Annotated in this window: 53 protein-coding genes; 32 read left to right on the plus strand and 21 right to left on the minus strand. The window is 72.1% G+C overall.

Features of this window, described 5'->3' with window-relative positions; genetic code table 11:
• Nucleotides 1-207: 207 nt before the first annotated feature.
• The 3 genes from PYR91_RS16410 to PYR91_RS16420 all read left to right on the plus strand — a co-directional run bounded on the left by PYR91_RS16410 (nucleotide 208) and on the right by PYR91_RS16420 (nucleotide 2,853).
• Nucleotides 208-1,380 (plus strand): sensor histidine kinase, encoded by a 1,173-nt coding sequence (locus PYR91_RS16410; RefSeq protein ID WP_279780678.1) that lies wholly within the window; start codon nucleotides 208-210, stop codon nucleotides 1,378-1,380.
• Between the two features lie 76 nt (nucleotides 1,381-1,456).
• Nucleotides 1,457-2,116 (plus strand): response regulator transcription factor, encoded by a 660-nt coding sequence (locus tag PYR91_RS16415; RefSeq protein WP_279780679.1) that lies wholly within the window; start codon nucleotides 1,457-1,459, stop codon nucleotides 2,114-2,116.
• A 311-nt stretch (nucleotides 2,117-2,427) separates the two neighbouring features.
• The gene (locus PYR91_RS16420; protein WP_279780680.1) at nucleotides 2,428-2,853 is read left to right on the plus strand and encodes a nuclear transport factor 2 family protein; all 426 of its coding nucleotides are present in this window, start codon (nucleotides 2,428-2,430) and stop codon (nucleotides 2,851-2,853) included.
• Between the two features lie 45 nt (nucleotides 2,854-2,898).
• Here PYR91_RS16420 and PYR91_RS16425 read toward each other — a convergent pair whose 3' ends face one another.
• The 5 genes from PYR91_RS16425 to PYR91_RS16445 all read right to left on the minus strand — a co-directional run bounded on the left by PYR91_RS16425 (nucleotide 2,899) and on the right by PYR91_RS16445 (nucleotide 7,329).
• Nucleotides 2,899-3,492, minus strand: a complete 594-nt coding sequence (locus PYR91_RS16425) for a hypothetical protein (RefSeq protein WP_279780681.1) — start codon at nucleotides 3,490-3,492, stop codon at nucleotides 2,899-2,901.
• A gap of 227 nt (nucleotides 3,493-3,719) precedes the next feature.
• Nucleotides 3,720-4,658: an asparaginase gene (locus PYR91_RS16430; RefSeq protein ID WP_279780683.1), complete on the minus strand. Its 939-nt coding sequence runs from the start codon at nucleotides 4,656-4,658 to the stop codon at nucleotides 3,720-3,722.
• Between the two features lie 208 nt (nucleotides 4,659-4,866).
• Entirely contained in the window at nucleotides 4,867-5,721 is an 855-nt protein-coding gene (locus tag PYR91_RS16435; protein WP_279780684.1) for an amino acid ABC transporter permease, read from the minus strand.
• Complete coding sequence (locus tag PYR91_RS16440; RefSeq protein ID WP_279780685.1) at nucleotides 5,718-6,362, minus strand: amino acid ABC transporter permease; 645 nt, start codon at nucleotides 6,360-6,362, stop codon at nucleotides 5,718-5,720. Before PYR91_RS16440 ends, PYR91_RS16435 begins: the two co-directional genes overlap by 4 nt.
• Before the next feature lie 13 nt (nucleotides 6,363-6,375).
• The gene (locus PYR91_RS16445; RefSeq protein ID WP_279780686.1) at nucleotides 6,376-7,329 is read right to left on the minus strand and encodes a glutamate ABC transporter substrate-binding protein; all 954 of its coding nucleotides are present in this window, start codon (nucleotides 7,327-7,329) and stop codon (nucleotides 6,376-6,378) included.
• A gap of 149 nt (nucleotides 7,330-7,478) precedes the next feature.
• Between PYR91_RS16445 and PYR91_RS16450 the strand changes: the two genes are divergently transcribed.
• On the plus strand, nucleotides 7,479-8,624 hold the full coding sequence (locus tag PYR91_RS16450; protein WP_279780688.1) for an ROK family transcriptional regulator: 1,146 nt from the start codon (nucleotides 7,479-7,481) through the stop codon (nucleotides 8,622-8,624).
• Between the two features lie 97 nt (nucleotides 8,625-8,721).
• Here PYR91_RS16450 and PYR91_RS16455 read toward each other — a convergent pair whose 3' ends face one another.
• The gene (locus PYR91_RS16455) at nucleotides 8,722-9,372 is read right to left on the minus strand and encodes a DsbA family oxidoreductase (RefSeq protein ID WP_279780780.1); all 651 of its coding nucleotides are present in this window, start codon (nucleotides 9,370-9,372) and stop codon (nucleotides 8,722-8,724) included.
• Nucleotides 9,373-9,386: 14 nt separating this feature from the next.
• Entirely contained in the window at nucleotides 9,387-9,518 is a 132-nt protein-coding gene (locus tag PYR91_RS16460) for a hypothetical protein (protein ID WP_279780689.1), read from the minus strand.
• A gap of 77 nt (nucleotides 9,519-9,595) precedes the next feature.
• On the opposite strand from PYR91_RS16460, the gene PYR91_RS16465 reads away from it, so the two are divergent.
• The gene (locus tag PYR91_RS16465; RefSeq protein ID WP_279780690.1) at nucleotides 9,596-10,048 is read left to right on the plus strand and encodes a helix-turn-helix domain-containing protein; all 453 of its coding nucleotides are present in this window, start codon (nucleotides 9,596-9,598) and stop codon (nucleotides 10,046-10,048) included.
• Between the two features lie 60 nt (nucleotides 10,049-10,108).
• On the opposite strand, the gene PYR91_RS16470 is transcribed toward PYR91_RS16465, so the two are convergent.
• Nucleotides 10,109-11,026 carry a TIGR03619 family F420-dependent LLM class oxidoreductase gene (locus PYR91_RS16470; RefSeq protein ID WP_279780692.1) on the minus strand — a complete coding sequence of 306 codons (918 nt, stop codon included), beginning with the start codon at nucleotides 11,024-11,026 and terminating at the stop codon, nucleotides 10,109-10,111.
• Between the two features lie 219 nt (nucleotides 11,027-11,245).
• Between PYR91_RS16470 and PYR91_RS16475 the strand changes: the two genes are divergently transcribed.
• The 3 genes from PYR91_RS16475 to PYR91_RS16485 all read left to right on the plus strand — a co-directional run bounded on the left by PYR91_RS16475 (nucleotide 11,246) and on the right by PYR91_RS16485 (nucleotide 15,214).
• Complete coding sequence (locus tag PYR91_RS16475) at nucleotides 11,246-12,634, plus strand: DNRLRE domain-containing protein (protein ID WP_279780693.1); 1,389 nt, start codon at nucleotides 11,246-11,248, stop codon at nucleotides 12,632-12,634.
• 82 nt (nucleotides 12,635-12,716) lie between these two features.
• Nucleotides 12,717-14,003, plus strand: a complete 1,287-nt coding sequence (locus PYR91_RS16480) for an MFS transporter (protein ID WP_279780694.1) — start codon at nucleotides 12,717-12,719, stop codon at nucleotides 14,001-14,003.
• Nucleotides 14,000-15,214, plus strand: a complete 1,215-nt coding sequence (locus PYR91_RS16485; protein ID WP_279780695.1) for a hypothetical protein — start codon at nucleotides 14,000-14,002, stop codon at nucleotides 15,212-15,214. The genes PYR91_RS16480 and PYR91_RS16485 overlap by 4 nt, the downstream gene beginning before the upstream one ends.
• 163 nt (nucleotides 15,215-15,377) lie before the next feature.
• Here PYR91_RS16485 and PYR91_RS16490 read toward each other — a convergent pair whose 3' ends face one another.
• Nucleotides 15,378-16,499: an arabinogalactan endo-1,4-beta-galactosidase gene (locus PYR91_RS16490; RefSeq protein ID WP_279780696.1), complete on the minus strand. Its 1,122-nt coding sequence runs from the start codon at nucleotides 16,497-16,499 to the stop codon at nucleotides 15,378-15,380.
• A 28-nt stretch (nucleotides 16,500-16,527) separates the two neighbouring features.
• Complete coding sequence (locus tag PYR91_RS16495) at nucleotides 16,528-18,519, minus strand: beta-galactosidase (protein WP_279780697.1); 1,992 nt, start codon at nucleotides 18,517-18,519, stop codon at nucleotides 16,528-16,530.
• 195 nt (nucleotides 18,520-18,714) lie between these two features.
• Between PYR91_RS16495 and PYR91_RS16500 the strand changes: the two genes are divergently transcribed.
• From PYR91_RS16500 to PYR91_RS16515, 4 genes are read left to right on the plus strand one after another with little or no spacing between them, the layout of a single operon-like run.
• The gene (locus PYR91_RS16500; RefSeq protein ID WP_279780698.1) at nucleotides 18,715-20,022 is read left to right on the plus strand and encodes an extracellular solute-binding protein; all 1,308 of its coding nucleotides are present in this window, start codon (nucleotides 18,715-18,717) and stop codon (nucleotides 20,020-20,022) included.
• The gene (locus PYR91_RS16505) at nucleotides 20,019-20,978 is read left to right on the plus strand and encodes a sugar ABC transporter permease (RefSeq protein WP_279780699.1); all 960 of its coding nucleotides are present in this window, start codon (nucleotides 20,019-20,021) and stop codon (nucleotides 20,976-20,978) included. Before PYR91_RS16500 ends, PYR91_RS16505 begins: the two co-directional genes overlap by 4 nt.
• Entirely contained in the window at nucleotides 20,978-21,853 is an 876-nt protein-coding gene (locus tag PYR91_RS16510; protein WP_279780700.1) for a carbohydrate ABC transporter permease, read from the plus strand. Before PYR91_RS16505 ends, PYR91_RS16510 begins: the two co-directional genes overlap by 1 nt.
• Before the next feature lie 20 nt (nucleotides 21,854-21,873).
• On the plus strand, nucleotides 21,874-22,872 hold the full coding sequence (locus tag PYR91_RS16515; RefSeq protein ID WP_279780701.1) for a LacI family DNA-binding transcriptional regulator: 999 nt from the start codon (nucleotides 21,874-21,876) through the stop codon (nucleotides 22,870-22,872).
• Nucleotides 22,873-22,945: 73 nt separating this feature from the next.
• Here the strand turns inward: PYR91_RS16515 and PYR91_RS16520 are convergent, their stop codons facing one another.
• Nucleotides 22,946-25,294, minus strand: coding sequence for an ATP-binding domain-containing protein (locus PYR91_RS16520; RefSeq protein WP_279780702.1), 2,349 nt, complete (start codon nucleotides 25,292-25,294; stop codon nucleotides 22,946-22,948).
• 243 nt (nucleotides 25,295-25,537) lie between these two features.
• Entirely contained in the window at nucleotides 25,538-25,915 is a 378-nt protein-coding gene (locus tag PYR91_RS16525) for an STAS domain-containing protein (protein WP_279780703.1), read from the minus strand.
• Nucleotides 25,916-26,049: 134 nt separating this feature from the next.
• Here PYR91_RS16525 and PYR91_RS16530 point away from each other — a divergent pair, with 134 nt between their 5' ends.
• The 9 genes from PYR91_RS16530 (at nucleotide 26,050) to PYR91_RS16570 (ending at nucleotide 34,043) form a co-directional block, all read left to right on the plus strand.
• Entirely contained in the window at nucleotides 26,050-27,852 is a 1,803-nt protein-coding gene (locus tag PYR91_RS16530) for a glycosyltransferase family 2 protein (protein ID WP_279780704.1), read from the plus strand.
• Between the two features lie 267 nt (nucleotides 27,853-28,119).
• Complete coding sequence (locus tag PYR91_RS16535; RefSeq protein WP_279780705.1) at nucleotides 28,120-29,157, plus strand: energy-coupling factor ABC transporter permease; 1,038 nt, start codon at nucleotides 28,120-28,122, stop codon at nucleotides 29,155-29,157.
• On the plus strand, nucleotides 29,157-29,921 hold the full coding sequence (cbiQ, locus tag PYR91_RS16540) for a cobalt ECF transporter T component CbiQ (RefSeq protein WP_279780706.1): 765 nt from the start codon (nucleotides 29,157-29,159) through the stop codon (nucleotides 29,919-29,921). Before PYR91_RS16535 ends, cbiQ begins: the two co-directional genes overlap by 1 nt.
• Nucleotides 29,918-30,664, plus strand: coding sequence for an ABC transporter ATP-binding protein (locus PYR91_RS16545; RefSeq protein ID WP_279780707.1), 747 nt, complete (start codon nucleotides 29,918-29,920; stop codon nucleotides 30,662-30,664). Before cbiQ ends, PYR91_RS16545 begins: the two co-directional genes overlap by 4 nt.
• Before the next feature lie 65 nt (nucleotides 30,665-30,729).
• Nucleotides 30,730-31,071, plus strand: coding sequence for an STAS domain-containing protein (locus tag PYR91_RS16550; RefSeq protein WP_279780708.1), 342 nt, complete (start codon nucleotides 30,730-30,732; stop codon nucleotides 31,069-31,071).
• A 47-nt stretch (nucleotides 31,072-31,118) separates the two neighbouring features.
• Nucleotides 31,119-31,892 carry an SDR family NAD(P)-dependent oxidoreductase gene (locus tag PYR91_RS16555; RefSeq protein ID WP_279780709.1) on the plus strand — a complete coding sequence of 258 codons (774 nt, stop codon included), beginning with the start codon at nucleotides 31,119-31,121 and terminating at the stop codon, nucleotides 31,890-31,892.
• A gap of 21 nt (nucleotides 31,893-31,913) precedes the next feature.
• Complete coding sequence (locus PYR91_RS16560; protein WP_279780710.1) at nucleotides 31,914-32,678, plus strand: crotonase/enoyl-CoA hydratase family protein; 765 nt, start codon at nucleotides 31,914-31,916, stop codon at nucleotides 32,676-32,678.
• 195 nt (nucleotides 32,679-32,873) lie between these two features.
• Entirely contained in the window at nucleotides 32,874-33,515 is a 642-nt protein-coding gene (locus tag PYR91_RS16565; RefSeq protein WP_279780711.1) for a rhomboid family intramembrane serine protease, read from the plus strand.
• A 117-nt stretch (nucleotides 33,516-33,632) separates the two neighbouring features.
• The gene (locus tag PYR91_RS16570) at nucleotides 33,633-34,043 is read left to right on the plus strand and encodes a BlaI/MecI/CopY family transcriptional regulator (protein ID WP_279780712.1); all 411 of its coding nucleotides are present in this window, start codon (nucleotides 33,633-33,635) and stop codon (nucleotides 34,041-34,043) included.
• Between the two features lie 66 nt (nucleotides 34,044-34,109).
• Here PYR91_RS16570 and serC read toward each other — a convergent pair whose 3' ends face one another.
• Complete coding sequence (gene serC / locus PYR91_RS16575; RefSeq protein ID WP_279780713.1) at nucleotides 34,110-35,222, minus strand: phosphoserine transaminase; 1,113 nt, start codon at nucleotides 35,220-35,222, stop codon at nucleotides 34,110-34,112.
• A gap of 185 nt (nucleotides 35,223-35,407) precedes the next feature.
• Nucleotides 35,408-36,514 (minus strand): citrate synthase 2, encoded by a 1,107-nt coding sequence (locus tag PYR91_RS16580; RefSeq protein ID WP_279780714.1) that lies wholly within the window; start codon nucleotides 36,512-36,514, stop codon nucleotides 35,408-35,410.
• Nucleotides 36,515-36,684: 170 nt separating this feature from the next.
• Here PYR91_RS16580 and pdxH point away from each other — a divergent pair, with 170 nt between their 5' ends.
• From pdxH to PYR91_RS16600, 4 genes are all read left to right on the plus strand, one after another.
• Nucleotides 36,685-37,338: a pyridoxamine 5'-phosphate oxidase gene (gene pdxH, locus PYR91_RS16585; protein WP_279780715.1), complete on the plus strand. Its 654-nt coding sequence runs from the start codon at nucleotides 36,685-36,687 to the stop codon at nucleotides 37,336-37,338.
• A gap of 95 nt (nucleotides 37,339-37,433) precedes the next feature.
• Complete coding sequence (locus PYR91_RS16590) at nucleotides 37,434-38,750, plus strand: MFS transporter (protein WP_279780716.1); 1,317 nt, start codon at nucleotides 37,434-37,436, stop codon at nucleotides 38,748-38,750.
• 190 nt (nucleotides 38,751-38,940) lie between these two features.
• Complete coding sequence (locus PYR91_RS16595; RefSeq protein WP_279780717.1) at nucleotides 38,941-39,645, plus strand: metal-dependent transcriptional regulator; 705 nt, start codon at nucleotides 38,941-38,943, stop codon at nucleotides 39,643-39,645.
• 162 nt (nucleotides 39,646-39,807) lie between these two features.
• Nucleotides 39,808-42,036 (plus strand): SpoIIE family protein phosphatase, encoded by a 2,229-nt coding sequence (locus PYR91_RS16600; RefSeq protein ID WP_279780718.1) that lies wholly within the window; start codon nucleotides 39,808-39,810, stop codon nucleotides 42,034-42,036.
• Nucleotides 42,037-43,184: 1,148 nt separating this feature from the next.
• On the opposite strand, the gene PYR91_RS16605 is transcribed toward PYR91_RS16600, so the two are convergent.
• Together PYR91_RS16605 and PYR91_RS16610 are read right to left on the minus strand one after the other, a co-directional pair.
• Nucleotides 43,185-43,760 carry an RICIN domain-containing protein gene (locus PYR91_RS16605; protein WP_279780719.1) on the minus strand — a complete coding sequence of 192 codons (576 nt, stop codon included), beginning with the start codon at nucleotides 43,758-43,760 and terminating at the stop codon, nucleotides 43,185-43,187.
• A gap of 415 nt (nucleotides 43,761-44,175) precedes the next feature.
• A complete protein-coding gene (locus tag PYR91_RS16610) occupies nucleotides 44,176-45,072 on the minus strand; it encodes a diacylglycerol kinase family protein (protein ID WP_279780720.1) in 897 nt (298 codons plus the stop codon).
• Nucleotides 45,073-45,215: 143 nt separating this feature from the next.
• Here PYR91_RS16610 and PYR91_RS16615 point away from each other — a divergent pair, with 143 nt between their 5' ends.
• Nucleotides 45,216-45,992 carry an alpha/beta fold hydrolase gene (locus tag PYR91_RS16615; protein WP_279780721.1) on the plus strand — a complete coding sequence of 259 codons (777 nt, stop codon included), beginning with the start codon at nucleotides 45,216-45,218 and terminating at the stop codon, nucleotides 45,990-45,992.
• Nucleotides 45,993-45,999: 7 nt separating this feature from the next.
• On the opposite strand, the gene PYR91_RS16620 is transcribed toward PYR91_RS16615, so the two are convergent.
• A complete protein-coding gene (locus tag PYR91_RS16620) occupies nucleotides 46,000-46,227 on the minus strand; it encodes a hypothetical protein (protein ID WP_279780722.1) in 228 nt (75 codons plus the stop codon).
• A gap of 395 nt (nucleotides 46,228-46,622) precedes the next feature.
• Here PYR91_RS16620 and PYR91_RS16625 point away from each other — a divergent pair, with 395 nt between their 5' ends.
• Nucleotides 46,623-47,798: a hypothetical protein gene (locus PYR91_RS16625; RefSeq protein WP_279780723.1), complete on the plus strand. Its 1,176-nt coding sequence runs from the start codon at nucleotides 46,623-46,625 to the stop codon at nucleotides 47,796-47,798.
• 25 nt (nucleotides 47,799-47,823) lie between these two features.
• Here the strand turns inward: PYR91_RS16625 and PYR91_RS16630 are convergent, their stop codons facing one another.
• Both PYR91_RS16630 and PYR91_RS16635 read right to left on the minus strand, forming a co-directional pair.
• Nucleotides 47,824-48,969 carry an acyl-CoA dehydrogenase family protein gene (locus tag PYR91_RS16630; protein WP_279780724.1) on the minus strand — a complete coding sequence of 382 codons (1,146 nt, stop codon included), beginning with the start codon at nucleotides 48,967-48,969 and terminating at the stop codon, nucleotides 47,824-47,826.
• A gap of 77 nt (nucleotides 48,970-49,046) precedes the next feature.
• Nucleotides 49,047-49,514 carry an ATP-binding protein gene (locus PYR91_RS16635; RefSeq protein ID WP_279780725.1) on the minus strand — a complete coding sequence of 156 codons (468 nt, stop codon included), beginning with the start codon at nucleotides 49,512-49,514 and terminating at the stop codon, nucleotides 49,047-49,049.
• Nucleotides 49,515-49,648: 134 nt separating this feature from the next.
• Here PYR91_RS16635 and PYR91_RS16640 point away from each other — a divergent pair, with 134 nt between their 5' ends.
• Both PYR91_RS16640 and PYR91_RS16645 read left to right on the plus strand, forming a co-directional pair.
• Nucleotides 49,649-50,431: a helix-turn-helix transcriptional regulator gene (locus PYR91_RS16640; RefSeq protein ID WP_279780726.1), complete on the plus strand. Its 783-nt coding sequence runs from the start codon at nucleotides 49,649-49,651 to the stop codon at nucleotides 50,429-50,431.
• Nucleotides 50,422-50,658 (plus strand): DUF397 domain-containing protein, encoded by a 237-nt coding sequence (locus PYR91_RS16645; protein WP_279780727.1) that lies wholly within the window; start codon nucleotides 50,422-50,424, stop codon nucleotides 50,656-50,658. The genes PYR91_RS16640 and PYR91_RS16645 overlap by 10 nt, the downstream gene beginning before the upstream one ends.
• Before the next feature lie 42 nt (nucleotides 50,659-50,700).
• Here the strand turns inward: PYR91_RS16645 and PYR91_RS16650 are convergent, their stop codons facing one another.
• Complete coding sequence (locus PYR91_RS16650) at nucleotides 50,701-51,831, minus strand: hypothetical protein (protein WP_279780728.1); 1,131 nt, start codon at nucleotides 51,829-51,831, stop codon at nucleotides 50,701-50,703.
• A gap of 812 nt (nucleotides 51,832-52,643) precedes the next feature.
• Here PYR91_RS16650 and PYR91_RS16655 point away from each other — a divergent pair.
• From PYR91_RS16655 to PYR91_RS16665, 3 genes are all read left to right on the plus strand, one after another.
• Nucleotides 52,644-53,087 carry a hypothetical protein gene (locus PYR91_RS16655; protein WP_279780729.1) on the plus strand — a complete coding sequence of 148 codons (444 nt, stop codon included), beginning with the start codon at nucleotides 52,644-52,646 and terminating at the stop codon, nucleotides 53,085-53,087.
• A gap of 19 nt (nucleotides 53,088-53,106) precedes the next feature.
• The gene (locus tag PYR91_RS16660) at nucleotides 53,107-54,027 is read left to right on the plus strand and encodes a class F sortase (protein ID WP_279780782.1); all 921 of its coding nucleotides are present in this window, start codon (nucleotides 53,107-53,109) and stop codon (nucleotides 54,025-54,027) included.
• Between the two features lie 100 nt (nucleotides 54,028-54,127).
• A complete protein-coding gene (locus PYR91_RS16665; RefSeq protein WP_279780730.1) occupies nucleotides 54,128-55,273 on the plus strand; it encodes an acetyl-CoA C-acetyltransferase in 1,146 nt (381 codons plus the stop codon).
• Nucleotides 55,274-55,391: 118 nt separating this feature from the next.
• Here PYR91_RS16665 and PYR91_RS16670 read toward each other — a convergent pair whose 3' ends face one another.
• Nucleotides 55,392-55,568: a hypothetical protein gene (locus PYR91_RS16670; protein ID WP_279780731.1), complete on the minus strand. Its 177-nt coding sequence runs from the start codon at nucleotides 55,566-55,568 to the stop codon at nucleotides 55,392-55,394.
• Nucleotides 55,569-55,642: the final 74 nt, after the last annotated feature.

A 55,642-nucleotide genomic window follows, 5' to 3' on the forward strand; every position in this document is an offset into this window, starting at 1 on the left:
GCAGGGCGGTTCACCGAGGGCCGTCGTGGGTCCCTGGCGCTTGGGCGGCTGGTGGGCTTCGATCACGCGCTTCACGGTTTCGCACGCCGGTGCCCCGGCGCGTCGGACCGAGGGCTGGACGCCGGGTCCGTGCGGGGGCTGACGTGGGCGGCGGCATCAGACCACGGGATGACGTCGCCGCCCCCGGCCCGTGGATATCGTCATGACGTGGACCATCCGCCCCTCGGCCGCCGGTCGCTGATCGGGCTCGACTGCCTGGCGGCCGCCCTCTACACGGCCGTCACGCTGCCGGCCGATCTGGGGCTGGTTCCCTGCCTGGTCGTGGCGGGCGTCGGGCTCCCCGTCGCGGTGCGGCGGCTGTGGCCGCTTCCGGTCTTCTGCGTCGTCCTGGCCATGTCGGCGGTGGCGATGTCCCTCGGTGTGCTGCGCGACCCGTTCGTCGCGGCGGCCTTCGCGCTCTACACGGTCGCGGTCGGCCGGCCGTCCCGCCGGCAGGTGTCCACCTCCGCGATGGGCACGCTCAGCGCCGCCGGCCTGCTGGCCGTGGCGACGATCGGCCTGTCCGTGCCCGAGACGCCGTCCTGGTGGATGAACCGTCTCGGGCTGCTCCCCGGCGGCCTGGTGGCCCTGGGCGGGGCCCTGACCGTGGGCCGTGCCGTGCGGGACAGGCGGGCTTTCATGGCCCGCTCCGCCGAGCAGCTCGCCCAGCGGGCGGTGGCCCGGGAGCAGCTGCGCATCGCGCGTGAGCTGCACGACATCGTCGCGCACAGCATGAGCGTGATCGCGGTCAAGGCGGGCATCGCCAACCACGTCGCCGAGGCCAGGCCGCAGGAGGCGCGCGACGCCCTGGCCGTCATCGAGACCACCAGCCGCGGCGCGCTGGTCGAGCTCCGCCACATGCTCGACGTCCTGCGCACCGCCGCCGGCCCGGCCCACGCGGACCCCGCCAAGCCGTCCGGCCCGGGGACGCCCGCCCAGGCGGGCCTCGCTCCCGCGCCGGGGCTCGCCGGGCTGCCCGGCCTGGTCGAACGCGCGGGAATGGCGGGGGTGCGGGTCGACCTGAAGGTGGACGCGGACGAACTGCCCGAGGGGGTGGAGCTGTCGGTCTACCGGATCGTCCAGGAGGCCCTCACCAACGTCGTCAAGCACGCCGCCCCGGCCCGCTGCGCGGTGACCGTCACCTCCGACGGCCGCGAGGTGGGCGTCGAGGTCACCGACGACGGGCCCGGCACGCGCACCCTGCCCGCGTCCCCGGACGGTCACGGCCTGATCGGGATGCGCGAGCGTGTCACCCTTTACGGCGGAACCTTCACCGCCGGGCCACGCCCCCAGGGCGGGTTCCGGGTATCCGTCCGGCTTCCGTATGGGGAGGTTTCGTGATCCGTACCTCCGGCACCGGGCCGCGTTCTCGGGGCGGTTCGCGGGTGTCCGTCCGGCTTCTGTACGGGGAGGCCTCGTGATCCGCGTGCTCGTCGCCGACGACCAGGCGTTGCTCCGGGGGAGTTTCAAGGTGCTGGTCGAGACCGCCCCGGGGCTCGTCGTGGTCGGGGAGGCGAGTACCGGGGCCGAGGCCGTACAGCTGGCCCGGCGCGAGCGGCCCGACGTCGTGCTGATGGACGTCCGGATGCCCGAGATGGACGGCATCGAGGCGACCCGCCGCATCTGCGGCGAGCCGGAGACGTCCGGAGTGCGGGTGCTCATGCTCACCACGTTCGACCTCGACGTCTACGTCTACGGGGCGCTCCGCGCGGGCGCCAGCGGCTTCCTGCTCAAGGACACCCCGCCCGCCGGCCTGTTGTCGGCCATCGAGGTCGTCGCCTCCGGCGAGGCGCTTCTCGCCCCGACCGTGACCCGCCGCCTGATCGCCGAGTTCGCCCGCCGTGCCGACCCGCCCCGCCGCGTCGCGCTGGACGGCGTCACCGAGCGCGAGCGGGAGGTCCTGGGCCTGATCGCCCGCGGCCTGTCCAACACCGAGCTCGCCGCCCATCTGCAGCTCAGCCTCGCCACCGTGAAGACCCACATCGGCCGCCTGCTCACCAAGCTCGACGCCCGCGACCGCGCCCAACTGGTCATCGCCGCCTACGAGTCCGGCACGGTCAGCGTCTCCCGCGACTGAGCCCCTTCGGGCGGACCGCTCCGGACGCCCTTGCGGCGGGCCCGTCGGCGTGAGAAAGCGGTGGCCCGCCCGAACGCGCGATGATCTTCATGGCGGCGTCGCGCTCTACGCGAGGGGCGGCTCGGCGGCCGAAGGCGCCGTGGTGCGCCCTCGCTGACCAGCGGCTTCTCGGTCTGACCGACCGGTGTCCTGCTCGCAGTCCGTCATGGGGCATCACGGTAGCGAGGGAGCCGGTCGCCGTCCGCGCGACATCACTCCGTACGCTGTATAATATACATTGTACGGAGTTTGGGACGACAGGAAGGACGCGGGTGTACGAGCCGAGCGACGAGGAACTGAAGAGCATCGAGGCGTGGTTCGCGGAGTACGACTCGCTGGCCGACCGCGGCGCCATCGAGCGGCTCGCCGATCTGGCGGTCTTCCCGATGAACCTGGTCACCGACGTGCCCGGCGCCTACGCGGCCGTGCGCCAGTGGTCGCGGGAGGAGTACGTCGAGGCGATGCGGGAGACCATGGGCGAGGGTACGGCCGGGCTCGGCCTCCGGTCGAAGCGCACGCCGCGCTTCATCAGCCAGAACCTGGTGCTGGTGGAGACCACGGCGACGATGACCATCGAGAACGAGCCCCAGACCATGCACTACGCCGACCTCCTGGTGCGCACCGAGGGCGGATGGGCGTTCCAGACGATGGTCCAGGGAGGCTGGGGCACGGGCTGGCCCCCCGCGAAACGCGGCTGACCTCGCACGCCGCAGACGGCGCGCCGTGCGGCCGGTGCGGCCGTGTCAGGTCGCCGGGATGGGGGCGGCGTTGAGGCAGGGGCGGCACATGGGGACGTTCACCAGGCCGGCGGTGGGGGTCTCGCAGGGGAGTACGCCGACGGCCGTGCCCTCGCAGATGCCCGCGCGGTCGCCGTGCCGGTGCCGGCACAGGCAGTTGCACGCCTGGTGGACTTCTCCGTGCTCGCTCGCCCCGATGACGGCGTGTCCCTCGGCGGTGTTGGCGAACTCCACCATTCGCAGTACGGCCGGTGACCGCGCCCACTGGGCGACCCCGTGCAACAACGCCGCGGCGACGGGGCGGGCCTGCCGCGGCGCGGCCTGCCCCGCCACGGCACGCTCCGCCGGCCTCCGCGCGGCCCCGGGGTTCGCGTGGCCTTCCGCCGGCCTTCGCGTGGCCCCCGGCTCCTCGGGGGTTTCGATCGTGCTCCGCGCGGCCCCGCGTTCCACGAAGCCTTCGGCTGGTCTGCGCGCGGGCCCGGGGGTGGCGGGGTCGGGGCGCTTGGGGGGTGTGGCGGTCCACACCATGGCGTCTTCGCTGCCGTGCCAGTCGGCGATGACGTCGTCTATCGCCGCCAAGGTGTCCTCGGGGTCCCGCATGGCTTGATTCTCGCGCACGAGCAAGATCCAGTGGAGGTGTCAGCGGTCACGTTCCACGGCCGGTTCCGCACGCGTTGAGCCCGGCGCCGGCGCGGTCACAGCCCGGGCGTCGTACGGTTACAGCGGGGCGCCGGAGGGCCCCGGGGCAAGGCGCACGCTCGGTGTGGTTCCCGGTGTCGCGGGAGGCTGCTCAGAGAGTGAGTGCGTCTCGCCGACGGGGAGGCGGTTCAGAGGGTGGGGTGGATCTCGCCGACGGGAAGGCCGCCGCCCAGCACCGGGACGGTCGTGTACGCCTCGGCTCCGGTGACGTCCGCGCCCAGGGCGGACAGGGCGGCGAGGGCGATGGCGGACGTGGCGCGCGGGCCGCCGTCGATGACCTTCACGGCGACGGCGTGCCCGTGCGGCGTGGCCGCGACCAGGACGCCTTCGGCGCCGCCCTTCACGATCGAGCCCGGGAGCGCGCGCATCAGCTCGGTGTTGAGGTGGCCGGTGCCGCCGACGTACTCGGGGTGGCGGTGCATCGCGTCGGCGACCGCGCGCTCGGGGCTGCCCGGCGCGGCGGTCGCGAGGGAGCGGACGGCTCGGGCCAGGCCGGTGAGGGTCATCGCGAACAGGGGCGCGCCGCAGCCGTCGACCGCCGTGTGCGGGGTCTTCTCGCCCGACAGGTCCTGGACGGCCGTGCGGACCCGCTGCTGCAGCGGGTGGCCGGGGTCGAGGTAGGACGCGGTGTCCCAGCCCGACGCGGCGCAGGCCGCCAGCATCGCGGCGTGCTTGCCCGAGCAGTTCATGCGCACCCGGGAGGCGCTCTCACCCGAGCGGATCAGGGCGGCCCGGGTCGCCCCGTCCTCCGGCCAGTCGGCCGGGCAGCGCAGGGCGGAGAGGTCCAGCCCCGCCTCGTGGAGCATCCCGGTGACCAGCGTGACGTGGAGGTCCTCGCCGGTGTGGCTGCCCGCCGCGATCGCCAGGCTCGGGCCCGCCAGCGGTGCGCCGGAGGTGAGGCAGGCCAGGGCCTGGAAGGGCTTGGCCGACGAGCGCGGGAGCATGGGGGCGTCGGGCGCGCCCAGGGCGAGCGCGAGGCGGCCGTCCGGAGCCAGGCCGGCGACGCTGCCGAAGTGGACGCTCTCGGTGAAACCCGACCGGACGACCTCCGCCAGGGGCGCGTACATACTGGGGCCTTTCTGGTTCACTGCGCGTTACTCACGTCACATACGGCACTTACGGCGACGAGGGCCGGGGCCGCGTCCATGCCGGGGTCCTTCGGGGCGCGCGGCGGTCCTGCGGACGGCCTCGGCCGGGGGAGCGTACCCGTCGCGGCAGGGGAGGTTCGCGGGACGGCCTCGGCCGGCGGCTCGTGCGTCTCGGGGCGAACGAGCCTCATGCCCGCGCCTGCCGGGACTCCAGCGTGCGGGCCAGTTTGGACAGCGACGCGTTGACCACGAGGTAGACGAGCGCGACGACGATGTACGTCTGGATGAGCAGGTGGTTGTAGTTGGCCAGCACCTTGCCGCTGTACAGCAGCTCGGCGTAGCTGACCACGAAGCCGAGGGAGGTGTCCTTGAGCAGGCCGACCGACTGGCTGACGATCGACGGGAGCACCCGTCGGGCGGCCTGCGGCAGCACGATCATGCGCATCGTCCGGCCGCGGGTCAGGCCGATCGCCAGCCCGGCCTCGGTCTGGCCGCGGTCGACCGACAGGACGCCGGCGCGGAAGATGCCGGCGAACGCCGCCGCGTTGGAGACCGCGAGCGGCACGACCAGCTTCCAGAACAGCGGCAGGTCCAGGCCGTACCTGGGCAGGGCGAACAGCACCACGTACACCAGCAGCAGCGCGGGGACCGTCCGCACGACCTCGATGTACGCCGCCGACGCCCAGCGCACGGGCCGCCGCGACGACAGCCGGCCGAGCGCGAGCACCAGCCCGCCGGCCATGGCCAGCGCGGCCGACACCACGGCCGCCAGCAGGGTGGACCACAGCCCGTTCAGCAGGTAGCGCCACATGGGCCAGGTCGCGTACGGCTGCCAGCGGGCCGCGTCGAGCTGGCCGGCGGCGGCGAACTGGCGCACGGCGAGCAGCAGCAGCGCGAGCACGGCGAGCGAGGCGACGACGGTGGCGACGCGGATGCGGCGCCGCGCGCGCGGCCCCGGCTCGTCGAACAGCAGGCGGGCGGGCGCGCCCCCCTTCGCCGCGGCGAGCCCCTTCCCCCGGGCGAAGGCCATGAGGTTCGTCATCGGACGATCGCCAGCCTGCGCTCCAGCACGCCGGTGACGTAGCCGGCGACCGACGCCAGGAGCATGTACGCCACGCCCGCCCCCACGAAGATCGGGATCGGCTGCGCCTCGATGAGGTTGACCCGGTTGGCGGCGGCGGTCAGCTCCACGACGCCGACGGCGGCGGCCAGCGAGGTGTTCATCGTGAGCATGATGACGATGTTCCCGAGGGGCTGGACGACGGTGGCGAGCGCCTGGGGCAGCACCACGTGCCGCAGGGACGCGGTGAAGGTCAGCCCGAGGGCGCGCGCCGCCTCACCCTGCCCGGCGGCGACCGAGTTGATCCCCGACCGCAGCGCCTCGGCGACGTAGGCCGCCTGGTAGAGCGCGATCACCACCACGGCGGTGGTGAACAGCCCCGCCTGGACGCCGATCTCCGGCAGTCCGAAGACGGCCAGGATCAGCAGGACCAGGAGGGGGATGTTCTGCAGCGTCTCGACGTAGACCGTCCCGGCGGCGCGCAGCACGGGAACCGGGCTGACACGCGCCGTGGCCACGACGGCGCCGATCGCGAACGCCCCCGCGAGCGCGAGCAGCGTGAGCCGCAGTGTGACGACCAGGCCGTCCCACAGTGCCGGGAGGTTGCCGGACAGGGCGTCCATCGGGGACGGCCGCCTACGATCCGGGGACCGAGCCGATGGCGGGCGGCGCCGGGGCCTCGCCCTGCACGACCGTGCCGATCGAGTTCTTCCACGCCTGCTGCCACAGGCCGGCGTCCTGGATCTTCTTCAGCCAGCCGTTGACGAACGTCTTCATCTGGTCGTCGGCGTGCTTGAGGCCGATGCCGTACGGGTCGGTCGTGAACGGCTCGCCGACCACCTGCAGGTCGGGGTCGCTCTTGCCGTTGGCGACCAGGAGCGACTGGTCCTGCACGTAGGCGACGCCCCGGCCCTGCTTGAGCGCCTGCACGCACTCGGGGTCGCTGCCGAAGGTGACGATCTCGGCGTTGGGCGCGACCTTCTTGATGGCGGGGATGGCCGGGGTGTTGGCGCCGGCGATGACGGTCTTGCCGTCCAGGTCCTCGGGCTTGGTGATGCCCGTGATGCCCTTCTTGACCGCCACGGCGAGGCCGGAGGTGTAGTACGGGCCGGCGAAGGCGACCTGCTCCGCCCGCTCCGGGGTGATCGTGTAGGTCTGGAAGACCACGTCGACGGTGCCGTTGGAGAGCAGCGCCTCGCGCGTCTCCGACGCCGAGTTGACGATCTTCACCTTGGGCCGGCCGATGATGTACTTGGCCAGCATCTTGCCGAGGTCGGCGTCGAAGCCCTCGACCTGCCCGGTCACGGGGTTCTGCTGCGAGAGCAGGGGCGCGTCGAGCGAGCCGCCGACGATCAGCTCGCCGCGCTGCTTGATCTTCTCCATCGTCGAGCCGGGAAGGATCTCCGAGGCCGCGGCGACCGGGGCGTTCGCGAAGGCGTCGGCGGCGGCCGTCTCGGGGGCGCCCGCGCCGGGGGGTACGGCGGGGGAGCCGCCCTCGGCCGAGCACGCGGCCATTGCACTCATCGACACGACGGCAGCCACGGTCAGCGCCGCGCGGCGCATGCGTGACAGTGCGGGAGCGTGCACCATCACCAACTCCATTCCTCGCAGAGCCGCCCTTGGGGACGGCCTTACCATTCGACTTCATTCGGAATCGAATGTTTACGGACTTTAGGGGCCGATATCGACGTAAGTCAACACATTGCCGGATTAAGTCACGCCGTGGTATGCATCTCCCTGTGCCAGGCAAAGGTGAGCTCCTCCGACTCGTCGCCCTCGGCCACGCGGAGTCACGCGCCGATCTCGCCAGGCATTCCGGCCTCGCCCCGTCGAGCGTCTCGCTGCGGGTCGAGGAGCTGATCGAGGCCGGGCTGCTCCAGGAGGAGGGCGCGGGAGCCTCCAGGGGAGGCCGGCGTCCCCGGCGACTGCGGCTGGCGCCCCAGGCCGGGCTCCTGGCGATCGCCGACCTCGGCAGCCACCACGTCCGCCTCGGTCTCGCCGACCTCAGCGGCACGCCGCTCGCCGTCGTCGAGCACCCCTGCGACATAGCGGCCGGCGCCGAGCCCACGCTCGACTGGATCTGCGACCGGCTGGAGGAGCTGGTCGCGGCGCGGGGCGACGGGCTGCCCGTGCGCGGCGTGGGCATCGGCGTCCCCGGCCCCGTCGACCCGGCCGAGGGCACGGTCATCTCGCCTTCGCGCATGCCGGGCTGGAGCGAGTACCCGGTCCGCGCGCACCTGTCGGCCCGTTTCGGCGTCCCGATCCTCGTCGAGAACGACGCCAACCTGATGGCCGCGGGGGAGTACCTGGCCTGGCCCGGCTGCGAGAACCTCATGGTCCTCAAGGTCGGCACCGGCATAGGGTGCGGGATCATCGCCGGCGGCCGGCTGCACCGGGGCCGCGGGGCGGCCGGCGACATCAGCCACGTCCGCGTACGCGCGGACGCCTCGGTGATGTGCTCGTGCGGCCACTCCGACTGCCTGGAGGCGTACGCCAGCGGCGCCGCGCTGATGGCCGCGCTGGCCGCCCAGGGCGTCGAGGTCGCCCACCCCTCGCGCATCGCCGACCTGGCCGCCGACGGCGTGCCGCAGGCCACCAACCTCGTGCGCGGCGCGGGCCGCCTCATCGGCGACGTGCTCACCGCGCTGGTCAACTTCTTCAACCCCGACGCCGTGGTCATCGGGGGCAGCCTGTCGGCCGCCGAACAGCTCATCGCCGCCGTCCGCGGCGCGGTCTACGAACGCTGCCTGCCCCTGGCGACCCGGGACCTGAAGATCGACGTCACCCGCGCCGGCCCCGACGCCGCCATCCTCGGCGCCGGCTCCCTCCTGCTGGACGCCGTCCTCGCCGACGCCTGGGTGGAGCAGACCGCCCCCCGCCCCTGAGGCCGGGGGGCGAGGGCCCGGCCGTCAGTAGGCGACGGTGAAGCGGCGGCGGTGGTGCTTGGGGGTTTCGATCTCGTCCAGGAGGGCCGGGAGACGGTCAGCCGGCCCTCGTGGCCGCGTGCTCCCGGGCGGTGCGCAGGGCGCCGAGGAACGCCTCGACGGGCTGCGCGCCGGAGATGCCGTAGGTGCGGTCGAGCACGAAGAAGGGCACGCCGGTCGCGCCGAGCGCCCGCGCCTGGTTGACGTCCTCCATGACCTCGCGGCTGTACGCGTCGCCGGCCAGCACGCGGCGGGCCTCCCCGGCCGGGACGCCGACCTCCGCGCCGAGCCGGACGAGCGTCTCGGCGTCGTCGACGACCTCGCCCTCGACCAGGTTGGCGCGCATGAGCCGCTCGTGCATCTCGGCGCCGATGCCGTGCGTCTTGGCGAGGTGGGTCAGCCGGTGGGCGTCGAAGGTGTTGGCCATGACCGACCGGTCGAAGTCGTACGCCAGGCCCTCCTCGGCCGCCAGCGCCTTGACGTGCTCGGTCATCCCGCGGACCTGCGCGGCGGTGGCCCCGGTCTTCCTGGCGAGCGCCTCGTAGACGGGCTGTCCGAGCCCCTTCGGAAACGAGGGGTCGAGCTGGAAGCTGCGCCACTCCACCTCGACGTCGCCGGCGTGCTCGAACCCGGCCAGCGCCTTCTCCAGCCGCCGCTTGCCGAGGTAACACCAGGGGCACACGATGTCGGACCACACCTCGACCCGCATCGGCCCGCCCCCGCTCACAGCGGGCAGCCTTCGCCCGAGCACGCCGGGGCGTCCTCGGATCCCAGCGTCACCAGCCCCGGCGCCGCGGCGACCGGCTCCTCGGCCACGGCGTACGGCCATGCCGCCGCCGGTGTGGACTCGCGCATCAAGACCTCCTTGGTTACTTCTTGTGCGTAACCCCATGATGCGTGAGTATTGAGGTCAGGCGGAAGGAGGCACTTTCATGTCAGTCACGCACCCCCATGTGCCCAAGGCCCTCGCGGACGACTCCGAGCCCGGCGCCTCCCCGTCGTCGTCAGCCGTGGCCGCCGGCTTCGAGCTCACCGACGACTGCCCCGTGCGCGACGTCCTCGACCGGGTCGGCGACAAGTGGAGCGTGCTGATCATCGTCCACCTCGGCCGCCAGCCCTACCGCTTCGGCGAGCTCCACCGCGCCGTCGAGGGCATCAGCCAGCGCATGCTCACGCTCACCCTGCGCGCCCTGGTACGCGACGGCCTGGTGTCCCGCACCCCGTACGCGACCGTCCCGCCCCGCGTCGACTACGAGCTCACCGAACTGGGCCGAACCCTCCTGATCCCGCTCTCGGCCCTCAACACCTGGGCCACCACCCACCGAGACGCCATCCGCACCGCCCGCGAACGCCACGACCGGGAGGCCGGCGCCGCCGACTCCTGAGGCCGGCGTCCGGCCCGCCGGCGACCGCATGGGGCCGGCGGGGCCCGGCCGGCCGTCGCGTCAGGGGGTGCGCAGTTCGGTGATGAAGGCCTCGGCGGTGTCGAGGAGTTCGGCGCGGGAGGACGTGGTGGTCTGGGGGTCGATGAAGACCTCGTCGGCGCCTGCATCGGCCGTGGTCCTGAGGTACTCGCAGATCTGCGGGACGGTGCCGGTGGCGGGGGCGCGGTCGGCGCCGGCGGGGCGGTCGGTGACCTCGGTGTTGGCCCGCAGGACCAGGCGCAGGCTCGACGGGTCGCGGCCGGCCTTCTCGGCGGCGGCCTGGGCCATGCCCCACAGGGCCGTGAGGTAGGGGAGCGGCATGGCGGCGCCGAGCCAGCCGTCGGCGCGGCGCCCCACCCGTTCGAGGGCGCCGGGGGAGAATCCGCCGAGCAGGATCGGCGGGCGCGGCTTCTGACGGGGTTTGAGGCCGACATGGGACGGCGGCACCGTCCACCTGGGCCCGTCGTGCTCGACCACCTCGGACGTCCAGAGCTTCTCCATCAGGTCGAGCGTCTCCTCCAGCCGCGCGCCCCGGTGCTCCCACGGCACGCCGACGGCGGTGTACTCGTCGCGCAGCCAGCCGAGGCCGATGCCCACGTCGAGCCGCCCGTCGCTGAGCAGGTCGAGCGAGGTCAGGCTGCGGGCGAGCATGATCGGCGGCTGCCACAGCGCGTTGAGCGTGCTCGTGCCGAGCCGCACCCGGCGGGTGGCGAGGGCGGCGAGGGTCAGCGCCGACAGCGGGTCGAAACACGTGGCGTACTGCGGCGGCATGACGCCGTCCACGCTGGGATACGGGTCGCTCGGCGACAGCGGGCCGATGACGCGGTCGCCGGCCCACAGGCTGTCGTAGCCCATGTCCTCCAGGTCGCGACTGACCTCGGTGATGAGGCCGGGATCGGCGAAGACGCCGTACTGGGGTACGGCGAACCCGATGCGCATGCGGTGGCTCCCTCGACTCGGTGACGCTGCCGGGACGCCGCGGCCCTGTGCCGGCGGCCGTGCGCGGCGTCCCGGACGACACTAGATCAACGCCGGGGCCGGTCGTCCGTATTCACCTGGCGGTCACCCCGGAACCGTCGGCGCGTCAGCCCGAAGTACGTGGAGCTGCCTAACGTCCGAGGGGCCCCCAGAACACAACCGAATAGGGGAAGGCCCCGAATGTTCAGACGCACCACCGGGATCACCGCGGTTCTCGCGGCCGCGGGTCTGGTCGCCGGCACCGTCGTCGCGGTCGTGGGTGACGCCACGGTCGCGTCGGCGGCGACCACCGTCGCCGCGACGGCGGACACCTACGTCGACGACTCCGCGACCGGCACCAACCACGGCACGTCCGGGCAGCTCGGCGTGGACGGCTCGCCCGTCAAGCGGATGTTCCTGAGGTTCGACGTCTCGGGGGTGTCCGGGACGGTCACCGCCGCGAAGCTGCGAGTCCACACCGACGACGTCTCGGGCGCCGAGAGCGGCAGCGGCGGGACGTTCAGGGCCATGAGCACCACCACGTGGTCGGAGACCGGCGTCACCTGGAACAACCAGCCCGCCATCGACGGCGCCACCCTCGGCTCGATCGGCTCGGTGACGCGCAACGCCTGGTACGAGGTCGACGTGACCGCCCACGTCAAGGGCAACGGCGCCTACAGCTTCGGCGTCACCTCCTCCAGCACCGACGGCGCCGACTTCGACGCGCGGGAGACCGGCTCCACCGCGCCGCAGCTCGTGATCACCACGGGCTCCACGACGCCGCCGCCCTCGGGAGACCCGGTGCTGGTCGGCGCGGGCGACATCGCCAACTCCGGCTCGGGTGACACCGCGACCGCCAACCTGCTGGACGGCATCCCCGGCACGGTGTTCACCACCGGCGACGACGCCTACAACAACGGCTCGGCGTCGGACTTCGCCAACTACTACGCGCCCACCTGGGGCCGGCACAGGTCGCGCACGCGCCCGGTGCCGGGCAACCACGAGTACAACACCTCCGGCGCCTCGGGCTACTACGGCTACTTCGGCGCGGCGGCCGGCGACCCGAGCAAGGGGTACTACTCCTACGACCTGGGCAACTGGCACGTCGTGGCGCTGAACTCCAACTGCTCGGCGATCGGCGGCTGCGGCGCCGGCTCGGCGCAGGAACGCTGGCTGCGCTCCGACCTCGCCGCCGCCGGCAAGCCATGCACGATCGCCTACTGGCACCACCCGCGCTTCACCTCCGGCGCCAACCACGCGCCCTACACGGCGGTGGGGCCGCTGGTGCAGGCGCTGTACGACTACAACGCCGAGGTCATCGTCACCGGCCACAACCACCACTACGAGCGGTTCGCGCCGATCAACCCCGCCGGGCAGCTCGACAACGCGCGCGGCATCCGGCACTTCGTCGTCGGGACGGGCGGCGCCGGTTTCTACGGGTTCGGCACGATCCTGGCCAACAGCCAGGTGCGCAACAACAACACCTTCGGCGTGATCAAGTTCACCCTGCATTCGAGCGGCTACACCTGGCAGTTCGTGCCCCAGGCCGGCAAGTCCTTCACCGACGGCGGCACCACCGCCTGCCACTGACGGCAGACGTCGGCCCGCTCCGCGTCCGGCGTGCCCGCGCACGCCGGGCGCGGCACCCCCACCTCGGGAAGGTGTGCGCCCTGTGTACCTGTCCACGATCGGCCGCCCCGGGGGCGGCGCCGCCCCCGTCGCCGCCGGCCCGGCCGCGCGGCGCCGGTGGACGGTGGTCGGCGGCAACGTGTTCGCGCTCGGCACCGTCAGCCTCGTCACCGACGTCTCCTCGGAGATGGTCACCGCGATCCTGCCCCTCTACCTCGTCGTCGGGCTGCAGCTCAGCCCGGCCGCGTACGGCGTCATCGACGGCGCCTACACCGGCGCCACGGCGCTGCTCCGGCTGGCGGGCGGTTACCTCGCCGACCGCGTGCGGCGGCGCAAGGCCGTGGCCGGCGTCGGTTACGGCCTGTCGGCGGTCGCCAAGCTGGGGCTGCTCGCCGCCGGCGGCTCCATCGCCGGGATCGGGCTGGCGATCACCGCGGACCGCGCGGGCAAGGGGCTGCGCACCGCGCCCCGGGACGCCCTGATCACGCTCTCGACCCCGCCCGCGCACCTCGGCCGGGCCTTCGGGGTGCACCGAATGATGGACGGCGTCGGCGCCTTCGCCGGGCCGCTGGTCGCGCTCGCCGTGCTGGCGGTGGCCGGACAGCGCTACGACGCGGTCTTCGTCACGAGCTTCTGCGTCGCGGCGTTCGGCGTCGTGATCCTCGTGCTGTTCGTCCGCGACCACCGGGGGCCGGCCGCGCCGCCGTCCGCCGCCGTGGTGTCGCCGCGACGGGCGGCCGGGCTGCTGCGCGTCCCCGGCCTGCGGCGGCTGCTGGTGGCGGCGTGCGCGCTCGGCCTGGCGACCATCGGGGACGGCTTCGTGTACCTGCTGCTCCAGCGCCGCGAGGAGCTGTCCCTCGGGTGGTTCCCGGTGCTGGCCGTCGGGACCAGCCTGGCGTACCTGCTGCTCGCCGCGCCGCTGGGGGCGCTGGCCGACCGGGTCGGGCGGCTGTGGGTGACGCTGGGCGGCTACGGCGCGCTCATCCTGGTGTACCTCGCGCTGCTCGGGCCGGTGGGCGGGTGGCCGCTCGTCGTCGCCGTGCTCGCCCTGTACGGCGTGTTCTACGCGGCCACCGACGGCGTGCTCATGGCGCTGGCCGGGCCGCTCATCCCCGAGGGGCTGCGGACGACCGGCCTCGCGCTGGTGCAGACCGGGCAGGCCCTGGCCTACCTCGGCTCCTCGGTGCTGTTCGGCCTCGCCTGGCAGTTCTGGGGGCCCGCCGTCGCGGTCGGGCTGGCCGTGGCCCTCGCGCTCGTCGCGGTGGCGGCGACGTTCGCGCTGCTCTTCGGGACGACCGGCGGGCGCGGCCCTCTGGAGGCCGCCGCATGAGCGCCCCGGAACCCACGCCCCCGCCGGACGGGCCCGCTCAGCAGGCCACGCCCGTGGAGGCGGTCACGCCGGTCGAACCGGTCACGCGGGAGAATCCGAGCCCTACGACCGGCTCGGCCGAACCCGGCGCCCCGGCGCAATCCGGTGGCCCGGCCGGAGGCGGTGGCCCGGCCGAACCCGGCGTCCCCGCCGAAGGCGGTGGCCCGGGTGGGCTGGGTGGGCTGGGGCGGCTGGTGCTCGCCGCGGGGGCGGCCGTCGTGCTGGCCGGAGCCGTGGTCGTGTACCTCCTCATCACCCGGGCCGGCGGTCCCCCGCCCCCACCCGGGCCGGGCCCGGACGGGGGCGCCCGGCCCGGCGCCGGCGGGGCGAGCCTGCGCGTCCTGAGCAACGGCGTGCTGTCGGCCGTCCCGCTCCAGAGGCCGGACGGCCCGAGGACCCTCACCGCGCAGCGGTGCGACCGCGCCTACGCCGCCGCGGGCACCATCGGCTGCCTGCGCCCGGTCGACCCGCTCGGCGGCACGCGGCTCGCCGTGCTCGACCGCGACCTGCGCGAGCGCCGGTCGATCCCGCTGACCGGTTTCCCCAACCGGCTGCGCGTGTCGGCGAGCGGCCGGATGGTCGCCTGGACGCTGTTCGTCGACGGGCACTCCTACGCCGCCAGCGGGTACTCCACCCGCGCCGGCATCCTGGACACCCGCACCGGCGCGCTGGCCGGCTCCCTGGAGGAGTTCGCCCTCACCGTCGACGGCCGGCCGTACCGGGCCGCCGACGTCAACGTGTGGGGGGTGACCTTCGCGGGCGACGACAACCGCTTCTACGCGACCATGTCGACCGGCGGCCACCGCTACCTGGTCGAGGGCGACTTCACGGCCAGGACGCTGCGCACCGTGGCCGATCGGGTGGAGTGTCCCTCGCTCTCCCCGGACGGCACCCGCATCGCGTTCAAGGCCGCCGTCGGCGGAGACCCCGCCCGAGGCTGGCGCCTCTCGGTGATGGACGTGGCGACCGGCGAGGTGCTCGCGCTGGCCGAGACACGCAGCGTCGACGACCAGGCCGCCTGGCTCGACGACCGGACCCTCGCCTACGGGCTGCAGCGCAGCGACGGCGTCAACGACGTGTGGGCCGTCCCGGCCGACGGCACCGGCCGGCCGCGGCTGCTGGTGCCCGGGGCCAACTCCCCCTCGGTGGAGGCGCCGCCCGGCGGGCCGTGACGCCGCCGGCCGGGGCGGTGCGCCGAAGGCGGGGGCCGGTGCCCCGGGTTCAGGCCGGGAGGTATGGCGCCCGCCACCGCCTGGGACGGTGCGGTGCCCGGCACCACATGCGGCGGTGCGGCGCCCGCCACCGCGTGGGGGCGGTGGCGGGCGGTGGGGCGGGTCAGCCGGTGCCGAGGGTGCGCAGGGCCGGCAGGGCGCGGTCGTCGTAGCCGAACAGGGCCTGGTTCTCCCAGCCGTTGCCGGAGGAGGGGTCGGCGGGGTCCCAGCCGTTGCCGCGGACGCCGGTCCAGGTGGACTCCCAGTAGAAGACGCCCAGGCCGCGGCCGTTGGGGACGGCGCGCACGATGTCCAGGATGCGGCGGGTCATCGCGGCCTGGCCGCTGGTGGTGGCGGGGTAGCCCGGGTAGGGCTCCGCCGAGCCGATGATGTTGGCCCAGCCGTCGTCGTCGGCGGTGGTGAACGGGTACGCGGTCTCGGCCACGATCACCGGCTTGCCGTACCTGTTGGCCACGTCGTTCAGGTTGTACTGGAACGCCTCCAGCGTGCCGTGCCAGAACGGGTAGTACGACAGCGCGATGACGTCGTAGCGCACGCCGTGGGTGGCGGCGGTGTCGAACCACCAGCGGTACAGGCCGTTGTCGGCGCCGTCGGCCAGGTGCAGCACGACCTTGGTCGAGCTCGACACCGCCTTGACCGCGTCGTAGCCGGCGTTGAGCAGCCCGGCCATGCCCGGCCAGTTGTCGTAGCGGCCGTCCGGCCACAGCAGCCCGCCGTTGAGCTCGTTGCCGACCTGCACCATGTCGGCCGTGGTGCCCTGCGCCTTCAGCGCGCCCAGCACGTCGGCAGTGTGGTTGTAGACGGCCTGCTTGAGCTGGTTGAACGACAGGGACGCCCAGGCGGCCGGCTTGTTCTGCTTGGAGGGGTCGGCCCAGGAGTCGGAGTAGTGGAAGTCGACGAGCAGGCCCATGCCGAGCGCCTTGGCCCGCCGGGCGACGCTCAGCACCTGCGTCTTGGTGTTGTAGCCGTCGGCCGGGTTCACCCAGACCTTGAGCCGGATGTGGTTGACGCCGCCGTCGCGCAGGATCGTCAGGGCGTCGCCGCGCCGGCCGTCGGCGTACCGGTAGACGCCGCCGAGCGCCTCCGACTTGGCCAGGCTGGACACGTCGGTGCCGCGGACGACCGGCGCGCGGGGCGCCGAGCTCCCGTGCGCCGTGCCACCGGGGGCGGTCAGCGCGACGGCGGCGAGTAACGCCGCCAGCAGCGCAGGCAGGGGCCTTCGCATGGTCTGTGCCTCCAATCGGGTGTAACCGTCAGTGCCGTACGACCGTGACGCCGCCCGCGGGGACGGTGACGGTGCCGCCGTGCCCGGTGCCGCCGAGCACGGCGGTGCCGGTGACGCCGGGGACCGTGACGGGGGAGTCGCCGTGATTGATCACGAACGTGTGGGCTCCCCGGCGCACGAGCTCCACCGTCTCGGGCAGGTCGCGCCGCCTGGCCACGCCCGCGCCGTCGAGCACGGCGCCGAGCAGCTCGCGCAGCCCGCTCGCGGGGGCGGTGCCGTCCAGGGCGGTGGCCACGTACCAGGCGCTGCCCGCGCCGAGCGGGTGCCGGGTCACCGCGGGGTGGCCGGCGTCGGGGCCGGTCGCGAACGCGCGCACCGCTTCGGCGCCCGCCGGGCGCACCCGCTCGGACCAGACGCGTCCCTGCTCGCCGCCGTCGAGCCGCACGGTGCCGTGCTCGGGCAGGGGGTGGAACTCCTCGACCCGCACGCCGAGCACGTCGCGCAGCACGCCGGGGTACGGCCCGGGGTGGGTGACGTCGTGCTCGTCGACGATGCCGGAGAAGTAGGAGACGACCAGGTGGCCGCCGGCCTCGACGTACCGGTGGAGGTTCTTGGCGGCGGCCTCGGTCAGCAGGTAGGAGCTGGGGGCCACCACCAGCCGGTATCCGGAGACGTCGCCCGCGGGGTGGGCGAAGTCGACCGTGACGTGCTCGCGCCACAGCGCCTCGTAGTACGCCTCCATCCGCTCCCGGTACGACAGGTCGACGGACGGGCGCCATTCGAGTTCGAGCGCCCAGTACGACTCCCAGTCCCACAGCAGCGCGACCTCGGCGCTCACCGCCGACCCGCGCACCCCGGCGAGCCGGCGCAGGTCGTCGCCGAGCCCGACGACGTCGCGCCACAGGTCGGAGTCGGTGCCCGCGTGCGGCACCATCGCGGAGTGGAACTTCTCCGCGCCCTGGCGTGAGGCGCGCCACTGGAAGAACATCACCGAGTCCGAGCCCCTGGCCACGTGCGTGAGGCTGTTGCGGCGCATCTCGCCGGGGCGTTTGGCCAGGTTGCGGGGCTGCCAGTTGACCGCGCCCGTCGAGTGCTCCATCAGCATCCACGGCCGCCCGCCCGCGACCGAGCGGGTGAGGTCGGCGGCCATGGCCAGCTCGATGTGCCCGTCGGGGCGCGCGGCGGTCAGGTAGTGGTCGTTGGCGACGACGTCGACCTCGCCGGCCCACCGCCAGTAGTCCATGGGCTTGCAGGCGGGGATCATGAAGTTGGTGGTGATCGGGCGGTCGCTGTGCGGGCGGATGGCCTCGCGCTCGCGCCGGAAGTTCGCCAGGTGCGCGTCCACGCTGAAGCGCGCGTAGTCGAGCTGGAGCCCGGTGAGCTGGCCGACGGCGCCGGCGCGCGGCGGCTCGACCTCCTCGAACGAGCCGTAGGTCAGCCCCCAGAACGTGGTGCCCCAGGCGGCGTTCAGCCGCTGGACCTCGCCGTCGTAGCGCGCGCGCAGCCAGCCGCGGAACGCGGCGGCGGAGGTCTCGCAGTAGCACTGGGCGTTCGTCCAGCCGTACTCGTTGTGCACGTGCCACATGGCCACGGCCGGGTGGTCGCCGTAACGCTCGGCCAGTCTGCGGGCGATGCGCTCGGAGGCGGCGGCGTAGTCGGGCGAGCTGGGGCAGAAGCCGTGCCGCGACGCGCCGCCGGTGACGTGCCCCTCACGGTCGACCAGCCGGGAGCCGGGATGGTTCCTCCTGAACCAGGCGGGCGGAGAGCTGGTCGGGGTGGCGAGGTCGATCCGGACGCCGCCGGCGTGCAGCAGGTCGATGACGCGGTCGAGCGCCGAGAAGTCGTAGGTGCCTTCGGCGGGTTCGAGCAGGCTCCAGTTGAAGATGCCGAGGCTGACCAGCGTGACGCCGGCCTCCCGCATCAGGCGCACATCCTCGTGCCAGATCTCTTCCGGCCACTGCTCGGGGTTGTAGTCGCCCCCGTAGGCGAGGCCTTCAGGCAGCTCGGGATAGCCGGGCACCGCGTTCCCCCTCGGTGGATCTGCTCTGTGAACGTGCACAGTAGAACACGAAGCGGCGATTCGGGACAGACCTCATGAAAGGTTCAGTTAACAAGGCCGTAACGGGTCATTGACAGGCCAGAGCATGGGCTCCCACTCTGTGAACGTTCACAGAAAGCCGCACCGGCGAACCCCGCCTCGGAGGAACGTATGCGCATGAACCGTCTCGCGGCCACGATGGCCGCGGTTCTCGCCACGGCCTTGGCCGCCGGCTGCTCCGGCGGCGGTTCCTCCGCGGAGCCCGCCCCGCAGACGACCACGGCCGCCGCGGGCCCGGTGAAGCTGGTCTACTGGACCTGGGCCCCCAACATGGACAAGATCGCGGCCGCGTGGAACGCGAAGAACCCCGACATCCAGGTGACGGTCAGCAAGCAGGCCGGCGGGGACGACGCCGCCGCGAAGTTCCTCACCGCCGCCAAGGCGGGCAATCCGCCCGACCTGGTGCAGGCGGAGTACCAGATGCTGCCGTCCTTCGTCGCGGCCGACGCGGTCGCCGACCTCAGCGCCGAGATCGCGTCGGCCAAGGCTGAGTTCTCCGAGGGCATCTGGCGCATGGTCACCCTCGGCACCGAGGGCGTCTACGCCCTGCCGCAGGACAGCGGCCCGATGATGCTCTACTACCGCCAGGACCTGCTGAAGAAGTACGGCGTCGAGGTGCCGAAGACGTGGGAGCAGTACGCGCAGGCCGCCCGCACCGTGCGCGAGAAGGACCCGAAGGTGTTCCTCGGCACCTTCTCCAGCAAGGACCCCGGCGCGTTCGCCGGCCTGGCCCAGCAGGCCGGCGCCCAGTGGTGGTCGATCGCGGGCGAGTCGTGGAAGGTCGCCGTCGACGACCCCGCGACCAGGAAGGTGGCCGACTACTGGGGCGGGCTCGTGAAGGAGGGCGTGATCGACGACCAGCCCTACTTCACGCCCGAGTGGAACAAGGCGCTCAACGACGGCACCCTGCTGAGCTGGCCGTCGGCCGTGTGGGGGCCGGGCGTGCTGTCGACCAACGCCCCCAAGGGCAAGGGGAAGTGGGCGATCGCCCCGCTGCCGCAGTGGAGCGAGGGCGAGAACTTCAGCGGCTTCTGGGGAGGCTCCTCGACCGCCGTCGCGGAGAAGTCCCCCAACCGCGCGGCCGCCGTCAAGTTCGCCACCTGGCTCAACACCGACCCCGAGGCGGTCGGCATGCTGGTGAGCGAGGCCGCCATCTATCCGGCGGTGAGCGACGCGGGCAGCCGGCTCGGCAGCGCGCCCGAGTACTTCTCCAACCAGGAGGACTTCTGGCAGCAGGCCACCACGATCGCGGCGACCGCGCGCGGGTTCACCTTCGGCCCCAACGTGAACGTCGCCTACAGCGCGTGGAAGGACGCCTTCGACAAGGCCGTCCGCGACAAGTCGTCCTTCTCCTCGGCCCTCGCCACCGTGCAGGAGTCGACCGTCGCCGACATGCGCAAGTCCGGCTTCCAGCTCGCCCGATGAGCGCTCGGCCCGCCGCGCTCAGCGCTCCGGAACGGCTACCGGAACCCGCGCCCCGGCGGCGCCGCGCCCCGGCGCGCGAGCGGCGCGCCACCGCCGCGCCGTACCTGTTCCTGGCCCCGGCGATGCTGCTGTTCACGCTGTTCCTGGCGGTGCCGATCGGCTACACCGTCTACCTGAGCGTGCGCGGCACCAAGGTGTCCGGCCTCGGCCTCGGCAAGGGCGCGCGCCGGGAGATCTTCACCGGCCTGGACAACTACACGGCGGCGATCGGCGACGGCGAGCTGTGGGCGGGGTGGCTGCGGGTGCTCGGCTACGGCCTGCTCGTGCTCGCCGTGATGCTCACGCTGGCCCTGCTGTTCGCGCTGCTGCTCGACTCGGCGCGCGTACGGCTCGCCCGGTTCTCGCGCGTCGCGATCTTCCTGCCGTACGCGGTGCCGGGGGTGGCGGCCACGCTGCTGTGGGGGTTCCTCTACCTGCCCAGCCTGAGCCCGATCCGCCAGGTGCTCGACGTCGACCTGCTGGGCACCGGCACGGTGATGGTGTCGATGGCCAACATCGCGGTGTGGGGAGGCGTGGGCTTCAACATGCTCGTGCTCTACACGGCGCTGCGCGCGGTGCCGTCGAGCTACTACGAGGCCGCGCGCATCGACGGCGCCTCGGAGGTCCAGATCGCGCTGCGAATCAAGGTGCCGATCCTGCTGCCCGCGATCATCCTGACCACCGTGTTCTCGATCATCGCGACCGTGCAGGTGTTCACCGAGCCCACCGCGCTGCGCCCGCTGACCAACACGATCAGCTCGACCTGGAGCCCGCTGATGAAGGTGTACCGGGACGCGTTCGTGACCGGCGACCTGTACTCGGCCGCCGCCACGTCGATCGTGATCGCCGTGATCTCGCTGGTGCTGTCGTTCGGATTCCTACGCGTCGTCCGCGACCGCGCCTATGGGGAGGGCTGATGGCCGCCACCACCGTGCCGGGGCGGACGGCGGCGCCGCGCGCCTCCCGGGCCGGCGCCGTCGTGCCCACCGCGATCCTGCTGCTCGGCGCGCTGTACTGCCTGCTGCCGGTGAGCTGGGTGGTCGTGGCCGCGACCAAGTCGAAGGCCGAGCTGTTCTCCACCTCGACCTTCGTGCCCGGCACGGGGCTGCTGTCCAACATCGCCGACCTGGCCGCCTACCGCGACGGGGTCTTCTGGCTGTGGCTGGCCAACACCGTCCTGTACGCCGGAGGCGGCGCGCTGCTGTCGACGGCGGTCTCCACCGTGTCGGGGTACGCGCTGGCGAAGTACGCCTTCCCGGGCCGCAACCTGATCTTCACCGTGCTGATCGGGGGCGTCCTGGTGCCCGCCGTCGTGCTCGCGATCCCGCAGTACCTGCTGTTCTCGTCCTTCGGCCTCGCCGACACCTACTGGTCGGTGCTGTTGCCGCAGATCCTCAGCCCGTACGGCGTCTACCTGGCCAGGATCTACGCGGCGGCGGCCGTGCCGGACGCGCTGCTGGAGGCCGCGCGCATCGACGGCGCCGGGCACTGGCTGCTGATGCGCAAGGTGGCGCTGCCGCTCATGCTGCCCGGCATGGTGACGATCTTCCTGTTCCAGTTCACGGCCATCTGGAACAACTTCCTGCTGCCGTTCATCATGCTGGGCGACGACGCGAAGTTCCCGCTGACGGTCGGCCTCTACACTCTGCTCGCGGCGGGCGCCAACCAGCCGGCCCTGTACAACCTGATCATCACCGGGACGCTCATCTCGCTCGTCCCGCTCGTCGCGCTCTTCCTCACCATGCAGCGCCACTGGCGCACCGACCTGGCCGGAGGGGCGCTGAAGTCGTAACCTCGGGGAGAATCCACGGTATGAAACGGCCGACGATCCACGACGTCGCGGCGGCCGCGGGGGTCTCGCGGGGCACCGTCTCCCGCGTGCTCAACGGCGATCGATACGTCAGCACCGCCTCGCGCATGGCCATCGAGCGCGCCATCGCCGAGACCGGCTACATCCTCAACCGCACCGCGCGCAGCCTGGTCACCCAGCGCACCGGCTCGGTGGTCATGGTGCTGTCAGAACCGCACGAGAAGCTCTTCGAGGACCCCAACTACAGCACGACGATCCGCACCGCGATCCGAGGGCTGGCCACGCGCGACGTCTCGCTCGTGCTGATGATGGCCGGCGACGACGGCGACCGCGAGCGCGTGATCCGCTACGTGCGCGGCGGCCACGCCGACGGCGTGTTCCTGCTGTCCACGCACGCGGGCGACCGCATGGTCGACGTGCTGGTGGAGCTCGGCGTGCCCGCGGTGGCGCAGGGCGCGGTGATCGGGCGCGAGAGCCAGATCCCCTACGCGGCGGCCGACGACCGCGAGGGCGCGCGCCAGATGACCCGCTACCTGGTCGAGCAGGGCCGCCGCAGGATCGCGACGATCACCGGGCCGATGGACACGCCCGGCGGCATCCAGCGGCTTGAGGGCTTCACCGACGTGCTCGGCCGCAAGGCGTCCAAGAAGCTGATCACGCACGGCGACTGGACGCAGCTCAGCGGCGAGAGCGGCATGGCGCGCCTCCTCCAGGACACCCCCGACCTCGACGCGGTGTTCGTGGCCTCCGACCTGATGGCCGCCGGCGCGCTGTCCACGCTGCGCATGGCGGGCCGCCGGGTGCCCGAGGACGTCGCGGTGGGCGGCTTCGACGACTCCTCGGTGGCCGTCTCCACGCATCCGCCGCTGACCACGATCCGCCAGCCGGTGGCCCGCGCCGCCGAGGAGGCCGTGCGCCTGCTGCTCGCCCAGATCGACGGGCAGCGTCCGGACGGGCCGGTGATACTGCCCACCACGCTGGTCGTCCGGGAGTCGGCCTGACCACACGGTGATCGGCGGGGTCGCCGTCACGCCCCGGATGTTCGGCCGTTCGAGGCGCGCCGCATCAGGGACGTCAGCCGGACGAGGCCGGTCCGGCCGGTTTCGCCAGCTTCGCCAGCATGGGCGGCAGGGCCTCGTGGTGGACGACCGTCAGGCGCCGGGTGGCCCGGGTGACGGCGACGTACAGGTCCTGCCCACCCTTGGGCGACTGGGCGAGGATCTCGTCGGGCGCGACGACGACCACCGAGTCGAACTCCAGCCCCTTCGACCTGGCCACGGTCAGCACCACCGACGGGCGGTCCAGCGCGTCGGGGGTCAGCACGGACGCCGCGTCCGGCAGCAGGGCCGCGATCTCGTCGTGCCGGGCGTCGGGGGCCAGGACGGCCAGCCGGCCGTCGCCGATCTCGGCCAGCTCCGACCGCACCAGGGCCGGAAGCACCCGGGGGAGGTCGGCGCGGCCGACCGGCACGGCGCGCGGCGGGTCGCCGTCGTCGCGCACCGACAGCGGGGGCGCCTGGCCGGGCGCCACCGCCGCCAGCACGTCGGCGGCCACCTCCATGATCTCGGCGGGCGTCCGGTAGTTGACGAGCAGCCGGGCCTCGCGCCAGCGGCCCTTCAGGTAGGGGTCGAGCATCTCGGCCCACGACCCCGCGCCGGCCGCCGAGCCGGTCTGGGCGACGTCGCCGACCACGGTCAGCGACCGCGTCGGGATGCGCCGCATGATCGTGCGCCAGGCCATCGCGGACAGCTCCTGCGCCTCGTCCACGATGACGTGCCCGTACGCCCATTCGCGGTCGCGTGCCGCCCTCTCGGCCGTGGTCGGGACGGGGCCGTCCGACTCGTGCCGGTCGGCGAGCCGGGCCGCGTCCGTCATGTCCAGCTCGGCGACGCCGGTGATCTCCAGCACGCCGCGCGCGTACCGCTCCTCGGCGCGGCGACGGCGCTCGGCCCGCCGCCGCGCCTCCTTGGCCGCCGTGTCGTCCTCGCCGAGGATCTCGGCCGCCTCGTCCAGCAGCGGGACGTCGCCGGTGGTCCACGGCGCGTCGAGCGGCCGCAGCAGGGCTTTCCACTCCTCGTCGCCCAGCAGCGGGCGCCCCGGGTCGTCCGGGTGCGGGACGGAGGCCGCCGAGCGCAGGGCGCCGGGGTCGGCGAGCAGTTCGGAGATCAGCCGCTCGGGCGTCAGCGCCGGCCACAGGCCGTCCAGGGCCCGGCGCACCGGCGGCTGGCTCCACAGCGCGGCCCGCGCGTGGCGCAGCTCCTCCGCGTCCAGCTCGTGGTCGAGCCGCCGGGCCTCGTCGTGGGCGAGGGCGGTGAGCGCCTCGTCGACGAAGAGCTTGCGCGCGATGTTGTGCGGGTTGCGCACGGCGCGGGCCCGGTCGCGGGCGCGGACGGCGGTGGCGTGGTCCAGCGTCAGCGCCATCCGTTCCACCACGACCTCGACGCCGCCCCTGATCGACGTCTTGACGTCGATCAGGATCTCCAGGTCGCCGTCCGGCAGGCGCTGGCGGTCGCGCACGGCCGCCTTGACGAGCGCGACCATGCGCGGGTCGCCCTTGACGGCCGCCGCGGCCCGATCGTCGTCGGCGGTGGCGCGCACGCCCGGGTGCAGCTCGCCCACCGTGGTCAGCACCACGTCGGTCTCGCCGAGCGAGGGCAGCACCTGGCCGATGTAGCGCAGGAAGACGGCGTTGGGGCCGACGACGAGCACGCCACGCTTCGCCAGCGTGTCGCGGTGCGCGTAGAGCAGGTAGGCGGCGCGGTGCAGGGCGGCCACGGTCTTGCCCGTGCCGGGCCCGCCCTGGACGACCAGGGCGCCGGCCAGGCCGGAGCGGATCACCTGGTCCTGCTCGGCCTGGATGGTGGCGACCACGTCGCCCATGCGCCCGGTGCGGCCGCGACGGAGCGCGGCCATGAGCGCGGCCTCGCCGACCAGCGCGCGCCGGTCGGGCTCGCTCATGCGCGCGAGGTCGAACACCTCGTCGTCGAGGCCGACGACGGTGCGGCCCCGGGTGTGCACATGCCTGCGGCGCACCAGGGGGCCGGGGTCGCTCGGCGTCGCGGTGTAGAACGGGCGGGCGGCGGGGGCGCGCCAGTCGATGAGGACCAGCTCGTTGCCGGCGTCGCGCAGGCCGACGCGGCCGATGTAGTACGTCTCGCCGTCGGTGTCGTCGATCCTGCCGAAGCACAGCCCGCGTTCGACGCCGGAGAGCTGGGCGACGCGCCGGGCGTGCTCGCCGGCCGACACCTCGCGTTCCACGCGGGCCTGGCGCGTGCCGCCCGGGGCTCCGCGCCCGTGCTCCTCGCTCAGTGCGGTCTCGGCGCGGGCGCGCGCGGCGTCCAGACGGGTGTACACCAGGGAGACATGCCGTTGTTCGGTTCGCAGGGCTTCGGCACGAGCGGAGTCGATATCGCGACGCTCCATGAGTGTGATATACTCCTACCGGGAGAGCTGTGCAGGATGAGACTGTAGGTAGTCGAACGTCAAAGCCTAACAGCCTTCACCCATGCACATCCACCCTCGCGGCCCCCCGGGCGCGGAAGATCGTCCCTGCGACACCACTCCCCGGGCTTCCCGCCCTCCCGCCGCGCGCGGTCGCGTGTCCGCCGCCGGCCCGCCGATGAGGGAAGAGTCCTTCGGGCCGTCACCCGTGTGACGGCGCCCAGCTCAGGACGCCTTGAGGGCGGCCGTCGCCTCCTCCGTCGTCCCGTACACCTCGAAGTGGTGGTCGAGGTTCGTGATGGTCAGCAGCCGGGAGATCATGCCCGGGACCACCACCAGCGCCAGCCTGCCGCCGGCGTCGCGCACCCTGGTGAGGGTGCCCACGAGCAGACCCAGCCCCAGCGAGTCGCAGAACGTGGTGCGGGTCATGTCGAGCACCAGCAACGGCGGCCGGCTCCGCTCCACGGCGGCGTCCAGTTCGGCGCGCAGTCTGGGCACCGCGTTCATGTCGAGCTCGCCCGCGATGCGGACGATCACGCACGGCCCTTCCTGCGATTCTTGGATGTCGAGTCCTGTCTCTCGAGTCGGGTAAGCCACCGTCATCACCTCCGATGCGAACTCGTTACCCCGACAAAAAGGTAATAAGCCCGCAGGCTCAAATAAGCCCGAGGGCCGGGTCACGCCAAGGGCGTGTTTGGCCTTCGGCCCGTCGGTCACCGGTTACATAATGAAGTGCAATGAAGACGGAAAGTGATCGGCGTGTCGACGTCAGCATCGTGGTGCCCGTCCACAACTGCCGCCCCTATCTCGATCGGTGCCTCACCTCGCTGCTGGCACAGTCCGTCAGCAAGGAGATCGTCGTCGTCGACGACGGCTCGACCGACGGCAGCCGTGATCTTCTCGCCGACTACGCGCTGAGACATCCGGAGATACGGGTGTTCCACCAGCCGGCCTCGGGCGGCGCCGCCCGCCCCCGCAACCGCGCCATCGCGCACGCCGGCGGCCGGTACGTCTTCTTCTGCGACGCCGACGACCACCTCGGGCCCGAGGCGTTGCTCCGCATGCTCGCCATGGCCGACCGCAACGGCTCCGACATCGTGCTCGGCAAGATCATCGGTCACGGCCGCAAGGTGCCCTCGTCGATGTTCCGCGAGAACCGCGACCGCGCGCCGCTCGGCGAGACCACCGTCTACAACTCCCTCGCCTGCTTCAAGCTCTTCCGCCGCGAGCTGCTCACCCGGCACCGCATCCGCTTCGACGAGTCGCTGCGCGTCGGGGAGGACATGGTGTTCTCCGTCCACGCCTACTGCCACGCCCAGACCATCTCGGTCGTGGCCGACCACGACTGCTACAACCTGGTCGCCCGCCCCGACGGCGGCAGCATCATGCAGGAGCCCGGCAGCCGCGACCCCCTCGCCTGGCTGCGCATGGTGCGCGTCCCGGTCGAGCTCATGCTGCGCCACGTGCACGAGGGCCCGCTGCGCGACCACCTGCTGCGGCGGCACTTCCGCTTCGACATCCTGGCCCAGCTCGGCGAGCCGTTCCTGGCGGCCGGCCCGGCGACGCGGCTGGCCATCGCCGGCGAGGTGGCCGAGCTGTGCGCGCTGTGGATGACCGACGGCGCCTTCGAGCGGTTGCGGCCCATCGACCGCCTGCGCGCCACCTCGCTCGGCGACGTCGACCGGCTCGCGCGGCTGGCGCGGGTCGAGGCGGCCGGGGTGCGGTGCCGGCTCACCGGCCTCGCGTGGGCGGGCGACCGCCTGGAGGTCGCGGGCACCGCCTCGCTGACCGACTCCTGGAACGGCGTCACGGTCGGCCTCCTGCTGCGGGAACGTTCCACCACCGCCGAGCGCCGCGTCCCGGTGACCTCGGTGGCCGACGTCTTCGCCGGCGGAGTGGAGGTGTCGCGGCTGCCGCCCGGCGTGTGGGACGTCTACGTCGTGCTCGCCTGCGAGGGCGTCCGCCGCACGGCCAGGTTCGGCACCGACCGCGCCCCGTCCGTCCAGGCGCCCGGGCCCCGGCTGGCGGCGGCGGTCGCCGTCCCCTACTTCACCCGCCCGTACGGCAACCTCAGCATCGACGTCGGCGGCCACGTGGTCGCCGTCCCCGGCTCCGTGCGCCTGGCACGCGCCTCGTGGGCGCCCAAGGGGGTGCTGACCATCGAGGGCACGGTCACGGTCGGTGACGGGCGCGCCGCCGCGCGCACCGTGCGCGACGTCGTCTGGCGCGAGCGGGCCTCCGGCGCCGAGCGCCGCGCGCCCGCCTCCCCGCTGGGCGCGGCGCGGTTCACCGCCACGGTCACCCTCGACGGCCCCGGCGTCTGGGAGGCCGGCCTGGAGCTCGACCTCGGCGGCCCGCCCGTGCGCTACCCCGTCCAGGTGGGCGACGCCGAGCTCGGCCCCGGCGTGGCCTGGTGGCGGGGCCGCCGCCGCTGGACGGCGCTGGCGCGCGCCTCGAAGGTCCGCCGCAAGCTCGTGGTGTCGGTGCTGGCCAGAGGCCCGAGGGCGGTCGTCCGCCGCTCCATGCGCATCGGACGCTGACCCCCGCCCGCCTCACCCCGGAGGCCGGGCCCGACCCCTACCCGGGCCCGATCGCCCCCGTGCCCGACCGGCCCGAGCGCCCCTCAGAAGAACGGAGGGCCGCGCGCGACGGGCCGCCCATGGGACGTCACGCGCGGCGATCGCGGCGCCGGGCGGGAAGTCGTGCGCGCGGCGATCACTGTTGTTCATCTTCGCGTATTGCCACTCTCTTGCAGCTACAAGAGCATGGCCTACAGTTGGCCCTATTCGCTCCACCGGAGGCTGGCAGTGCACGTTCCAGACGGATTCTTCAACGCTCCCGTGTCCCTCGTCGCCGGCGCCGTGGCGGCCACGGGGATCGGTGTTTGTCTTCGCCGCGCCAGGCGTGAGCTCGACGACCGCACGGCGCCGATGGCGGGCCTGGTGGCCGCCTTCATCTTCGCCGTCCAGATGCTGAACTTCCCCGTGGCCGCCGGCACCAGCGGCCACCTGCTGGGCGGCGCGCTGGCCGCCGTGCTGGTGGGGCCCTATACCGCGGTGCTCTGCGTGGCGGTGGTGCTGATCGTCCAGGCGTTCTTCTTCGCCGACGGCGGCATCACCGCGCTCGGCGTCAACATCACCCTCATGGCGATCGTCACCACCGTCGTCGGCTGGGTGATCTTCCGCCTGATCGTCCGCGCCGCGCCGCGCGGCCGCGCCGTCGTCGCCGTCGCGGCCTTCGTGGGCGCGGCCCTGTCGGTGCCGGCCTCGGCGCTGGCGTTCACCGCGCTGTTCTGGCTCGGCGGCACCGCCCCGATCGACGTCACCTCCGTGGCGGTCGCCATGGGCGGCGTGCACGTGCTGATCGGGCTGGGCGAGGGCGCGATCACCGCGCTGACCGTCAGCAGCGTGCTGGCCGTCCGCCCCGACCTCGTGTACGGCGCGCGCGGGCTCACCGCCCCGCTGCGGCTGCGCACCGCCGACGGCGATGTGCGCGAGGTCACCCCGGAGGCCGAGCCCGCCCCGGCGGCGCGCGGCGCGCGGCCGTTCCTCGTCGGCGGCGCGCTGGTCGCGGTGCTGCTCGCGGGCGTGGTCTCCTTCTACGCCTCCGGCAGCCCCGACGGCCTTGAGCGGGTCGCGGGCGACAAGGGCTTCAACGCCAACGAGCAGGAGCACGCCCTGGGCGGCTCGCCCTTCGCCGACTACGGCGTCTCCGGAGTCGAGAACGAGCGGCTGGCCGTGGGCGTCGCGGGCGTCGCGGGCGTCGCGGTCACGATCGTCGCGGGCGGCGCGATCTTCTACGCCGTCCGGCGGCGCGGCCAGGACCGCGAGCGGGCGAAGGCCTAGTGGGGGCGGGGGGCCACCACCAGCTCTACCGGCCGGGCGGCACGGTCGTCCACCGGCTGGCGCCGCAGTGCAAGCTGCCGGCCGTGGCCGCCTTCGCGGTGGTGGTGGTGGCGACCCCGCGCGAGGCCTTCTGGGCGTTCGGGGTGTACGCGCTGCTGCTGGCCGCGGTGGCCGCCGTCGCCCGGGTGCCGGCCGGGTTCCTGCTGCGGCGCATGGTGATCGAGCTGCCGTTCGTGCTGTTCGCCTTCCTGCTGCCGGTCATCGGGCTGGGGGAGCGCGTCGACGTGCTCGGCCTCTCGCTCAGCGCCGAGGGCCTGTGGGCGGCGTGGAACATCCTGGCCAAGGCGACCCTGGGGGTGGTGGCGAGCATCCTGCTGGCCGCCACCACCGAGCCGCGCATGATGCTGCTCGGCGCGCAGCGGCTGCGCCTGCCGCCGCTGCTGGTGCAGATCGCCATGTTCATGCTGCGCTACATGGACGTGATCCTCGACGAGATGCGCCGCATGCGCGTCGCCCGGGAGTCGCGGGGCTTCGTCGCCCGCGACGTGCGGCACCTGCCGGCCCTCGCCAAGTCGGCGGGCGCGATGTTCATCCGCTCGTACGAGAGGGGCGAGCGGGTCCATCTGGCGATGCTCAGCAGGGGCTACAGCGGCTCGATGCCCGTGATCGACGACCTGGCGGCGCCGCTGGGAAGCTGGGTCACGGCCGCGCTGCTGCCCACCGCCGCCCTGGCGACCGCCGTCCTGTCCTGGAGCCTCACATGACCCCGACCCCGCCCTCCCTGCGCGTCAGCGAGCTGGCGTACGCGTACCCCGACGGCACGCAGGCGCTGTTCGGCGTGGACATCACGATCGGCGCCGGCGAGCGCGTCGCGCTGCTCGGCCCGAACGGGGCGGGCAAGACCACGCTCGTCATGCACCTGAACGGCATCCTGACCGCCGGGCACGGCACCGTGGAGGTGGCCGGGCTGCCGGTGCGCAAGGACACCATGAAGGAGATCCGCCGCCGGGTGGGCCTGGTGTTCCAGGATCCCGACGACCAGCTCTTCATGCCCACCGTGCGCGAGGACGTCGCCTTCGGGCCGGCCAACCTGGGCATGCGCGGGCCCGAGCTGGAGGAGCGGGTGACGGAGGCGTTGGAGCTGGTGGGCCTGCCGGGCATCGCCGACCGGCCGCCGCACCACCTGTCGTTCGGGCAGCGCCGCAGGGTCGCGGTGGCCACGGTGCTGGCGATGCGGCCGGAGATCCTCGTGCTCGACGAGCCGTCCTCCAACCTCGACCCCGCATCGCGGCGCGAGCTGGCGGAGGTCCTGCGGTCGCTGGACGTGACCGTGCTGATGGTGACGCACGACCTGCCCTACGCCATGGAGCTGTGCGAGCGCTCGCTGATCCTGTCCGACGGTGTGATCGCGGCCGACGGCGCCACCCGCGAGATCCTGGCCGACCCCGAGCTGCTGGCCAAGCACCGCCTGGAGCTGCCGTTCGGCTTCGTCGCCGGTATGCGCTGATCTTGGGACGAGGAGGCATCGGTCACATGATTGCGAAGTAAAGTGGGGCCGCGAGGAGGTTGCGAATGAAGCTGCGGCTCGCACGGCGGGCGTTCGGTGATGCCGTCGTCGTGGCTGTCGAGGGCGAGCTCGACCTGTTCACCGCGCCGTTCCTGCGCGAGGAGGTCCGCGACGCCATCAAGAAGGACAGCAACCACCTCGTGCTCGACCTCGGCGAGCTCTCTTTCATGGACTCCAGCGGGCTGTCGGTGCTGATCGAGGCGTGGCGGCTGGCCACCGGCGAGGGCGGCGGCGTCACGCTCGCGGCCCCGCAGGCGCCGGTCGCGCGCATCCTGCGCACCACCGGCCTCGACCGGCGCATCAAGGTCTACCCGGACGTCGACGCCGCCGTGTCGGCCGGGATTTGAGCCACCCCTAGTAGAACTTCATTCGGTTGCCCGTTAGGGTCCGGGATATGGACCTGAACGGAGCAGCAGCAATCATCTCTGGCGGTGCGAGCGGCCTCGGCGAGGCCACGGCCCGCGAGCTCGCCGGCACCGGCGCGACCGTCGTGATCGCCGACCTCAACACCGAGCGCGGCAAGGCCCTCGCGGACGAGCTCGGCGGCGTCTTCGTGCACACCGACGTCTCGGACGAGGCGTCGGTCCAGGCGGCCGTGGAGGCCGCCGTGGCGACCGGCAGGCCGCTGCGCGCGGTCGTCAACAGCGCCGGCATCGGCTGGGCGTCGCGGACGGTCGGGCGCGACGGCGCGCCGCACGACCTGGCCAGCTACCGCAAGGTGATCGACGTCAACCTGATCGGCACCTTCAACCTCATGCGCATCGGCGCCGCCGCCATGGCCAAGACCGAGCCCGCCGACGCCGACAACGCCCGCGGCGTCGTGATCAACACCGCCTCGGTGGCCGGCATCGAGGGCCAGACCGGCCAGGTGGCCTACTCGGCGTCCAAGGGCGGCATCATCGGCATGACCCTGCCGGCCGCGCGCGACCTCGCGGCGGTGGGCGTCCGGGTGCTGACCATCTGCCCGGGCATCATCGACACCCCGATCTACGGCTCGGGCCCCGAGGCGGACGCCTTCAAGGCCAAGCTGTCGGCGCCGGTGCCGTTCCCCAAGCGCATGGGGCGCGCGTCCGAGTTCGCCCACCTCGTGCGGGCGCTCATCGAGAACGACTACATGAACGGCGAGGTCGTCCGCTTCGACGGCGGCATCCGGTTCCAGCCCAAGTGAGCTCCCGCATCGGAGGTAAGGGTGTCTGACGAGGTTCTCGTCGAGGTGTCTGACGGCATCGCCGTCATCACGATCAACCGGCCGCAGGTCAGGAACGCCGTCAACGGCGCCGTCGCGCGCGGCGTGGTCGCGGCCGTGGACGAGCTGGAGCAGCGCAAGGACGTCTCCGTGTACGTCCTCACGGGCGCCGGCGGCACGTTCTCGGCCGGGATGGACCTCAAGGGGTTCCTGTCCGGCGACTTCCCCGTCGTGGAGGGGCGGGGCTTCGGCGGGATCGCCGAGTCGCCGCCGAAGAAGCCCGTCGTCGCGGCGGTCGAGGGGTACGCCCTCGCGGGCGGGTTCGAGATGGTGCTCTCCTGCGACGTCGTGGTGGCCTCGCAGGAGGCGAAGTTCGGGCTTCCCGAGCCCAAGCGCGGGCTGGTCGCGGGCGCCGGCGGCGTCATGCGGCTGCCCCGCCGCATCCCGTACCACGTCGCGATGGAGATGGCGCTGACCGGCGACCACTACTCCGCGGCGCGGCTGTACGAGCTGGGCCTGGTCAACCGGGTGACCCCGCCGGGCGAGGCGCTGACGGCCGCCAGGGAGATCGCCGCCAGGATCGCGGCGAACGCGCCGCTGGCGCTGCTGGCGACCAAGCGGGTCATCGTGGAGTCGGCCGACTGGTCGCGCGAGGAGATGTTCGCGAAGCAGGCGAAGATCATCAATCCGGTGTTCGGGTCCAAGGACGCGATGGAGGGCGCCGCGGCGTTCGCCGAGAAGCGCGCGCCGAAGTGGGCGGGCGAGTGAGCCGCCCGCGTCCAGCCGCCTGAGGGCGGGACTTCCCGGCCCTCGGCCAGGCCGTCGTGCGCGGAGGGCGCATGCCGTCTACCCTGCGGGGGACGGCGTGCGCTTTTCCGGCTACGTGAAATAGCGGGTTAAACATCCATCGCGTACGGTAAAAGGAACGGCATAGCACGTTCCAGGCATGACAAGAGGAGAGCGATGGGCGGCTACGCGACCCCACTGGCGCCGGGGGGCCGATCGTCCGGCGATGCGGTCAAACGGCGCATGGTCGGCCTGGCGACGGGAGCGCTGGGGGCCGCGATCGTCGTCTCGCTCCTGGTGGCGGTCGAGTGGGCGGTGGAGATCGCCGACTACGTCCTGCCGCTGAACCTCGACATGTACGGAATCGTCTCCCACGACGTGGACGGACTGGCCGGCATCTTCGCGGCGCCGTTCCTGCACGCGGGCTTCTCCCACCTGATGGCGAACACCGTGCCGCTGGCGATCCTGGGGTTCCTGGCCGCGCTGCGGGGCCTGGGGCGCTTCTTCGTGGCCAGCGTGATCATCATTCTGGTCAGCGGGCTCGGCATCTGGTTCCTGAGCCCCCCGGGGGTCACGGTGGGCGCCAGCGGCCTGGTCTTCGGCTACTTCGGCTACGTCGTGACGCGCGGGCTGTTCGACCGGCACCTGCTCGACATCGTGCTCGGCATCGGCGTGGCCGTCCTGTACTACTCGCTGATCTGGGGAGTGCTGCCGGGCCAGCCCGGCATCTCGTGGCAGGGCCACCTGTTCGGCCTCATCGGCGGCGTGCTGGCCGCCTGGATGCTGCGCCGCAGGCGGCGAACCCCAGCGATCGGTTGATATCTCTCACTCCACCAGATAAATCGCAGAGCGCTCTTTATGACAATTTGCATGTGATATCTAGGTGATAAGGATCTTTACTGGTCCTGACAGGCTTGCCTGGGGGAGAATGACGGCGTGAACAACCTGGGGTCCTTGGAGCGCGCCATCATGGAGGTGCTCTGGGATTCCACGCGCCCCATGCTGGTACGTGAGCTGCAGGGCGCCCTCAACGCCGACGCCGACAAGCTGCTCGCCTACACCACCGTGCAGACCGTCGCCGAGCGCCTGGTCAAGAAGGGCCTGCTCAGCCGCACGCCCGAACGCAAGGCCTTCCGGTACGCCGCGAGCCACTCGCGCGACGAGCACGTGACCGCCGTGATGCTGGAGGCGCTCGCCGAGAGCCCCGACCGCGCGCCGGTGCTGTCGCGCTTCGCGCAGAGCGTCGACATCGACGACGCCCTGCGCCTGCTGGAGGAGCTGGCCCGCCGCACGGGCGAGCAGCGACACGTCGCCGGCGGACCCGGCTGGGTGCCGCCGCCCGCGTAGCGCCCGCCCGGGCGGGCGGGAGCTCGCGACGGGACGCGCGGCCGGGCTCCGGGCCCGGCGCCGGGGTCAGAGCCGCTCGACCACGTACTCGACGCAGCCCGTGAGGGCCTCGATGTCGGCGGGGTCGATCGCCGGGAACATCGCGACGCGCAGCTGGTTGCGCCCGAGCTTGCGGTACGGCTCGGTGTCGACGATGCCGTTGGCCCGCAGCACCTTGGCGACCTGGGCCGCGTCGACGTCGCCGGTGAAGTCGACGGTGCCGACGACGCTGGAGCGCTGGGCGGGGTCGGCGACGAACGGCGTGGTGTAGGACGTCTTGTCGGCCCAGGTGTAGAGCCGGGAGGCGGAGTCGGCGGTGCGCGCCGTCGTCCAGGCCAGGCCGCCGTTGCCGTTCATCCAGTCGAGCTGCTCGGCCAGCAGGAACAGCGTCGCCACGGCCGGGGTGTTGTAGGTCTGGTCCTTGACCGAGTTGTCGATCGCGGTGGGCAGGCTGAAGAACTCCGGCACGTAGCGGTCGGTGGCGGCGATCTCCTCGACCCTGGCGAGCGCGCGCGGCGAGAACAGGCCGATCCACAGGCCGCCGTCGGAGGCGAAGCTCTTCTGCGGCGCGAAGTAGTAGACGTCGAACTCGCTCGCACGCACGGGCAGGCCGCCGGCGCCGGAGGTGGCGTCCACCAGCACCAGGGAGTCGTCGCCGCCCACCCGCTCGATCGGCATGGCGACGCCTGTCGAGGTCTCGTTGTGCGTGAGCGCGTAGACGTCGACGCCGGCCTCGGGCCGGGGGAGCGGATGGCTGCCCGGCTCGGCGGTGATGACGCTGGGCCGGCCCAGCCAAGGCGCCTTGGTGGCGACCGTGGTGAACTTCGACGAGAACTCGCCGAAGTTGAGGTGCTGGGACCTCTCCTTGATGAGCCCGAAGGCGGCGATGTCCCAGAACGCCGTGGTGCCGCCGTTGCCCAGGACGACCTCATACCCCTCGGGGAGGTCGAACAGGCCGGCCAGGCCCTCACGGACCCTGCGGACGAGGTTCTTGACCGGCTTCTGCCGGTGGGAGGTTCCCATCAGCCCCGCGCCGGACGAGGCCAGCGCGGCGAGCTGCTCGGGGCGCACCTTGGAGGGCCCGCAGCCGAATCGGCCGTCAGCGGGCTTGAGTTCAGCGGGAATCTGGATGTCAGCCACCCGACCAGCGTAGTGAGCAGTCCCGGGTGTCATGTCCGTGGTCCGGATCCTGAGATGGCTGGACTCGGCAAAAGAGAGGCCCGGGTTCGGCATGAACGCGACAGGCCCGCAACCGGGGGCTGCGGGCCGTTGTACGGGGGGCGGGGGCGTACGTCGGGCGGGGGGCGCCGGCCGTGGAGTCTCGCTCAGTGCCTGGGGGCGACCTGCTCGGCTCCGGGGACCTCGTCGATCGAGCGCTGGGGCGGGCCGACGTAGGTGGCGCTGGGGCGGACGAGCCTGCCCGTGCGCTTCTGCTCCAGGATGTGCGCGGCCCAGCCTGCGGTGCGTGCGCAGGTGAACATCGAGGTGAACATGTGGGGCGGCACCGCGGCGAAGTCGAGGATGATCGCGGCCCAGAACTCCACGTTGGTGGCGAGCACGCGGTCGGGCTTGCGCGCGTGCAGCTCGGCCAGCGCGGCGTTCTCCAGCGCGCACGCGACCTCGTAGCGGGGCGCGTTCAGCTCCTGCGCGGTGCGGCGGAGCACACGCGCGCGGGGGTCCTCGGCGCGGTACACCCGGTGGCCGAAGCCCATCAGCCGCTCGCCGTTGTCGAGCGCCTTCCTGACGTAGGTCTCGGCGTTCCCGATGCGCTCGACCTCCTCGATCATGTGCAGCACGCGCGCGGGGGCGCCGCCGTGCAGCGGGCCGGACATGGCGCCCACGGCGCCCGAGAGCGCGGCGGCGACGTCGGCCCCGGTGGAGGCGATGACACGCGCGGTGAACGTGGAGGCGTTCATGCCGTGCTCGGCGGCGGAGGTCCAGTAGGCGTCGATGGCCCTGACGTGGTTCGGGTCGGGCTCACCGCGCCAGCGGATCATGAAGCGCTCGACGATCGTGGAGGCCTCGTCGACGCGCGACTGCGGCACCATGGGCAGGCCGAGGCCGCGGGCCGACTGCGCCACGAACGACAGCGCCGTGACCGAGGCGCGCGCGAGGTCGTCGCGGGCCTGCTGCTCGTCGATGTCGAGAAGCTGGCGGAACCCGTAGGCCGGGGCGAGCATGGCGAGGGCGCTCTGGACGTCGACGCGGATGTCACCGGAGTGCACGGGGATGGGGTACGGCTCGGCCGGGGGCAGGCCCGGCTGGAACTTGTTGTCGACCAGCAGGCCCCACACGTTCCCGTAGGAGACCCGGCCGACCAGCTCCTCGATGTCGACGCCCCGGTAGCGAAGAGCGCCTCCCTCTTTGTCCGGTTCCGCGATCTCGGTCTCGAACGCTACGACGCCTTCCAGCCCGGGTTTGAAGTCGGACATTCTCGGCCGCCTCCCTTTCTTGAAGTCAAAGCCTTGATGTCGAGATACCGGCGGGTCATATTCAACCCCCTGGCCGGGAGTGCTCCGTCGCAGGGCCCGCCGAAACGCGATCCGCCCTGGTGGGGGGTGCCGATGCGGTGATGGGGCCGGACGCGGAAGAATACCGGTCTGTGGATGACTCATCGAGCCCGCACACGTGTGAGGGGCTTCGTCGTACCTACGAGGGACGCCCGCTGGAGGAGGCCGATCTGGCGGCCGACCCGGTGACGCAGTTCGCGTCGTGGTTCGCCGACGCCGTCGACTCGGGGCTTCCCGAGCCCAACGCCATGGTGCTGGCCACCGCGTCCGGTGGCGGGCGGCCCGCCGCGCGCACCGTTCTGCTCAAGGGTTACGACCGGCGGGGCTTCGTCTTCTACACCAACTACGAGTCGCGCAAGGGCCGCGACCTCGCCGAGAACCCGCGCGCGTGCCTGATGTTCCCCTGGCACCCGATCCGCCGCCAGGTGCGGGTGGAGGGCACGGTCGTGCGGCTGCCGCGCGAGGACTCCGCCGCCTACTTCCACTCGCGTCCGTACGGCTCGCGCATCGGCGCCTGGGCGTCCCGGCAGTCAGCGGTGATCCACTCCCGGGAGGAGCTCGACCGCCGCTACGACGAGCTGGCCGAGCGCTGGCCCGAGGAGCCGCCGATCCCCGACTTCTGGGGCGGCTTCCTGGTGGTGCCGGCGGAGGTGGAGTTCTGGCAGGGCCGGGCCGACCGCATGCACGACCGGTTGCGCTACCGGCGCGCCGGCGGAGCCTGGATGGTCGAACGCCTCGCCCCCTGACCGGCGCTCGGGAGCGCCTTGGGTAAAGTGCCGGGGTTGTTCTATTTGTCCTGGGTTCAGGCTTGCCGCCCGGGTCTGGGATACGAGGTGGGGGAATGCCGGGACGCGCGTCGGTGCTGAGGCGCATCGCCGTCGACACCCGGCCACTGCGCGTCCCGGCCTACCGGCGGCTGCTGACGGGGCAGGGCGTCTCCTTCATCGGCTTCCAGCTCACCTCGGTGGCGGTCAGCGCCGAGATCTACGAGATCACGCGGTCATCCCTGTGGGTGGGGCTGCTCGGCCCGGTCAATCTGATCCCGCTGGTGGTCTTCGGCCTGTGGGGCGGCGCCGTCGCCGACGCGGTCGACCGGCGCAGGCTCCTGATCACGGGCTCGCTGGTCGCCTGGCTGGCCACCCTGGCGCTGCTGCTGCACGCGTGGTCGGGCCTGGAGAACGTCTACCTCATGCTGGCCGCGGTGGCCGTGCACGCGACCGGCTTCGCCGTCACCTCGCCGACGCGCGGCGCGATCATCCCGAGGCTGGTGCCCAGGGAGCGCGTCGCCGCGGCCAACACGATGAACTTCCTGGTCAGCGCCATCGGCTCGGTCCTCGGGCCGCTGCTGGCGGGCGTCGTGCTCGCCCGGTGGGGGTTCGGCGCGGCGTACCTGGCGGACGTCGTGCTGTTCGGCGCCGGGTTCTACGCCGCCGTCCGGCTGCCCCGCCTGCCCCCGCTCGGCGACGTCGTCCGGCCCGGCCTGCGGTCGGTCGTCGACGGCCTGCGTTACATCGCCGGCCATCGGGTGGTGATGATGTCGTTCGTCGTGGACATCATCGCCATGGCGTTCGCGATGCCCCGGGCGCTCTTCCCCGAGCTGGCCGCCGAGCGGTTCGGCGGCTCGGCGGTCGCCTTCGGCTGGCTGTCGGCCAGCATCGCGATCGGGTCGGTCACGGCCGGGCTGCTGTCGGGGTGGGTGGGCCGGGTCCGCCGTCAGGGGCTCGGGCTGACCTTCGTGATCGCGCTGTGGGGGCTGACGGTGGCCGCCGCGGCGTTCGCCCAGGATCTGTGGCTGCTGGTCACGCTGCTGGCCCTCGGTGGCGCCGCCGACCTGGTGTCGGCGGTGTGGCGGCAGACCATCCTGCAGACCTACGCCCCCGACGAGATGCGCGGGCGCATGCAGGGCGTGTTCATGGTCGTGGTGGCGGGCGGCCCGAGGCTGGGCGACCTGCGGGCGGGGGTGACGGCGAGCACCTTCGGGCTGGTCCCCGCGTGGGCGGGCGGCGGGCTGCTGTGCGCGGTCGCCGTGCTGGCGGCGGGGCTCGCCGTCCCGGCCTTCCGCCGGTACGACGCCGTGGCCGACCATCCCTCGCGACGCGGCCCGGCGGCGACAAGATCACAACTAGGCCATCGGGACGACTCCGAGGCCGAGAAGTGAGATGCTGGTAAGGGAAATCGTGTCCTCCCGGCACCGTGGCCGTCCGTCGTCCGTGTCCTTCTGTCGGCCGGGCTGCGTAAGCTTCGTTCGGACATCGAACCGTGCCCCCCGGGGAAACGTATTGAACCGTCCTTACCGGGCTTTTCCCGTCATGGGCGGACGTAGCATCGGTAAGGGGAGGGGAGGAGCCTTGACCGCACACGGTCTGATCGACACCACGGAGATGTACCTCCGCACCATCTTCGAGCTGGAAGAAGAGGGAATCACCCCGCTGCGCGCGCGCATCGCCGAACGCCTGGCGCAGAGCGGCCCCACGGTGAGCCAGACGGTCGCCCGCATGGAGCGCGACGGGCTGGTCCGCGTCGAGGGCGACCGCCATCTCGCCATGACCGACCTCGGGCGCACGCTCGCCATCAGGGTGATGCGCAAGCACCGCCTCGCCGAGTGCCTGCTGACCCAGGTGATCGGCATGCCGTGGGAGGACGTCCACGTCGAGGCCTGCCGGTGGGAGCACGTCATGTCCGACGCCGTCGAGGCCCGGCTGCTCACACTGCTCGACAACCCCGTCGTCTGCCCGCACGGCAACCCCATCCCGGGGTTGGACGAACTGGGCGGCAAAGAGCCGGAGTTGTCCGCAGATGAGGTGATCTCCGCCATGGCTGATCTGGCCGGACCCTCGGGTATACCCGTAGTTGTGCGGCGAATTAGCGAACAAGTGCAAAGTGATCCTGCTGTGATGCTTAAACTCAAGCAAGTTGGGATACAACCCGGACGCGAGGTGACGCTCGCGGCGAGCGACGACGGTGTACGGGTGACAGGTGACGATGAAGCGGACAGCACTCCCGCGGAGCTCTCGCGCGATGTCGCCGCGCACGTCTTCGTCTCCAAGCGCTGACCGCCCCGGGCGGGCCCCCTCGGGCCCGCGGGGGAAGTCGCCCTTCCCCGAACCCCCGGGCCCGGCGCGCCCGGGCCCTCCGGGAAGAAGCCGTGCCGTCGAGGCTGCAGGAGCACCTTTGGTCCGCTGTTCGAACGACCCTCACCAAGGGGTGGCCGCGAGATGAAGCGATGGGGGGATCTCTCCCAGGACGCGGCCGACCATCTCACGGCCGAGTCCGTGCTCGACCTCGCCGAGATGGCCGTGGTGGTCACCGACCGGTTCAGCAACGTCCTCTACTGGAACCCGTTCGCCGAGCGCCTGTTCGGCCGCCCCGACAACCCGGCCGGCGGCGACGACGCCGTCCTGTCCCTGGGAATCATGGACAAGGACCACCCCATGGCCGTCGAGCTGGCCAAGCACGTCCTCAAGGGCGGCGTGTGGGAGGGCACCTTCGACGTCGTGCGCGTCGACGGCACGATCATCTACGTGCGGGCGCAGGCCGTGCCGCTGCGGCACCCCTCCGGCGCGGTCACCGGCATCGTGATCAGCGCCCGCGAGGCCATGCGCAGCAACGAGCGCGAGAAAGACCGCTTCGGGCTGCTGGAGCGCATCGGCGAGCGCCTCGCCAGCTCGCTGTACGTCGAGGAGACCCTCAACCGCGTCGCCGAGATGCTGGTGCCCCAGTTTGCCGACCACTGCTTCATCGAGCTGACCGAGGGCGACCGCATGGTCCGCAAGGTCTCCACCCACGTGAAGGGGTGGACACCCCCGCCCGGCACGTGGCGCCCGGTCGGCTCCGAGATCCGCTACCCGCAGGGCCACTACGCCGACATCGCCCTGCGCCGCCAAGAGACGATCATCGTCGAGGACTTCGCGCAGATGAGCTACCCCTCGCCCAGCGAGGAGAGCACCCGGCTCTGCGGCGAGATCGGCATGACGTCCGCCATCGTGGCGCCGCTGTGCGCGCGCGGCGAGACGCTCGGGCTGATGTACCTCGGCATGTCCAACCTCACCAACCGGCACTCGCCGCACTACGACGCCTTCGACCGCGACTTCGTCGGCGCGATCGCCACCCGGGTGGCGATCGCCGTCGACAACGCGCTGCTGTTCGAGGAGGAGCGGCACACCGCCGAGTCGTTCCAGAAGTACCTGCTGCCCCGCGCGCTGCCCCAGCTCGACGGCCTGGAGATCGCGGTCCGGTACGAGCCGGCCGCGCCGCTGGCCTCACACGGCCAGGGCATCCAGACCCAGGTCGGCGGCGACTGGTACGACGTCATCCCGCTGTCGGCGGGCCGGGTCGGCATCGTCATCGGCGACGTCGAGGGCCGGGGCGCCAAGGCCGCCGCGGTCATGGGCCAGCTCAGGGCGGCGCTGCGCGCGTTCGCGCAGGACGACAAGTCGCCGGCCGACATCCTGGCCCGGCTCGACGAGTGGACGCGCATCGTCGCCCCCATCGAGCACGACGACTTCGGGGCCGACGTCAGCACCCCGCCGATCGTCACCTGCCAGTACCTCGTGTACGACGCGTGGTCGCGCCAGCTCTCCTTCGCCAACGCCGGGCACGCCCCGCCGCTGCTGATCGTCGACGGCTCGGTCACCGAGCTCGACATCTCCGAGGTCGGCCAGCCGCTCGGCGTCAGCGCCAAGGGCATGCACGCCGACCTCGTGTACAAGGAGGAGACCCGGGTCCTGCCGCCCGGCGCCACCCTGCTGCTCTACACCGACGGCCTGCTCGACCGCCGTCCCGCCCGCGACTCCGGCGAGGAGCCGCTCTCCGACGAGGAGACGCTGCGCGTCCTGTGCGAGGAGGTCGCCAAGGTCTCCTCCGAAAGCGTCGAGCGCATGGCGAACGTCGCCACCGACGCCGTCCCGGGCGAGATCGACGACGACATGGCGATCCTGGTGATCCGGTCGGCGGCCAAGGAGCTGGCGTCCGAGGAGCGCACCTTCCCCGCCCAGCCGATCATGGTGGGCGAGGCGCGGCGCATGGCGTCGGAGGCCTTCGCCACCTGGGGCGTCCCCGAGGAGCGGTCGGAGCTGGCCTGCCTGCTGGTCTCCGAGGTCGTCACCAACGTCGTGCTGCACGCCGCCAGTGCCAGCGTCCCGCGCAGGGAGCTGGTCCTGCTCGACGGCCCCCCGCTGCCGTTCGACGAGTCCTGGGACGTCCCGGGCATGGACGACATGGCCAACGAGAAGGAGTTCACCCTCCGGCTGCGCCGGGGCGAGGAGTCCATCTGGGTCGAGGTCTTCGACCAGGACCTGCGCCTGCCCCGCATCCGCAGCGCCGGCGAGAACGACGAGGGCGGCCGAGGCCTCTATCTGGTCGACCAGCTCGCCAAGCGCTGGGGCTCCCGCCCCACCAAGGAGGGCAAGGCCGTCTGGTTCGAAATCCCCACCAAGGGCCGCTAGCAAGCACTTCCCGCCCACCCCCCCAAGGGCCGCGAGCAGGTTCTCCCGTCCGCCGATCAGGTCCCTCCTCCCGGCGGCGGGTCGGTGAGCGGTGGTACGGCGAAGTCGGCGCCGCCGTACGGCGCGCAACCCGGTGAACCCTCGCGGTGATCGCACCCTCGCCTCGCGAATGGTGCCTTCGGCGCGCTTTCCTAAGGGCGACCCTCACCCAGCCCGTCCCCAGCGTCGCGCGAGCATCCCTCCTGAGTAGGCCGGGACGTTCGGCGCGGCCCCGCCCTATCGGCGCAGGGTGTGCGACATCGTTAGCGGTGAAGGCGAACGCGCCCGTGGCGGGCGCGACCTGAGACCACCGGCTGCCGTCCTTGAAATGGTGCCTTCGGCGCGCCTTCCCAGGGGCGCCCCTCGCCACCGGCCCACCACCCGCCGTCGCGCCGGCAACCGCCCGCACTGACGGTCCTCACCGACAGGACTCGGGCGATTGTCCTTCCCCATATGCATGCCTGGTTGCGGCCCAGGGCCGGTCGCCGTACGACGGCGCCGACTTCGCCGCACCCGTTCTCACCGACGCGGCGCCGAATGGAGGCGATACGCAGGTGGAGGGGATTCAGCTTGTGCGCTGGTGAGGGGCCGGTGTCACTGCGCGTGGCGCTGGAGGGGGGCGTTGTGCGCGCGGGGGGTCAGCTTGTGTGACGGTGAGGGGCCCGTGTCAGCAGCGCGGCACTGGAGAGGGGTTCAGCTTGTGCGCTGGTGAGAGACCGGTGGCACCGGCGTGGTGCCGAGGGAGGCGTTATGCGCGCGGAGGGGGGTTCAGCTAGTGCGCTGGTGAGAGACCCGTGGCACCGGTGTGGTGCAGGAGGGGGCGTTGGCGCGCGGAGGGGGCAGCTTGTGTGACGGGGAGAGATCCGTTTCACCGACGCGGCGCCTGAGGGAGGCCCTATGCACGCGGAAGGCGACTTGGCTTGCGCGACGGCGACGGCGACGGCGACGGCGACGGTGGGTGGGATGGGGGCCGCCCTTGGAAGGCTGCGCCGGAGGCGCATTTCGTGGGGCGGCCGGTGGTTGGGTTCTGGCGGGGGATTGGTTGCGGGCGGGCCGGGGCCCGGCCCGCAGGGGGTGTCGCCTGGTCCCCGCGGGCCGGGTGGGTGGGGTTAGCCCGCCAGCTTCACGGTCCAGCGGCGGGAGGGGTCGGCGTCGCAGGTGAACTGCAGGCCGCGCACGTTGTTGTCGGTGCTGACGCCGCCGGCGATGGTGAGGCACTTGCCGGTCTGGACGTTGCGGATCTGGTACTGGCCGGTGCCGGTGTAGTCGAGGATCGTCCAGCGGCGGGAGGGGTCGCTGTCGCAGGTGAACTGCAGGGCGTCGACGTTGTTGGCGGTGCTGACGCCGCCGGCGATGGTGAGGCACTTGCCGGTCTGGACGTTGCGGATCTGGAACTGGCCGGTGCCGGTGTAGTCGCTGATCGTCCAGCGGCGGGAGTAGTCGGAGTCACAGTTGTACTGCACCGAGAGCACGTTGTTGGCGGTGCTGACGCCGCCCGCGATGGTCAGGCACTTGGCGGTCTGCACGTTCTGCAGCTGGTACATGGTGGAGACGGGCACGCGCGCGGCCGAGGCCCCGGCGGCGGTCTGGGCGGCGGTCTGGGCGGAGACGGCGGCGGGTGCGCCCACCGCGACGATCGCGGAGGCGGCGGCGATACCGAGGATGCGGCTGATGGAGCGTTCCATTGTGTTACTCCCCGTGGAGGGTAAGGTCCCCGTGCTGTCGGGCTTGCACCACCGACACTCTCGACTCACGAGCCGCCGCACATGAGTAATGCAGTACTCAGATGTGAATCATGCTCGTCCGCGGCTGGTGGACCGGCTTCCACGCACGCGCGCCGAGTCGTCGTCGCGAGACGCGAGCCCGCTGTGGATCGAGGGCTTACTCCACACGTGGGTCTTCGCGGGGTCGTCCGGCCCGGGGTGAATCTCAGACGCGAGCCCACCGCCGGTTGCCTCGCCGGTGTCGTTCTTCAGCCGCGAGTCTGTCGCGTGTCCCCAGCACCCAGGGGTGTTTCGGACGCGGATCCGCTCCGCAGGGGGCAGGACGTGAATCGCCCCCGGCGGCGGCCGGGGGCCGGTGCCGGGGGCGGTGGGGTGGTTAGTCGTCCTGGGGCGAGGGTTCGGGGACGCACAGGGTCAGGGCGCCGGGCGCCACCTCGGCCTTGATCTTGGTGGTGGCGTCGCGGTCGCCGCCGTCCAGCTCGTACGTGAGCGGGGTCTCGAAGGTCGCGGTCACCTTGCGACCACGGGTGATGCGCACGAACGGGGACTCCTCGGAGCGGCCCGTGGCCATCTTGCCGATCACCCGAGCCCACTGGATCGGCCCCTGCGCGGTCGAGACGCCGACCTCCAGCCAGCCGTCGTCCGGGCGGGCGTCGTCGAACGCCTCGATGCCCCCGGTGATCGTGCCGACGTTGCCGAGCAGCAGGCAGCTCGCCGGCCCGTCGAACCAGTCGACGCCGTCGATCTTGACCTTCATCGGCACCAGCGGCCCGCCCACGTGCTGCACGGCCGCCTTGAAGTAGGCGAGGCGCCCGAGCCGGCTCTTGGCGTCCTTGTCGGAGTCGGCGATCATCTGGGCCTCGAACCCGGCGCCCGCCATGACCGCGAAGTGCTCGCCGTTGAGCACGCCGAGGTCGAGCTTGCGATGCTCGCCCTGGAACCCGATGCGCACGGCCTCGGGAAGGTCCTCGGGGATGCCCATGTTGGCCGCGAAGAGGTTGGCCGTGCCCGCAGGCAGGACGGCCATCGGCACGCCCGACCCGGCCATGGCGTCCGAGCAGCGCTGCACCATGCCGTCGCCGCCCCAGACGAAGACCAGGTCGGCCCCTTCCTTCAGGGCCTTGCGCACCTGCTTGGGTGCCTTCTTGCTCTTCGGCACCTCGTGCCAGAGCAGCTTGCCGACGTCGTGCTCGGCCAGGAGCACGCGCAGCTGGTCGAGCCCGCCGCCGAACGTCTTCTTCTGATGCGCGATCACCGCGATCTTCCGAGCCATGTCTGCTGACTACCCACAGAATCGGGGTTCACCGGGTCTGCCGTTTGCGGGGGAATAGTGTGGCCCTGACGTGCCCTCTCTTTGGGAGGCGGCGCCGCCGGGGCGCGGTGACAGCGGCGACGATGGGTGTTTGACTCGACCGCATGCGACTGGCCTACGAACGGCGCGGCGAGGGACCACCCCTGGTGCTGCTGCACGGCATCGGCCACCACCGGCAGGCCTGGCGGCCCGTCATCGACCTGCTCGCCGGGTCGCGCGACGTCATCGCGGTCGACTTCCCCGGGTTCGGCGCCTCGCCCGGCCTGCCGTCCGGGACGCCGTACAACGCCCAGACGCTCGCGGACGCGGTGGAGCTCTTCTGCGCCGAGCTCGGCGTGCCGACGCCGCACGTCGGCGGCAACTCGCTCGGCGGCTACGTGGCGCTGACCTTGGCGGCGCGGGGCAGCGTCCGCACGGCCACGGCGCTGTCGCCGGCCGGGTTCTGGAACGCCCTTGAGCACGCCTACGTGCGCGCCGCGCTGCGGGGCCTGCACCGGCTGGTGAAGGCGCTGCCGCCGGACGGCATGACGGCGGTGGCGGGTTCGACCGCCGGGCGGGCGCTGTCGATCGGGCTGGTCGTGGCCAGGCCCGGCGGGTTGAGCCCGGAGGCCGTGGTCGCCGCCGGGCGGGCCCTGCGCGACGGCCCGGGTTTCGACGAGACGCTCGACTCGTTCAGGGCCGTGGTGCCGCCCAGCCGCGCCAAGGTGCCGATCACGATCGCGTGGGGCGAGCGCGACCGCCTGCTGTGGCGGCGCCAGGCCGTACGCGCGGCCAGGTGGTCCGAGCAGCGGGTGAAGCTGCTCCAGGGCTGCGGCCACGTCCCCATGAGCGACGACCCCGGCCTCGTCGCCCGTGTCCTGCTGGACGGCAGCCGGGACTGACCACGCCTCAGCGAATGCTCTGGGTGTACACGGCCAGCATGACGATCACGAAGGTGACCATGATGCCGGTGTAGGCCACCGGCCCGAAGCGCAGCGACCTGCGCACGCGGTTCAGGCCCCACACGAACAGGAACGCCAGGAAGATCAGCAGGATCAGCCCGCCGTTGTCCATCGCCACCGCCTCCGCGCAACCGCCGGCCTCGCCCGAGCACTCGCAGACCAGTATGCGTCCCACGCCCCCGCTCCGCGCGCAAGCGGCCGACCGTGACACCGTCGGTGTCGGCTCGTGACCTGCCGCGGCCCACACTGGAGACGCGTCCCCCGACGGAAGCGAGTGCGACCGTGCAGGACATTCCGCGCATTCACCGGAGCAAAGCCGAGCGCGAGGCATACGTCGCCTTCCTGCTGCTGGGTGCCGTGGCGCTCGCGTTGTCCGTCCTGCACGGGTGTACACCGTGGACGCCTTTCCTGGCCCCGCACCCGAAGCCGTTGAGGGTCTCCTGCACCGGCTTCTCCACCCCGTCGCCCGCCGGCGAGGGCCCGGCCGTCAGGCCGATGGCGCGTGGGGTCCGAAGCATGCCGGTGAGACGGCCGGCTCCGCGACCCTGGATTCATCCGGTGGTGGCGGATGTGAACGATCCGTCCCTCGCCTACGCCTTGGACGGGGCCACCAAGGTCCTCAGCGCGACCCGGCTCGACACGCGAACCATCCTGTGGAGCCTGCGGGTACCGGGCCTTCGCTTCAACGGTTCGACCACGCTTTCGGCCAGGTCCAACCTCATACGCGTCTCGTCACACGACGGGTACCTCGCCCTGGTGGACCTCCCGGCCCGCCGGGTCCGGGAGTGTGCCGTCGAATCAGAACCCGGCATTGGGGGCTCGACCGCGCACACGGACCCCCTGGAGGTGGTCGGCGACGTCCTGGTGACCACGCGGAACGCCGAGCGCACGATCAACCTTCCTCTCGCCGGGTCGGTGCTGTGGGACCGATGGGTGGAGGCGTACTCGGCGCGAGACGGCCGCCTGCTCTGGCGCGAGCGGGCGTCGGTCCACACCACCGGCCATGGGCGGGTCTTCATCGGGGTGGGGCGCGGCCTCACCGCGCACGACGCCACCACGGGCATGCACATCTGGAGCCGCACCACCGGGGGAAGCATGGGCGACCCGCGCCGGGGAGAGGGCGGCGGCGTTCCGCTGGCCGTATCGGGCCGATACCTGTACGCCCACCTGTACCGGGATGAGCGCTTGTCGATCCACCTCGCCGCGGATGGCGCCTACGTGGGGGCGGCCGCGCTGCCGAGCACGCACTCGGGCGTCGAGGAGACGGTACCGATGCCCGGCGACCACGTCCTCATCGTGCTGAGGGACCGGGTGCTCGTGGCGGGCCCCGGTGGCATACAGGCTCAGAGGATGGCCGAGTGGACAAGCGCGGGCAGCTCGGCCCGTCACGACCTCGTCCGGGTCGGCGACACCTACCGGTTGGCCGTGTTGACCCCCGTCGCCCGGCTGCGCGTGTTCAGCGACGGTTCAAGCTCGCCGCTGGTCTTCCGGGTCGACCCGGAAGCCTCATGGGTGCGGCTGGCGGATACGGTCGCCTACGTGGGCGGTGGGCGCACGCCGATGCTGCGCGCCTACGACCTGACCGCGAACGGCGCGCTTCTGTGGGAGCTGTGGATGGGGTCCCCGGGGGACTTCGGCACGATAGCGGATGACTTCGCCATCCCCTTCGACGGCGGGCTCGCGCTGTCGTTCGATCCCCGCCGCGCGAGCGACGGCCCCCACCGGTGGGTCACGCTGGTGCCGTGACGCCGGGGTGGGGGCCGTCGCCGCGTCAGAAGCCGAAGGAGCGGCCGATGATCTCCTTCATGATCTCGGTGGAGCCGCCGTAGATGGTCTGGACGCGGCTGTCCAGCCAGGCCTTGGCGACCGGGTACTCCAGCATGTAGCCGTAGCCGCCGTGGAGCTGGAGGCAGCGGTCGATGACCTTGTGCTGGATCTCGGTGGTCCACCACTTGGCCTTGGCGGCGTCCACGGGGGTGAGCTTGCCGGCGTTGAGGGCCAGGACGCACTTGTCGACGTAGTGGCGGGCGATCTCCACCTCGGTCGAGAGCTCGGCGAGGACGAAGCGGGTGTTCTGGAAGGCGCCGATGCTGCGGCCGAACGCCTGGCGCGAGCGGCAGTACTCGATCGTCGTCTCCAGCACGGCCTCGGCCGCCGCCACCGCCGACACGGCGATCGACAGGCGCTCCTGCGGCAGGTTGGCCATGAGCTGGAAGAAGCCCTGGCCCTCGTCTGTGCCGAGCCGGTTGGCGACCGGCACGCGGACGTTCTCGAAAATCAGCTCGGCGGTGTCCTGGGCGTGCAGGCCGATCTTCTCCAGGTTGCGGCCCCGGGAGAAGCCCTCCATGCCGCGCTCGACGACCAGCAGCGTGGTGCCGCGCGCCCCGGCCGTCGGGTCGGTCTTGGTGACGACCACCACCAGGTCGGAGTTGATGCCGTTGGTGATGAACGTCTTCTGCCCGTTGACGACGTAGTCGTCGCCGTCGCGGACGGCCGTCGTCCTGATGCCCTGCAGGTCGCTGCCGGCGCCCGGCTCGGTCATGCCGATGGCGGTGATCAGCTCGCCGGAGGCGAAGCCGGGCAGCCAGCGCTGCTTCTGGTCGTCGTCGGTGAGGTCGACCATGTACGGCGCCATGATGTCGTTGTGCAGGCCGAACCCGAGCCCGGTGCTGCCCGACCTCATGATCTCTTCGACGATGACGGTGTTGAAGCGGAAGTCGGTGATCCCGGAACCGCCGTACTCCTCGGGGACCGAGAAGCCGAACATGCCCAGCTCGCCGGCCTTCTTCCACACCTCGCGGGGGACGATGCCGTCCTTCTCCCACTGGTCGTGGTGCGGCACGACCTCGCGGGCGATGAACTCGCGAACGGTGTCACGGAAGAGCAGATGCTCCTCCTCGAAGAGGTTCCGATCCATGCTTCTCCTCCTTGGGGGGACCGCCAACAGAATACTATTCTGGTCGCGGCCCGGCTTCCGGCGCCCCCGCCGCGCGGCTACGTCACAGGCCATGCCAGTAGCTGGAACCACACCGCCTTCCCGTGCGGGTTCACGCACCAGCCCCATTTGTAGGCCAGGGTCTCGACGATGGACAGACCCCTTCCGCAGGTCTCCATGGCGCCGGCCGACCGCATCCTCGGAACGGCCACGCCGGAGTCGTGAACGGTCACACTCATCACCTCCCCGTCCCGCCCCACCTCGACGCGGACGCCGCCCGCCGCGCCCGCCCCGCCGCCCCCGTGCGTCAGGGCGTTGGTGACGAGCTCCGAGGTGAGCAGTTCGGCGATTTCGCGGGCCTCCTCGCAGGCGTTCCAATCGGCGGCGACGTCCCGCACGAAGCGACGGGCGGACGCGACGCATTTCCCGTCCCGGGGTATGCACTTCTGCCCGAGAAGTACCGCCGCGGCGTCTGTTTCGCAAGGGATATCCGACGGCTTGACGCCGGGCTCCGCGGCCCCACTCATGACGTTCCTCCTCGCCTGGGAATTCGTATGCCAAGGGTGGAGTCGTGAGGCTACTGTCGGTAGTCGAACGGTCGCTAATCCGGCGCTTTGAGGATCGGATCCGGTCCTTTTGAACCTCCATGATGTGGGGCACGATGGCTGATCTATACACACCTCAAGCAATTTGGGGCAGAGAACTCCGTCACTACCGTCAGACGGCCGGTCTGACGCAGGCCCAGCTCGCCCAGAAGATCCATTTCAGCGAGTCGCTGATCAGCGGCATAGAGACCGGCCAGCTCCCCGCCAGCCCCGAGTTCGCCCAGACCTGCGACTCCGCCCTCACCACGGGCGGCGCGCTCCAGCGCCTCCTCGACTGGCGGCGCGGCCAGGTCTTCCCCGCCTGGTTCGGCAAGTGGCACGACAAGGAGCAGGTGGCGACGACACTGCGCGCCTATGAGCCCATCCTCGTACCCGGCCTGCTCCAGACCCCCGAGTACGCCTTCGAGGTGCTGTACGGGGACGAGACGGCCGTGCAGGCGCGTGTGCAACGTCAGCAGGTGTTCGCCCGCACTGCGCCTCCGCCACCTCTGCTGCGCTGCGTGATCGACGAGGCGGTGCTGCATCGCCTGATCGGCACCCCCGAGATCATGCGCAAGCAGCTCGAACACCTCGCGTCGATCATCGCTCCCCGCGTCAGCGTGCAGGTCGTCCCGCTCGGGGGCATCCGGGCGGGGCTGGAGGCCGGATTCATAATCGCTACGCTCGAAGGTGGCAGCGAGGTAGCTTATTTGGACACCGCCGTACGCGGGCTGGTGACGACCGATCAGGACGACATCACGGCAGCCGTGGCGAAATTCGAGGCCATTCGCATCGAGGCGCTGCCGCTGCGCATGTCTGTGGATCTCATCAAGAGAACGGCAGAGGAAAGATGGACCTGAGTAACGCCACCTGGCGGAAGTCGAGTTACACGGGTAGCAATGGCGGGAACTGCGTGGAGGTCGCGGAGCTGCCGCGCGCCGCTGAAGCGCCTGACCCCGTGGCGGAGTTCGTGGCCGTGCGTGACTCGAAGAATCCCGAAGGTCCGAAGCTGTTCTTCACGCCGGACGAGTGGGGCGCCTTCCTGCGCGGGGTCAAAGGCGACGCGTTCGACCGTGAGGCGCGGTAGCGGGCCCCACGGTCGGGCGCGGCGGGTCGGCCGGGCGGTGGGTCAGGGGTTGGGGATGAGCATGTAGGCGTGTTCGTCGGCGGTCTTGCCGGGCTCGCAGTAGTAGCAGGTCTTGCCGACGATCACGCCCTGGTCGTTGATCGCCTCGGCCGTCTCCAGGGCGACGTCCCCGGGGAGGTTGGTCACCACCGTGTTCAGGTCGGTCATCTGGTCGCCGTCCCACAGGACCGCGTGCTGGCCGTAGTAGGTGTCGGTGGTGCGCGAGTACCCCACCACCTGTCCCGCCTCGTTGATGCCCCGCGCGGTGCTCCCGTTGCCTCCCGGCAGGGTTCCGAGTTGGCGCATGACGCCGTTCTCCCAGAGGAAGGCCCGGAACCTCCGCTCGGCGTCCATGGAGATGCCGACGATCTGGGTCTTCTCGTTGATGTCGAAGGCCTCGCTGCGGACCGCGGCTCCGCCGAGCGTGCCGAGGTCCGTCATGACGCCGTTCTGCCACAGGAAGGCGTGGGTCTCCTCGCCGGTGCTCGGCAGGGCGGTGCCCACCACCTGGTTCCGGTCGTTGACGGCGTTGGCCAGGCTCGCGGTCGAGAACGGCCGGTCCGTGCTCCCGCCCAGGGTGCCGAGTTCGCGAATCTTGCCGTTCCTGTTCCACAGGACGGCGCGATGCGGGGCTCCCTGCTGCTTGACGCGGTGGCCGACCACGACGCCCTTGTTGTTGATGTCGGTGGCCGCGCTGCCGCTGCCGTAGCCCCAGCCGGTGCCCAGATCCGTGACCGTCCCGTCGCGGTAGACGAAGGCGTGTGCCGGTTCGGTGAAGCTTGTGTGGGTGTGCCCGGCGACATGCCCCGCCTCGTTGATGCCGAAAGCGCTGTTGTTGCCCGGGGCGTAGATCGCCGGGATCCGCGTCAGCTGCCCGTCCTGCCAGCGGAAGGCGTACGAGGCCGGGTCCCGTTCGTTGTTGCCGTGCCCCGCCACCTGGCGGGCGGTGTTCACGTCCTGGGCCTCGCTCCACCGGATGCCCCCGGGGGTGGTGGCCAGCCAGCCGAGGTTGACGTAGGTGTAGGTGGTGGGGGCGGCTGACGTCTCGCTCTCCGCGACGGCCGGAGGGACGGCGAGGGTGCTCGCCGTGAGTCCGGCTGCGGCCACCGACAGCAGGACTCTTCGCCTTCTCATCATCTGGTCCCCTTGTGTGAGATGGAGGGTTGAAGATGATGTTGCGTGAGGATCCGGGCGAAGGATCTTACGAAGTGCTTATGGCGCGATCTTCCGTCCGGGCGGTGCGTACGCCGGGGTGGACGGTCCTCGGTGCCGGTGGGGGTGTGGGTCCGCTCGGCGGCCCCGGCTCGGTGCCGAGTCGTCAGACGAATATTGCCTGGTGTACACCCTTCTGACCTGCGGGTCTGTCAGAAAGGGCTGCGCAGAACAGTCAAAGCACAGCGAGCTGGGATCAAGGGTCCGTAGGATCTGTATTCAACTGTGACCTGACACTGGAATCCTGTTACGCCTGGCAGAAACCGGGCACCGCCGCTGAAATGGAGATATACGTGCTGAAGTCGCAGGCACGCCGCCGCATCGCCACAAAGGCAGCAGCAGCCGGAACCCTCAGCGCGGGCGCCCTCCTGTTCGGCCTACCCCAGCTTGCTTCCAGCTCTGCGCTGGTGCCGACGTCGTACACGTGCACGCCCACAGGGACTGGCACCGGGACCTACTCCGTAACCCTCGACTTCGGGGCCGCGGCCACGACCGCGCCGCCGAACCAGCCGGTCACGGTCACGTTGCAGGTCGCGCAGGGGACCAATCCGGTGACGGCGCCCACAGCTCTGGCCACGACGGACTACGTGTGGGTTGAGAGCGAAGTTCTCGTCTCACCGGTCGCGGGGACGCCTCTCCCTACGGGGGCTGTGCTATCTACCGCTTCTGTCCTACCGCCCACCCCTCCATCAGCTGCGGCCTCACTGCCCCTGCCGCCGGCGAATATCTTCACGTTGAACCCCACCGCCAAGGGGACGCTTGGCCTGTCCGCTCAGTCGCTCACGGTGAAGATCGGCCCGACACCTACGGCCGTCGGTGCTTCGCCGAGCCCTTCAATCGTTTACAACTGCACCCTGCCCGCCACGGCTACCGCCCCCGCGCGACTGACCCTGGTGGTGAACACGGCCAGTGCATCCAGTACCCCGACCGACACTGACACCGCCACGACTACGCCCACCCCCACGCCGACCCGGAGCACGCCTCGGCCGACGCGGACGGCGACCGCGACCGTGACGGCGGACTCGCAGGTCAAGGAGACGCCGAACGGCGGGGCCGCGACCGGTGGCGGTGCGGATGCGGGGCCGGACGGGCGGATGTTCGTGGCGGTCGGCTCGGTCGTCGTGCTGGGCGCGGCCGTTGGCGGGCTGATGATGCGCCGCCGTCCGCAGCGAGGCTGATCGGGGGTCCAGCGTGACGATGCCGCCTGAGCCGCCGTCCCCGGACGGGTACGGCGATCCCCACTACGGGCCGCAGGGCGACCCAGGGGTGCCCGGGTACCCCCAGCACGGGTACGTGCCGCAGGTGTACTACGACTACCCGGGGCACGTGGGGCCGGACGGGCAGTGGGCGCAGCCGGGACGGCAGCGGAGCGACCGCGGCCAGATCATGCGTGCGGTGCTCATCCTCGCGGCGGTGGCCGGTGTGGTGACGGTGGCCGTCGGCATGCTGCTCATGGCGGGCGCGCCCGAGGAGTACGGCCTGTCCGACGCGCGCACGCCGCTCAAGCTGCAGGCGCAGCCCACCGCGGGCGGGCTGCCGCCCACGGTCGGCCCCGGCGGCGACGGCGTGCTGGCGCAGGCGGCCCCCACGGCGTCCGCGCCGCTGGCGCCCCTGCCGCCGGCCCCGGCGATGCAGCCGTCCACCCCCAAGCGGCTGATCATCAAGAAGCTCGGCGTCAACGCGCCCATCTCGTCGGTGGGAACCGACAGGAAGGGCGCGATCCAGACGCCGCCCATCAACAACCACAACCTGGTCGGCTGGTACCGGCTCGGCCCGACGGCGGGCCAGGCCGGGCCCGCCGTGATGCTCGGCCACAAGGACACGAACACCCGCACCGCCGTCTTCTCCCGCCTGCCCGAGCTGCGGTACGGCGACACGATCGAGGTCCTGCGCATGGACGGCACGGTCGCGATCTTCACCGTGGGCGGCGTCGAGCAGGCCGACAAGCAGACGTTCCCCACCAACCGCGTCTACGGCAACGCCGAGGCGGCCGAGCTGCGCCTGATCACCTGCGGCGGCCAGTACAACCGGACGACCGGCCACTACACCGACAACGTCATCGTCTACGCGACCATGACGGGCTCCCGCAGGAGCGGCGCGGCGACCACCCAGCGCTGACGGGCCCCGGAAGGCCTTCCCTCGTGGAACTTTGTTCTGGTGTAATCTCGTATATACCGAACAATGCTCGGTTTGAGTGGGACGGGACCCAGGAGGCACTGTGGCAGAGGCTTACATCGTCGGCGCGGTCCGTACCCCGGTCGGCAAGAAGAAGGGCGGCCTGTCCACCGTCCACCCGGTCGACCTGGCGGCCCACCCGCTGAAGGCGCTGGTCGAGCGCACGGGCGTGGACCCCTCGGCCGTCGAGGACGTGATCATGGGCTGCGTCATGCAGTTCGGCCCGCAGAGCCTGGACATCGCCCGCAACGCCTGGCTCTCGGCGGGGCTGCCGGAGAGCGTCGCGGGCGTCACCATCGACCGCCAGTGCGGCTCCTCGCAGCAGTCGATCCACTTCGCCGCCCAGGGCGTCATGTCCGGCACCCAGGACCTGGTGGTGGCGGCGGGCGTCGAGTCGATGAGCATCGTCCCCATCGGGTCGAGCGTCAGCGCCGCGCTGGAGAAGGGCATGCCCTTCCCGTTCGGCGAGGGCTGGGTCGAGCGGTACGGCAAGCAGGAGATCTCCCAGTTCCGCGGCGCCGAGCTGATGTGCGAGAAGTGGGGCCTCAAGCGCGACGACCTGGAGCGGTACGCCTACGAGAGCCACCAGCGCGCCGCCAAGGCGATCGCCAACGGCCACTTCAAGGAGCAGATCGCCCCGCTGAACGGCGTCGAGGACGACGAGGGCCCCCGGCCGGACACGACGCTGGAGAAGATGGCCGGGCTCAAGACGCTGCGCGACGGCGGCGCGATCACCGCGGCCACCTCCTCGCAGATCTCCGACGGCGCGGGCGCGGTGCTCATCGCCTCGGAGCAGGCGGTCAGGGACCACGGCCTGACGCCGCGCGCCCGCATCGTCACGCTCGCGCTGACCGGCGACGACCCCGTCTACATGCTCACCGCGCCGATCCCGGCCACGCGGCGCGCGCTCGACAGGGCCGGGCTGTCGATCGACGACATCGACGTCACCGAGATCAACGAGGCGTTCGCCCCCGTGCCGCTCGCGTGGCTGCACGACATCGGCGCCGACCCGGCGAAGACCAACCCCAACGGCGGCGCCATCGCGCTCGGCCACCCGCTCGGCGGCACCGGCGCCATCCTCATGACCAAGCTCCTGCACGAGCTGGAGCGCACCGGCGGCCGTTACGGCCTCCAGACGATGTGCGAGGGCGGCGGCCAGGCCAACGTCACCATCATCGAGCGCCTCTGACCCCTCGCGGTCACCCGGGCCCGCGCAGGGGCCGGGGAACGTCATGGGCGCCGAAACGGCGGTGTCCCGCCCTCCACACACTCCGGAGGGCGGGACACCGCCGTTCTGTCACAGGCTCTCAGCGGCCCTTGGGCAGGCGCCGGGGGGCCGTGATGCGCCGTACGGGCGCCTGGGGCATCGGGATGCGGCGCGGGGCCGGCGGCATGGCCGGACGCAGGCCGGGGCGCTGGGTGGACGGTTCGGTGGTGGACGGATTCTTCGCGGCCTTGCCGCTGGTGGAAGTGCGAGCACGCATACAGGTCTCCTCACAGGTGACGACGCGGCAGCGAACTCATGCCGGTCGGAGCCTCAGCCACCGCGTCTGAACGG

The sequence above is a fragment of the Sphaerisporangium sp. TRM90804 genome (genome assembly GCF_029846175.1).
GTDB lineage: Bacteria > Actinomycetota > Actinomycetes > Streptosporangiales > Streptosporangiaceae > Sphaerisporangium.

Excerpts from the sequence above, each read along its gene's own strand:
- PYR91_RS16525 (WP_279780703.1), bottom strand. The coding sequence starts at position 25,915 with ATGACGGTGGCTTACCCGACTCGAGAGACAGGACTCGACATCCAAGAA.
- PYR91_RS16445 (WP_279780686.1), bottom strand. The coding sequence starts at position 7,329 with ATGGTGCACGCTCCCGCACTGTCACGCATGCGCCGCGCGGCGCTGACC.
- PYR91_RS16605 (WP_279780719.1), bottom strand. The coding sequence starts at position 43,760 with ATGGAACGCTCCATCAGCCGCATCCTCGGTATCGCCGCCGCCTCCGCG.
- PYR91_RS16530 (WP_279780704.1), top strand. The coding sequence starts at position 26,050 with ATGAAGACGGAAAGTGATCGGCGTGTCGACGTCAGCATCGTGGTGCCC.
- PYR91_RS16630 (WP_279780724.1), bottom strand. The coding sequence starts at position 48,969 with ATGGATCGGAACCTCTTCGAGGAGGAGCATCTGCTCTTCCGTGACACC.
- PYR91_RS16640 (WP_279780726.1), top strand. The coding sequence starts at position 49,649 with ATGGCTGATCTATACACACCTCAAGCAATTTGGGGCAGAGAACTCCGT.
- PYR91_RS16590 (WP_279780716.1), top strand. The coding sequence starts at position 37,434 with ATGCCGGGACGCGCGTCGGTGCTGAGGCGCATCGCCGTCGACACCCGG.
- PYR91_RS16430 (WP_279780683.1), bottom strand. The coding sequence starts at position 4,658 with ATGTACGCGCCCCTGGCGGAGGTCGTCCGGTCGGGTTTCACCGAGAGC.
- PYR91_RS16580 (WP_279780714.1), bottom strand. The coding sequence starts at position 36,514 with ATGTCCGACTTCAAACCCGGGCTGGAAGGCGTCGTAGCGTTCGAGACC.
- PYR91_RS16470 (WP_279780692.1), bottom strand. The coding sequence starts at position 11,026 with ATGCGCATCGGGTTCGCCGTACCCCAGTACGGCGTCTTCGCCGATCCC.
- PYR91_RS16650 (WP_279780728.1), bottom strand. The coding sequence starts at position 51,831 with ATGAGAAGGCGAAGAGTCCTGCTGTCGGTGGCCGCAGCCGGACTCACG.
- PYR91_RS16545 (WP_279780707.1), top strand. The coding sequence starts at position 29,918 with ATGACCCCGACCCCGCCCTCCCTGCGCGTCAGCGAGCTGGCGTACGCG.
- PYR91_RS16490 (WP_279780696.1), bottom strand. The coding sequence starts at position 16,499 with ATGCGAAGGCCCCTGCCTGCGCTGCTGGCGGCGTTACTCGCCGCCGTC.
- PYR91_RS16475 (WP_279780693.1), top strand. The coding sequence starts at position 11,246 with ATGTTCAGACGCACCACCGGGATCACCGCGGTTCTCGCGGCCGCGGGT.
- PYR91_RS16460 (WP_279780689.1), bottom strand. The coding sequence starts at position 9,518 with ATGCGCGAGTCCACACCGGCGGCGGCATGGCCGTACGCCGTGGCCGAG.
- PYR91_RS16500 (WP_279780698.1), top strand. The coding sequence starts at position 18,715 with ATGAACCGTCTCGCGGCCACGATGGCCGCGGTTCTCGCCACGGCCTTG.
- PYR91_RS16520 (WP_279780702.1), bottom strand. The coding sequence starts at position 25,294 with ATGGAGCGTCGCGATATCGACTCCGCTCGTGCCGAAGCCCTGCGAACC.
- PYR91_RS16660 (WP_279780782.1), top strand. The coding sequence starts at position 53,107 with ATGCCGCCTGAGCCGCCGTCCCCGGACGGGTACGGCGATCCCCACTAC.
- PYR91_RS16425 (WP_279780681.1), bottom strand. The coding sequence starts at position 3,492 with ATGCGGGACCCCGAGGACACCTTGGCGGCGATAGACGACGTCATCGCC.
- PYR91_RS16485 (WP_279780695.1), top strand. The coding sequence starts at position 14,000 with ATGAGCGCCCCGGAACCCACGCCCCCGCCGGACGGGCCCGCTCAGCAG.
- PYR91_RS16615 (WP_279780721.1), top strand. The coding sequence starts at position 45,216 with ATGCGACTGGCCTACGAACGGCGCGGCGAGGGACCACCCCTGGTGCTG.
- PYR91_RS16670 (WP_279780731.1), bottom strand. The coding sequence starts at position 55,568 with ATGCGTGCTCGCACTTCCACCAGCGGCAAGGCCGCGAAGAATCCGTCC.
- PYR91_RS16645 (WP_279780727.1), top strand. The coding sequence starts at position 50,422 with ATGGACCTGAGTAACGCCACCTGGCGGAAGTCGAGTTACACGGGTAGC.
- PYR91_RS16555 (WP_279780709.1), top strand. The coding sequence starts at position 31,119 with ATGGACCTGAACGGAGCAGCAGCAATCATCTCTGGCGGTGCGAGCGGC.
- PYR91_RS16600 (WP_279780718.1), top strand. The coding sequence starts at position 39,808 with ATGAAGCGATGGGGGGATCTCTCCCAGGACGCGGCCGACCATCTCACG.
- PYR91_RS16465 (WP_279780690.1), top strand. The coding sequence starts at position 9,596 with ATGTCAGTCACGCACCCCCATGTGCCCAAGGCCCTCGCGGACGACTCC.
- PYR91_RS16635 (WP_279780725.1), bottom strand. The coding sequence starts at position 49,514 with ATGAGTGGGGCCGCGGAGCCCGGCGTCAAGCCGTCGGATATCCCTTGC.
- PYR91_RS16510 (WP_279780700.1), top strand. The coding sequence starts at position 20,978 with ATGGCCGCCACCACCGTGCCGGGGCGGACGGCGGCGCCGCGCGCCTCC.
- PYR91_RS16455 (WP_279780780.1), bottom strand. The coding sequence starts at position 9,372 with ATGCGGGTCGAGGTGTGGTCCGACATCGTGTGCCCCTGGTGTTACCTC.
- PYR91_RS16550 (WP_279780708.1), top strand. The coding sequence starts at position 30,730 with ATGAAGCTGCGGCTCGCACGGCGGGCGTTCGGTGATGCCGTCGTCGTG.
- PYR91_RS16435 (WP_279780684.1), bottom strand. The coding sequence starts at position 5,721 with ATGACGAACCTCATGGCCTTCGCCCGGGGGAAGGGGCTCGCCGCGGCG.
- PYR91_RS16565 (WP_279780711.1), top strand. The coding sequence starts at position 32,874 with ATGGGCGGCTACGCGACCCCACTGGCGCCGGGGGGCCGATCGTCCGGC.
- PYR91_RS16505 (WP_279780699.1), top strand. The coding sequence starts at position 20,019 with ATGAGCGCTCGGCCCGCCGCGCTCAGCGCTCCGGAACGGCTACCGGAA.
- PYR91_RS16440 (WP_279780685.1), bottom strand. The coding sequence starts at position 6,362 with ATGGACGCCCTGTCCGGCAACCTCCCGGCACTGTGGGACGGCCTGGTC.
- PYR91_RS16610 (WP_279780720.1), bottom strand. The coding sequence starts at position 45,072 with ATGGCTCGGAAGATCGCGGTGATCGCGCATCAGAAGAAGACGTTCGGC.
- PYR91_RS16515 (WP_279780701.1), top strand. The coding sequence starts at position 21,874 with ATGAAACGGCCGACGATCCACGACGTCGCGGCGGCCGCGGGGGTCTCG.